The 56,884-nt window shown below is 73.3% G+C and carries 45 protein-coding genes, 1 tRNA gene and 2 pseudogenes (1 of these 48 cut by a window edge); 29 read left to right on the top strand and 19 right to left on the bottom strand.

The features are described from left to right. Both AB0953_RS10400 and AB0953_RS10395 read left to right on the top strand, forming a co-directional pair. A protein-coding gene (locus tag AB0953_RS10400; protein WP_366858995.1) for a DUF501 domain-containing protein crosses the window boundary here: on the top strand, positions 1-111 show its 3' end. 435 nt of this gene lie to the left of the window's left edge; the window shows 111 of its 546 coding nt (coding positions 436-546); its start codon lies beyond the left edge, outside the window; the stop codon is at positions 109-111. After that, positions 108-1,049 (top strand): Ppx/GppA phosphatase family protein, encoded by a 942-nt coding sequence (locus AB0953_RS10395; RefSeq protein WP_366858994.1) that lies wholly within the window; start codon positions 108-110, stop codon positions 1,047-1,049. The genes AB0953_RS10400 and AB0953_RS10395 overlap by 4 nt, the downstream gene beginning before the upstream one ends. A 55-nt stretch (positions 1,050-1,104) precedes the next feature. Here AB0953_RS10395 and AB0953_RS10390 read toward each other — a convergent pair. Beyond that, positions 1,105-1,383 (bottom strand): annotated as a pseudogene (locus AB0953_RS10390) (type II toxin-antitoxin system RelE/ParE family toxin); the annotation flags it as partial. 408 nt (positions 1,384-1,791) lie between these two features. On the opposite strand from AB0953_RS10390, the gene AB0953_RS10385 reads away from it, so the two are divergent. Beyond that, a complete protein-coding gene (locus AB0953_RS10385) occupies positions 1,792-3,177 on the top strand; it encodes an NAD(P)/FAD-dependent oxidoreductase (RefSeq protein ID WP_366858993.1) in 1,386 nt (461 codons plus the stop codon). Positions 3,178-3,362: 185 nt separating this feature from the next. Further along, positions 3,363-4,700: a cyclopropane-fatty-acyl-phospholipid synthase family protein gene (locus AB0953_RS10380; RefSeq protein ID WP_366858992.1), complete on the top strand. Its 1,338-nt coding sequence runs from the start codon at positions 3,363-3,365 to the stop codon at positions 4,698-4,700. Between the two features lie 80 nt (positions 4,701-4,780). Here the strand turns inward: AB0953_RS10380 and AB0953_RS10375 are convergent, their stop codons facing one another. Then, positions 4,781-7,333, bottom strand: coding sequence for an FtsX-like permease family protein (locus AB0953_RS10375; protein ID WP_366858991.1), 2,553 nt, complete (start codon positions 7,331-7,333; stop codon positions 4,781-4,783). Between the two features lie 143 nt (positions 7,334-7,476). After that, the gene (locus tag AB0953_RS10370; protein ID WP_366859201.1) at positions 7,477-8,241 is read right to left on the bottom strand and encodes an ABC transporter ATP-binding protein; all 765 of its coding nucleotides are present in this window, start codon (positions 8,239-8,241) and stop codon (positions 7,477-7,479) included. A gap of 462 nt (positions 8,242-8,703) precedes the next feature. Between AB0953_RS10370 and AB0953_RS10365 the strand changes: the two genes are divergently transcribed. Beyond that, positions 8,704-8,785: transfer RNA gene (locus AB0953_RS10365), tRNA-Leu, on the top strand. Between the two features lie 225 nt (positions 8,786-9,010). Then, positions 9,011-9,859, top strand: a complete 849-nt coding sequence (locus AB0953_RS10360; RefSeq protein WP_366858990.1) for a Bax inhibitor-1/YccA family protein — start codon at positions 9,011-9,013, stop codon at positions 9,857-9,859. Between the two features lie 173 nt (positions 9,860-10,032). Here AB0953_RS10360 and AB0953_RS10355 read toward each other — a convergent pair whose 3' ends face one another. Next, positions 10,033-10,263: a DUF4287 domain-containing protein gene (locus tag AB0953_RS10355; RefSeq protein ID WP_366858989.1), complete on the bottom strand. Its 231-nt coding sequence runs from the start codon at positions 10,261-10,263 to the stop codon at positions 10,033-10,035. Positions 10,264-10,363: 100 nt separating this feature from the next. On the opposite strand from AB0953_RS10355, the gene AB0953_RS10350 reads away from it, so the two are divergent. Beyond that, complete coding sequence (locus AB0953_RS10350) at positions 10,364-10,729, top strand: hypothetical protein (RefSeq protein ID WP_366858988.1); 366 nt, start codon at positions 10,364-10,366, stop codon at positions 10,727-10,729. Here AB0953_RS10350 and AB0953_RS10345 read toward each other — a convergent pair. The 3 genes from AB0953_RS10345 to AB0953_RS10335 form a co-directional block, all read right to left on the bottom strand. Further along, the gene (locus AB0953_RS10345; protein WP_366859199.1) at positions 10,713-11,522 is read right to left on the bottom strand and encodes a hypothetical protein; all 810 of its coding nucleotides are present in this window, start codon (positions 11,520-11,522) and stop codon (positions 10,713-10,715) included. The genes AB0953_RS10350 and AB0953_RS10345 overlap by 17 nt on opposite strands. A gap of 441 nt (positions 11,523-11,963) precedes the next feature. Then, the gene (locus tag AB0953_RS10340; RefSeq protein ID WP_366858987.1) at positions 11,964-13,184 is read right to left on the bottom strand and encodes an acetyl-CoA C-acetyltransferase; all 1,221 of its coding nucleotides are present in this window, start codon (positions 13,182-13,184) and stop codon (positions 11,964-11,966) included. A 217-nt stretch (positions 13,185-13,401) separates the two neighbouring features. Next, positions 13,402-14,433, bottom strand: coding sequence for an SGNH/GDSL hydrolase family protein (locus tag AB0953_RS10335; RefSeq protein ID WP_366858986.1), 1,032 nt, complete (start codon positions 14,431-14,433; stop codon positions 13,402-13,404). 125 nt (positions 14,434-14,558) lie between these two features. Here AB0953_RS10335 and AB0953_RS10330 point away from each other — a divergent pair, with 125 nt between their 5' ends. Continuing rightward, positions 14,559-15,944, top strand: a complete 1,386-nt coding sequence (locus tag AB0953_RS10330) for a cystathionine beta-synthase (RefSeq protein ID WP_366859198.1) — start codon at positions 14,559-14,561, stop codon at positions 15,942-15,944. Between the two features lie 379 nt (positions 15,945-16,323). Here AB0953_RS10330 and AB0953_RS10325 read toward each other — a convergent pair. Beyond that, positions 16,324-16,642, bottom strand: a pseudogene (locus AB0953_RS10325) (hypothetical protein); the annotation flags it as partial. A gap of 142 nt (positions 16,643-16,784) precedes the next feature. On the opposite strand from AB0953_RS10325, the gene AB0953_RS10320 reads away from it, so the two are divergent. Continuing rightward, positions 16,785-17,630: a MurR/RpiR family transcriptional regulator gene (locus tag AB0953_RS10320; protein WP_366858985.1), complete on the top strand. Its 846-nt coding sequence runs from the start codon at positions 16,785-16,787 to the stop codon at positions 17,628-17,630. A 15-nt stretch (positions 17,631-17,645) separates the two neighbouring features. On the opposite strand, the gene AB0953_RS10315 is transcribed toward AB0953_RS10320, so the two are convergent. Next, the gene (locus tag AB0953_RS10315; RefSeq protein WP_366858984.1) at positions 17,646-18,797 is read right to left on the bottom strand and encodes an FAD-dependent oxidoreductase; all 1,152 of its coding nucleotides are present in this window, start codon (positions 18,795-18,797) and stop codon (positions 17,646-17,648) included. A 103-nt stretch (positions 18,798-18,900) separates the two neighbouring features. Here AB0953_RS10315 and AB0953_RS10310 point away from each other — a divergent pair, with 103 nt between their 5' ends. After that, complete coding sequence (locus AB0953_RS10310; RefSeq protein WP_366858983.1) at positions 18,901-19,485, top strand: TetR family transcriptional regulator; 585 nt, start codon at positions 18,901-18,903, stop codon at positions 19,483-19,485. Positions 19,486-19,552: 67 nt separating this feature from the next. On the opposite strand, the gene AB0953_RS10305 is transcribed toward AB0953_RS10310, so the two are convergent. Next, a complete protein-coding gene (locus tag AB0953_RS10305; protein WP_366858982.1) occupies positions 19,553-20,986 on the bottom strand; it encodes a diaminopimelate decarboxylase in 1,434 nt (477 codons plus the stop codon). A 105-nt stretch (positions 20,987-21,091) separates the two neighbouring features. Between AB0953_RS10305 and hutU the strand changes: the two genes are divergently transcribed. The 8 genes from hutU (at position 21,092) to AB0953_RS10265 (ending at position 31,001) form a co-directional block, all read left to right on the top strand. After that, positions 21,092-22,756 carry a urocanate hydratase gene (gene hutU, locus AB0953_RS10300; RefSeq protein ID WP_366858981.1) on the top strand — a complete coding sequence of 555 codons (1,665 nt, stop codon included), beginning with the start codon at positions 21,092-21,094 and terminating at the stop codon, positions 22,754-22,756. 137 nt (positions 22,757-22,893) lie between these two features. Further along, a complete protein-coding gene (locus tag AB0953_RS10295; RefSeq protein WP_366859197.1) occupies positions 22,894-24,084 on the top strand; it encodes an allantoate amidohydrolase in 1,191 nt (396 codons plus the stop codon). Further along, a complete protein-coding gene (locus AB0953_RS10290; RefSeq protein WP_366858980.1) occupies positions 24,075-25,430 on the top strand; it encodes a formimidoylglutamate deiminase in 1,356 nt (451 codons plus the stop codon). The genes AB0953_RS10295 and AB0953_RS10290 overlap by 10 nt, the downstream gene beginning before the upstream one ends. A gap of 113 nt (positions 25,431-25,543) precedes the next feature. Continuing rightward, positions 25,544-26,722 carry an imidazolonepropionase gene (gene hutI / locus AB0953_RS10285; RefSeq protein WP_366858979.1) on the top strand — a complete coding sequence of 393 codons (1,179 nt, stop codon included), beginning with the start codon at positions 25,544-25,546 and terminating at the stop codon, positions 26,720-26,722. Between the two features lie 124 nt (positions 26,723-26,846). Continuing rightward, entirely contained in the window at positions 26,847-27,524 is a 678-nt protein-coding gene (locus AB0953_RS10280) for an LPXTG cell wall anchor domain-containing protein (RefSeq protein ID WP_366858978.1), read from the top strand. A gap of 14 nt (positions 27,525-27,538) precedes the next feature. Further along, complete coding sequence (locus tag AB0953_RS10275) at positions 27,539-28,645, top strand: hypothetical protein (RefSeq protein ID WP_366858977.1); 1,107 nt, start codon at positions 27,539-27,541, stop codon at positions 28,643-28,645. Continuing rightward, on the top strand, positions 28,642-29,655 hold the full coding sequence (locus AB0953_RS10270) for a neocarzinostatin apoprotein domain-containing protein (protein WP_366858976.1): 1,014 nt from the start codon (positions 28,642-28,644) through the stop codon (positions 29,653-29,655). Before AB0953_RS10275 ends, AB0953_RS10270 begins: the two co-directional genes overlap by 4 nt. Next, positions 29,652-31,001 (top strand): hypothetical protein, encoded by a 1,350-nt coding sequence (locus AB0953_RS10265; RefSeq protein ID WP_366858975.1) that lies wholly within the window; start codon positions 29,652-29,654, stop codon positions 30,999-31,001. Before AB0953_RS10270 ends, AB0953_RS10265 begins: the two co-directional genes overlap by 4 nt. A 92-nt stretch (positions 31,002-31,093) precedes the next feature. Here the strand turns inward: AB0953_RS10265 and AB0953_RS10260 are convergent, their stop codons facing one another. Beyond that, a complete protein-coding gene (locus AB0953_RS10260; protein WP_366858974.1) occupies positions 31,094-32,611 on the bottom strand; it encodes an oligopeptide:H+ symporter in 1,518 nt (505 codons plus the stop codon). 484 nt (positions 32,612-33,095) lie between these two features. On the opposite strand from AB0953_RS10260, the gene AB0953_RS10255 reads away from it, so the two are divergent. Both AB0953_RS10255 and AB0953_RS10250 read left to right on the top strand, forming a co-directional pair. Next, positions 33,096-33,773: a response regulator transcription factor gene (locus AB0953_RS10255; protein ID WP_030156453.1), complete on the top strand. Its 678-nt coding sequence runs from the start codon at positions 33,096-33,098 to the stop codon at positions 33,771-33,773. 15 nt (positions 33,774-33,788) lie between these two features. Beyond that, the gene (locus AB0953_RS10250) at positions 33,789-35,054 is read left to right on the top strand and encodes an ATP-binding protein (RefSeq protein ID WP_366858973.1); all 1,266 of its coding nucleotides are present in this window, start codon (positions 33,789-33,791) and stop codon (positions 35,052-35,054) included. Positions 35,055-35,102: 48 nt separating this feature from the next. On the opposite strand, the gene AB0953_RS10245 is transcribed toward AB0953_RS10250, so the two are convergent. After that, complete coding sequence (locus AB0953_RS10245) at positions 35,103-35,609, bottom strand: GtrA family protein (RefSeq protein ID WP_366858972.1); 507 nt, start codon at positions 35,607-35,609, stop codon at positions 35,103-35,105. 164 nt (positions 35,610-35,773) lie between these two features. On the opposite strand from AB0953_RS10245, the gene AB0953_RS10240 reads away from it, so the two are divergent. The 4 genes from AB0953_RS10240 to AB0953_RS10225 all read left to right on the top strand — a co-directional run bounded on the left by AB0953_RS10240 (position 35,774) and on the right by AB0953_RS10225 (position 40,080). Then, positions 35,774-36,913: a 5-(carboxyamino)imidazole ribonucleotide synthase gene (locus AB0953_RS10240; RefSeq protein WP_366858971.1), complete on the top strand. Its 1,140-nt coding sequence runs from the start codon at positions 35,774-35,776 to the stop codon at positions 36,911-36,913. Beyond that, a complete protein-coding gene (purE, locus tag AB0953_RS10235; RefSeq protein ID WP_366858970.1) occupies positions 36,910-37,443 on the top strand; it encodes a 5-(carboxyamino)imidazole ribonucleotide mutase in 534 nt (177 codons plus the stop codon). Before AB0953_RS10240 ends, purE begins: the two co-directional genes overlap by 4 nt. Beyond that, positions 37,440-38,639 carry a dipeptidase gene (locus AB0953_RS10230; RefSeq protein WP_366858969.1) on the top strand — a complete coding sequence of 400 codons (1,200 nt, stop codon included), beginning with the start codon at positions 37,440-37,442 and terminating at the stop codon, positions 38,637-38,639. The genes purE and AB0953_RS10230 overlap by 4 nt, the downstream gene beginning before the upstream one ends. Positions 38,640-38,988: 349 nt before the next feature. After that, positions 38,989-40,080, top strand: a complete 1,092-nt coding sequence (locus AB0953_RS10225; protein WP_366858968.1) for a dipeptidase — start codon at positions 38,989-38,991, stop codon at positions 40,078-40,080. A 30-nt stretch (positions 40,081-40,110) separates the two neighbouring features. Here AB0953_RS10225 and AB0953_RS10220 read toward each other — a convergent pair whose 3' ends face one another. Further along, the gene (locus AB0953_RS10220) at positions 40,111-41,454 is read right to left on the bottom strand and encodes a UDP-glucose/GDP-mannose dehydrogenase family protein (protein ID WP_366858967.1); all 1,344 of its coding nucleotides are present in this window, start codon (positions 41,452-41,454) and stop codon (positions 40,111-40,113) included. Positions 41,455-41,707: 253 nt separating this feature from the next. Between AB0953_RS10220 and AB0953_RS10215 the strand changes: the two genes are divergently transcribed. Together AB0953_RS10215 and AB0953_RS10210 are read left to right on the top strand one after the other, a co-directional pair. After that, complete coding sequence (locus tag AB0953_RS10215; protein WP_366858966.1) at positions 41,708-42,865, top strand: acyl-CoA dehydrogenase family protein; 1,158 nt, start codon at positions 41,708-41,710, stop codon at positions 42,863-42,865. Positions 42,866-42,974: 109 nt separating this feature from the next. Continuing rightward, positions 42,975-44,057 carry an NDP-sugar synthase gene (locus AB0953_RS10210; protein WP_366859195.1) on the top strand — a complete coding sequence of 361 codons (1,083 nt, stop codon included), beginning with the start codon at positions 42,975-42,977 and terminating at the stop codon, positions 44,055-44,057. A 102-nt stretch (positions 44,058-44,159) separates the two neighbouring features. Here the strand turns inward: AB0953_RS10210 and AB0953_RS10205 are convergent, their stop codons facing one another. After that, positions 44,160-45,554, bottom strand: coding sequence for an LCP family protein (locus AB0953_RS10205; protein WP_366858965.1), 1,395 nt, complete (start codon positions 45,552-45,554; stop codon positions 44,160-44,162). Between the two features lie 106 nt (positions 45,555-45,660). Between AB0953_RS10205 and AB0953_RS10200 the strand changes: the two genes are divergently transcribed. Next, complete coding sequence (locus AB0953_RS10200) at positions 45,661-46,209, top strand: acyl-CoA thioesterase (RefSeq protein ID WP_366858964.1); 549 nt, start codon at positions 45,661-45,663, stop codon at positions 46,207-46,209. Here the strand turns inward: AB0953_RS10200 and AB0953_RS10195 are convergent. Next, on the bottom strand, positions 46,197-47,642 hold the full coding sequence (locus tag AB0953_RS10195; protein WP_366858963.1) for an LCP family protein: 1,446 nt from the start codon (positions 47,640-47,642) through the stop codon (positions 46,197-46,199). The two genes, AB0953_RS10200 and AB0953_RS10195, sit on opposite strands and share 13 nt — an antisense overlap. 304 nt (positions 47,643-47,946) lie before the next feature. Between AB0953_RS10195 and AB0953_RS10190 the strand changes: the two genes are divergently transcribed. After that, positions 47,947-48,969 (top strand): glycosyltransferase family 2 protein, encoded by a 1,023-nt coding sequence (locus tag AB0953_RS10190; RefSeq protein WP_366858962.1) that lies wholly within the window; start codon positions 47,947-47,949, stop codon positions 48,967-48,969. 77 nt (positions 48,970-49,046) lie between these two features. Here AB0953_RS10190 and AB0953_RS10185 read toward each other — a convergent pair whose 3' ends face one another. From AB0953_RS10185 to AB0953_RS10170, 4 genes are all read right to left on the bottom strand, one after another. Then, entirely contained in the window at positions 49,047-50,720 is a 1,674-nt protein-coding gene (locus AB0953_RS10185) for an LCP family protein (protein ID WP_366858961.1), read from the bottom strand. Positions 50,721-50,795: 75 nt separating this feature from the next. Further along, positions 50,796-52,607: an LCP family protein gene (locus AB0953_RS10180; RefSeq protein WP_366858960.1), complete on the bottom strand. Its 1,812-nt coding sequence runs from the start codon at positions 52,605-52,607 to the stop codon at positions 50,796-50,798. Positions 52,608-52,831: 224 nt separating this feature from the next. Then, on the bottom strand, positions 52,832-54,061 hold the full coding sequence (locus AB0953_RS10175; protein WP_366858959.1) for an LCP family protein: 1,230 nt from the start codon (positions 54,059-54,061) through the stop codon (positions 52,832-52,834). A gap of 163 nt (positions 54,062-54,224) precedes the next feature. Then, on the bottom strand, positions 54,225-54,977 hold the full coding sequence (locus tag AB0953_RS10170; RefSeq protein WP_366858958.1) for a TIGR03089 family protein: 753 nt from the start codon (positions 54,975-54,977) through the stop codon (positions 54,225-54,227). A gap of 139 nt (positions 54,978-55,116) precedes the next feature. Between AB0953_RS10170 and AB0953_RS10165 the strand changes: the two genes are divergently transcribed. After that, on the top strand, positions 55,117-56,598 hold the full coding sequence (locus AB0953_RS10165; protein ID WP_366858957.1) for a peptidoglycan recognition protein: 1,482 nt from the start codon (positions 55,117-55,119) through the stop codon (positions 56,596-56,598). Positions 56,599-56,884: the final 286 nt, after the last annotated feature.

Genomic DNA, 56,884 nt, shown 5'->3' with positions numbered 1-56,884 from the left:
GGCGTGAACCCGTTCGGCGACGAGGCCCTGGCCATGCTGCCCGAGTGGTGGGCCAAGGGCCCCTGCGTCACCCCCTGCGGCGAGAAGAAGGACGCGGAGGGCGACGCATGACCCGGGTCGCCGGCATCGACTGCGGTACGAACTCCATCCGCCTGCTCGTCGCCGACTGCGACCCGGCCACCGGCGAGCTGGTCGAGCTGGACCGGCGGATGACGATCGTCCGCCTCGGCCAGGGCGTGGACAAGACCGGCCGGCTGGCCCCCGAGGCCCTGGAGCGCACCTTCGCCGCCTGCCGCGAGTACGCGGCGGTCATCGAGGAGCTCGGGGCGCAGCGGCTGCGGTTCGTGGCCACCTCGGCCTCCCGCGACGCCGAGAACCGCGAGGACTTCGTGCGCGGCGTCGTCGACATCCTGGGGGTCGAGCCCGAGGTGATCTCCGGCGACCAGGAGGCCGAGTTCTCCTTCACGGGCGCCACCAAGGAGCTGGCGGGCACCGACCACATGGACAAGCCGTTCCTGGTGGTGGACATCGGCGGCGGCTCCACCGAGTTCGTCGTGGGCGGGGAGCACGTCCGGGCCGCCCGCTCCGTGGACGTGGGCTGCGTCCGGATGACCGAGCGCCACCTGGTCGTCGACGGCGTGGTCACCGACCCGCCGACCGAGGCGCAGGTCGCCGCCATACGGGCCGACATCGACGCGGCCCTGGACCTGGCCGAGCAGACGGTGCCGCTGCGCGAGGCCCGCACCCTGGTCGGCCTGGCCGGCTCGGTGACCACCATCGCCGGGATCGCGCTCGGCCTGCCGGAGTACATCTCCTCGGAGATCCACCACTCCCGGATCCCCCGTGCGCAGGTCCGCGAGATCACCGAGCGGATGCTGACCACGACCCACGCCGAGCGCGCCGCCATCCCGGTCCTGCACCCGGGCCGGACCGACGTGATCGGAGCCGGCGCCCTGGTCCTCCTCTCGATCATGGATCGCATCGGCGCCGAGGAGGTCGTGGTCTCGGAGCACGACATTTTGGACGGCATCGCCTGGTCCATCGCCTGACCGGCCCGTGACCCGCCCGGGGGCCGTGGAGAGCCCCCGGGCAGGTCCGCCCTGACAGACTGCGCTGGACGTCCCGCCGGTCGCCGACCTCGATGACGAGGACGACGAGTTCGTCGTCCAGGACCTGGTAGGCCACCCGGTAGCTGCCGGCCCGCAGCCGGTAGAGGCCGGAGGGGCCGGTGGGCTTGTCGATGTCCGCGTCCTCGCGGAACGGGTCGTCGCCGAGCGCGGTCAGGGCCGCAAGGATGCGCATGGCCGCAGGCCGGTTGATCGCCCGGAGCCGGCGCTGACCGCTTCCGCCTCGCGTGCGAGCAGTTCGTCGGCGGCTGACCAGAGGGTTGTGCGGGTCGGGGAGGGGCTGGAGGAACCTTTCTGGGGGTCCTTCGGCCCTCTCTCCGAAGAAAGTTCGTGAAGTTCTTCACAAGGAAAAGGGGCCGGTTGGGCCAAGTCGAAGGCCCCCGGGGGTCTTTCGAGGGCGCGGAGGCCCGTTTTGTGCGTGCGTTCGTGTGAATCGAGGAGGGGGCGGGGCCGGGTCGGTAGGTACCGACGAACCCGGTGGTCTACTCCGGTTTTCGGCCTGGAGGCCAGTTCAGGGCGGGTGAACAACGAATCCGGCTACCCCGTGGTTCCCGATCGGGGCCATGACCTCCGTCACGTGGGCGGCGCAGTGTAGCAGAGGCCCTCCGGCTTCTTGTGAAGGGGCTCACGAGCATCACCCCTGGGGGTGCTGGATACTCGTTCCATGAGCACCACGGAGCGTCCCAGGATCCTCGTTGTAGGAGGTGGGTACGTAGGCCTGTACGCAGCCAAGCGCATCATGAAGAAGATGCGCTACGGCGAGGCGACCGTCACGGTCGTCGACCCGCGCTCGTACATGACCTACCAGCCCTTCCTCCCCGAAGTGGCCGCAGGCAGCATCTCGCCTCGGCACGTCGTCGTCCCGCTGCGACGCGTGCTGCCCAAGGCTGAGGTTCTCACCGGCCGGGTCACCAGCATCGACCAGGACCGCAAGGTCGCCGTCGTCACGCCGCTCGTCGGCGAGGCGTACGAGCTGCCCTTCGACTACCTGGTGATCGCGCTCGGCGCCATCTCCCGCACCTTCCCGATCCCCGGCCTCGCCGAACAGGGCATCGGCATGAAGGGCGTCGAGGAGGGCATCGGCCTGCGCAACCACGTCCTCGAGCAGCTCGACAAGGCCGAGTCCACGACGGACGAGAACGTCCGCCGCAAGGCCCTCACCTTCGTCTTCATCGGCGGCGGCTTCGCCGGCGCCGAGACGATCGGCGAGGTCGAGGACATGGCCCGCGACGCCGCGAAGTACTACTCCACGATCAAGCGCGAGGACATGCGCTTCATCCTGGTCGACGCGGCCGACAAGATCCTCCCCGAGGTCGGGCCCAAGCTCGGCACCTGGGGCAAGGAGCACCTCGAGTCCCGCGGCATCGAGATCTACCTCGGCACCTCCATGGACTCCTGCGTCGACGGCCACGTGGTGCTGAAGAACGGCCTCGAGGTCGACTCCAACACCATCGTGTGGACCGCGGGCGTCAAGCCCAACCCGGCGCTGGCCCGCTACGGCCTGCCGCTCGGCCCGCGCGGCCACGTCGACACCGCCCCGACCCTCCAGGTCCAGGGCACCGACTACATCTGGGCCGCCGGCGACAACGCCCAGGTCCCGGACGTCGCCGCCCGCAAGGCCGGCGTCGAGAACGCCTGGTGCCCGCCGAACGCCCAGCACGCGCTGCGCCAGGCCAAGGTCCTCGGCGACAACGTGGTCTCCGGCATGCGGGGCTTCCCGCAGAAGGAGTACTCGCACTCCAACAAGGGTGCGGTGGCGGGCCTCGGCCTCCACAAGGGCGTGGCGATGATCGTCATGGGCAAGATGAAGATCAAGCTCAAGGGCCGCCTCGCCTGGTACATGCACCGTGGCTACCACGGCATGGCCATGCCGACCTGGAACCGCAAGATCCGCGTCTTCGCGGACTGGACCCTCGGCATGTTCCTCAAGCGCGAAGTCGTCTCCCTCGGTGCTCTGGAGACCCCGCGCGAGGAGTTCTACGAGGCCGCCAAGCCGGCCCCGGCTCCGGCCGCCGCGGCCGCGCCCGCCGAGAAGGCCAAGGCCTCCTGACCCGGGCCTGACCGAAGGCACGCAGTACGCCCCGAAGGGGCCGCCCGCCATCCGTGGTGCGGGCGGCCCCTTCGGCGTTCCCGCGCGTTCCTCCTCGCCGCGCCCCCCCGCGCGCTCCTCCCGCAGATTGGCCGGGGACGGATCTGGGTATGCCGTTCCGCCGGATCGTTTCTGGAGGTGCCGAGATGACCGACGCCGCGCCGCGGCTGGCCGCTGTGGCCGAGACCCTGCTGGGCGCCCCGCTGCCCGTCCGGATCCGGGCCTGGGACGGCAGCGAGGCCGGGCCGCCCGGCGGCCCCGTTCTGGTGCTGGCCCACCGGCGCGCCCTGCGCCGGATGCTGTGGCGGCCGGGCGAACTGGGCCTGGCCCGCGCCTGGGTGGCCGGGGACCTCACCGTCGACGGCGACCTGTACGCCCTGCTGGACCGGGTCTCCGGACTGCTCTGGGAGCGGGGGGCCGACGCCGCCCCCGAACCCCGCCCGCACCCGTCCCGGCGGGCCGCCGGCGCAGCCGGGACCGCCGCGCTGCTGCGCGACCCCGCCGCGCGGGCCGCCGTACGCGAACTGGTCGCGCTGGCCCGGCCGCTGCCGCCGCCCGCGCCGCCCGCCGAGGAGGCCCTCCGCCGCGGCGGGCCGCTGCACACCCGCAGCCGTGACAAGCAGGCGATCAGCCACCACTACGACGTGGGCAACGAGTTCTACGAACGGGTCCTCGGCCCGTCGATGGTGTACTCCTGCGCCTACTGGAGCCCCGGCGGCACCCTGGAGGAGGCGCAGCGCGACAAGCTCGACCTGGTCTGCCGCAAGCTGGCCCTCGCGCCCGGCGCCCGGCTCCTCGACGTGGGCTGCGGCTGGGGCTCCATGGCGCTGCACGCGGCCCGCGAGTACGGGGCGAAGGTCACCGGCATCACGCTCTCGAGCGAGCAGGCCGCGTTCGCCCTCAAGCAGGTCGCGGAGGAGGGCCTGGCGGACCGGGTCGAGATCCGCATCCAGGACTACCGGGACGTCAAGGACGGTCCGTACGACGCCATTTCGTCCATCGGGATGGCCGAACACGTCGGCGCCGAGCGCTACCGCGAGTACGCCCGCCTCCTGTACGGGCTGCTGCGCCCCGGCGGCAGGCTGCTGAACCACCAGATCGCCCGCCGGCCCGAGCCGGACGAAGCGGCCTACCGCGTCGACGAGTTCATCGACGCCTACGTCTTCCCCGACGGCGAGCTCGCGCCGCTCGGTACGACCGTCGGCGAGCTGGAGCGGGCCGGGTTCGAGGTCCGCGACGTGGAGGCGCTGCGCGAGCACTACGCGCTGACCCTGCGGGCCTGGGTGGCGCGGCTGGAGGAGCACTGGGAGGACGCCGTACGGCTGACCTCGCCCGGGCGGGCCCGGGTGTGGCTGCTGTACATGGCCGCCTCGGCGCTGGGCTTCGAGCGGGGCCGCCTCGGCGTCAACCAGGTCCTCGCCGTCCGGTCCGGCCCGGACGGGGCCTCGGACCTGCCGCTGCGGCTGCGCACCTGGGGCGCGTAGCCGCCGTACCCGCACGCGGGAAGGGCCCCGGGGCGGCTGCCCCGGGGCCCTTGTGCCGCGTCCGGCGTCCTGACCCGCCGCTACTCGGTCTTGATGGCCGTCAGCATGTTCAGCTTCGCCGCGCTGCGCGCCGGCCACAGGGCGGCCAGGACGCCGACCACGGCGGCCAGCAGCAGGAAGACGCCGATCCGGTCGAACGGGACCACCAGCTCGTAGTTCGGGATCGTGGTCTTGAGGGTGCGGCCCAGCGCCCAGGCGAGGAAGGTGCCGAGGCCGACGCCGAGCACCGCGCCGAAGAGGGAGATGACCACGGCCTCCAGGCGGATCATGTTCTTGACCCGGCCCCGGTCCAGGCCGACCGCGCGGAGCATGCCGATCTCCTGGGTCCGCTCGAAGACCGACATCGCGAGGGTGTTGACGACGCCGAGGACCGAGATCACCAGGGCCATGCCGAGCAGGCCGTACATCACGTTCAGCATCGTGTTGATGATGCCGCCCATCGTGTTGCGGATGTCCTGCTTGTTCTCGATCTTGATGGCGGGGTTGTCGCCGAGGGCGTCGATGACCTTCTGCTCGTCGGCCCGGGACTCGCCGCCGGCCATCTTCACGAAGACCTGGCGGATCTGCGGCTTCTCGCCGGCCTCGACCGGGATCTGCCGGGCGTCCAGGACGTACGGGGAGACCAGCTCGCTCTCCTCGAAGACCGCCGCGACCTTCAGGGACTTCTTGGCGCCGCCGTCGAAGGAGGCCTCGACCGTGCTGCCGACCGAGAGGCCGGCCTTCTTCGCGGTCTTGTCGGCGACGGCGACCTGGCCCTGGGCGAGGCCGGCGACGGAGCCGCTGACCACCTTGAAGTTGACCACCTTGTCCAGGGCGGCGGGGTTCACGCCCGAGGCGGAGTGGAAGGTGCCGTCGGCGCCCTTGAAGTAGGCGGACTGCTGGCCGGAGACGGCCGCCACGCCGGGGGTCTTCTCCAGGGCGGTCAGGACCGAGGGGTCCAGGTCGCCGCCGCCGGCCATGGAGAGCACGTAGTCGGCGCGGAGCTGGTCCGTGGTGGAGCGGTCGACGGCCTTGCCGACGGTCACGCCGAGCACGGTCAGGCCGGTGACCAGGGTGAGGCCGATGGTCAGCATGCCGGCGGTGACACCGGTGCGGCGCGGGTTGCGGACCGCGTTGCGGGCGGCCAGGTTGCCGGCGACGCCGAAGACGCGGGTCAGCAGCGGCCGTACGACGGCGATCAGCGGGCGCGACAGCATCGGGATCAGCACGGCCACGCCGATGAGGGTGAAGAACGCGCCGCCGCCGATGATCCAGCGGCCGGTCTCGCCGCCCTTGGAGGAGCCCATCACGATCAGGCCGGAGCCGATCGCGGTCAGGACGCCGCCGAAGCTGTTCAGCACCACCAGGGACTTTCCGCTCTGCGGCAGGTGCGCGCTGCCCATGGCGGCCACCGGAGGGATCTTGGAGGTGCGGCGGGCGGGCAGCCAGGCGGCGAGGACGGTGACGACCAGGCCCACGACGAGCGCGGTGACCACGGCGGTCGGGGAGACGACCAGCGGGCCGGCCGGGATCTTGGCGCCGAAGCCGTCCATGGCGGAGCGCAGGGCGGCGGCGAGGGCCACGCCGAAGCCGAGGCCGAGGACGGAGGCGATGACGCCGACGAGCAGGGACTCGCTCAGGACGGACCGGCGGACCTGGCTGCGGGTGGCGCCGACGGCGCGCAGCAGGGCCAGTTCCTTGGTGCGCTGGGCGACCAGCATGGTGAAGGTGTTGTAGATGAGGAAGACGCTGACGAAGAGCGCGATGAAGCCGAAGCCGAGCAGGCCGGTCTTCATGCCGTCCATGCCCTTCTCGATGTCCTTGGCGTTGCGTTCGGCCAGGGCGGCGCCGGTCTCGGCCTTGGCGTGCTTGCCGACGACCGGGGTGACCTCCGCGAGCAGCTTCGCGGCGTCGGCGCCGGGCTTGGCGGCGACGGCGAGCTCGGAGTAGTAGCCGGGGGCGAGGTAGAGCTCCTGGGCGACCTTGGCCTCGAAGAGCACGAGCGAGCCGCCGGCGTTGACCGCGCCGTCCTCGGTGGTGAAGACACCGGCGAGGGTGTACTCCTTGACCGGGCCGTTGGTGGCCACGCGGACCTTGTCGCCGACGGAGTAGCCGCCGGCCCGGGCGGAGGCCTTGTCCAGGGCGATCTCGTCGGCCTTGGCCGGGCCGTGGCCCGCGGTGAAGGCGTAGCGGGGGTCCTTGCCGTCCTTGGCGGGGGCGAAGTTGGCGCCCTGGTTGGCCCAGCCGGTGCCGATCAGCTTGCCGCGCCGGTCGGGGACGCCGGCGAAGCCGGAGACCCGGCCGGCGACGGAGTCGACCCCGTCCAGCCGGGCGACCTTGTCGAGGGTCTGCTGGCTGATGCCGGGCTCGCCCTCCTCCTTCGCCCCGTCCTCGGTGCGGCCGGGGCCGAACTGGGTGACGGAGACGGCGACCCCGTCGTAGCTCTTGCGGGACTGGTCGGACAGCGCCTTGCTGACGGTGTCGGTGAAGACGAACGTGCCGGAGACGAAGGCGACGCCGAGCATGACGGCGAGGACCGTCATCAGCAGCCTGGCCTTGTGCGCGAGCACGTTGCGCAGGGCGGTACGGAACATGGGAATCCAGAAGTCGTGGTGGTCCGCCGGTGCGGCGGGGCGACGGTGCGGCGGGGCGCGGGGGCGGTCGTGCGGGGGCGGCCGGCCGGCCGGCTCGGCGGCCCGGTCGGGCGGGTCGGCTCGGCGCGGCCGGTGTCAGGGACTCAGCTGGTGCGGCCCTTGGCGTCGAAGGCCTTCATGCGGTCGAGCACCCCGTCGGCGCTCGGGCGGAGCATCTCGTCGACGATGCGGCCGTCGGCGAGGAAGATGACGCGGTCGGCGTAGGAGGCGGCCACCGGGTCGTGGGTGACCATGACGACGGTCTGGCCGAGTTCGCGCACGGAGTTGCGCAGGAAGCCGAGGACCTCCGCACCCGAGCGGGAGTCGAGGTTTCCGGTGGGCTCGTCACCGAAGATGATCTCGGGTCGGGAGGCCAGGGCGCGGGCGACCGCGACGCGCTGCTGCTGGCCGCCGGAGAGCTGGGTGGGGCGGTGGCCGAGGCGGCCGGAGAGGCCGACCATCTCGATGACGGTGTCGAGCCACTGCCGGTCGGGCTTGCGGCCCGCGATGTCCATCGGGAGGGTGATGTTCTCCAGGGCCGTGAGGGTCGGCAGTAGGTTGAACGCCTGGAAGATGAAGCCGATCTTGTCGCGGCGCAGCCGGGTGAGCTGCTTGTCCTTCAGGCTGCCGAGCTCCGTGTCGCCGATGCGGACCGAGCCGGAGCTGAAGGTGTCCAGGCCGGCGACGCAGTGCATGAGCGTGGACTTGCCGGAGCCCGAGGGGCCCATGATCGCGGTGAACTGGCCCTGGCCGAAGTCCACGGACACGTTGTCGAGGGCGACCACCCGGGTCTCGCCCTGGCCGTACACCTTGGAGAGGCCGGTGGCCCGGGCGGCCACGGCCTGGGCGGTGTGCGGGGCGTAGTTCATGGTGGTCACGGGGGGACTCCTCGGGCTGCGGACGGCCACTGCGGTCTGCGGATCGGCGGGACCCTTCCATCGTCACCGCGCCCACGGGGGCGGGGGATCAGCCGAGGTGCCCGTTCGTCGGCCCACTGGAGTCTGACCGCGGGGCGGCGCTCATACGCCTCTGGTATGACACGGCCCCGGAGACGGGGCCCGGACCGGCCGCGGCGGACCGGGGGTGGCCGGGGTGGCCCGGGGTGGCGCGCGGGGTGGCGGGCGGGGTGGCGCGGGCCATCGAAATCCCGTCATTCCCTTTTCGGGGGTGAGCTCGGCCGTCAGGGTGCCGACCGCGCCTTCTCGTCCTGACGGACCCTCAAGCGCCAATAAAATCAGACAACATCGGATCAAGGACCCGCCCCCGACCTGGGCGTTCCCGATAGTCTCGACATGGCGTCCGGTGCTTTTCCGCGGGGGCCGCCCCGTCCTGCCCGGATGGTGGAATGCAGACACGGCGAGCTTAAACCTCGCTGGCCTTCAGGTCGTGCCGGTTCAAGTCCGGCTCCGGGCACTCTTCACCACGGCCGATCCGCCTGGCACCCCGGGAGTTCGGCCTTTTCCATGCCCGGGGGCACCCGGCCGCGCGCCCCGAGTCCCGCGCCGCGACGCGCCCCGCGATGCCCCCCTGCGCTTTTCCGGGGGTTCTCCTAAGATCCTCCTCCAGCAGTAGGGTGCTTTTTTTGCGAACGCATTACCCTTGACGCAAGGCCGCGCTCGGCGGCCATGGAGGAGTGAGATGAGGAGCAGCAACCCGGTCTTCTCGCGACGGGGGTTCAGCCGCGACAACGGTGCCCACGCGGGCTTCGACATGCAGTACCAGCAGGCCGGGGCGAACCCGTACGCGACGAATCCTTACGCCACCGAACCGACCACCGGCATGCCGCAGGCTCCGGCGCGCGCCGGAGCGATGACCATCGACGACGTCGTGAGCCGTACGGCCATGACGCTCGGCACGGTCGTCCTGACCGCGACGCTCGCCTGGATCGCCCTGCCCGTCGACCCGGCGAACATCAACAAGTCGTACGGCATCGCGATCGCCGCCGCGCTCGTCGCGATGGTCCTGGGCCTCGTCCAGACCTTCAAGCGCAAGCCCTCCCCGGCGATCATCCTGGGCTACGCCGCCTTCGAGGGCTTCTTCCTCGGCGTCATCAGCTCGGCGACCAGCACCTACATCGGCGCCGGCGTGGTCGTCCAGGCCGTGCTCGGCACCATGTGCGTCTTCGCCGCGGTGCTCTTCGCGTACAAGATGCGCTGGATCCGCGTCACGCGCCGCTTCTACGGCTTCGTGATGGCCGCCGCCATGGGCTTCATGCTGCTCATGGTCGCCAACCTGCTGTTCTCGCTCTTCGCGGGCGGCGACGGCCTCGGCTTCCGCAGCGGCGGCCTCGGCATCCTGTTCGGCGTCATCGGCGTGGTCCTCGGCGCCGCCTTCCTCGCCCTGGACTTCAAGCAGGTCGAGGACGGCGTCACCTACGGCGCCCCGCGCGAGGAGGCCTGGCTGGCGGCCTTCGGCCTCACCATGACCCTGGTGTGGATCTACCTGGAGCTGCTGCGCCTGTTCCAGATCCTCTCCGGCGACGACTAGTCCCGGCGGCGGTCGGCAACGGTCGACCGGTCAACCGGTCAGGGGAAGGCCCCGCGAGCACACCGCTCGCGGGGCCTTCCCGCGTTCGTGGACGGGTACGGATCGGGGGCGGAGGGGTCGGGATCGGGGTCGGAACGGGCGCGCGGGGTGCGCGCGGCGTGCGGGGGGCGGGCTCAGCCGAACTTGCGGGCGGCCCGGCGCAGGTCGTACTCGTGGATGATCGCCTTGGCCTGGCCGTACGACAGCTCGTGCGCGCCGCGCAGCCAGCTGACCTTCTCCTCGAACCGGACGAGGGAGGGGCCCTCGTCCACGGTCCGGAGCCAGTCGGCGAGGTCACGACCGGTGGTCAGGGGGATTCTGTCGATCATGTTGCGGTGCGTCTGCTCCGAGAACTCTACGGACATGGGCGCCTCCGGAAGGTTGCCGTGCTGTTCTCTTCACGTCACCGTGCCGGAGAGTTCGCCCGTTGGCAATGGTGCCGGGGCGGCGCGTAAGGTCGGCCGGGTGCTCGATACCTCACCCCTGACCGCCGTCGTCGAACGCTTCGCCGACCGGCTGCGGGCCATGCCGCAGAGCCGCCTGCAGCAGGGTGCCGCCGCCGAGGCCCTCCAACTGGCCCGGGAGCTGTCGGCGCGCGCCCAGCGGCTGGAAGCGCCCGCGGGGGCGGCTCCGGCGCGCACGATGCCCGACGCGGGGGTCTTCGTCGTCGGCGACCAGGTGGCGGTCGCCGGAGCCGACCTCGCCGAGGCGCTGCGCACCGCGGACGCCTCGGACGTCCGGGCCGCCTCGGACACGGCGACGGCCCCGTCCGAGATGCTGGACGAGGCCGTGGCGCTGGTGGAGCAGGCGGAGGTCAGAGCGACGCGATGACCCGGTCCGCGAGGATGTAGACGTTGTTGTCGGGGTCCTGGGCGTCGCCGCCGCAGGAGAACGTCAGCGCGTACGCGCCCGAGATGCCCGAGCCGCCCAGCAGGACCGGCGCGGTGCCCGAGCGCAGGGCCTCGGCGAGGCGCTCCGCGGTCTCCCGGTGGCCGGGGGTCATGCACAGCGTGGTGCCGTCGGTGAAGACGTACACGTCGAGGGTGCCCAGCGGGCCCGGGCGGACGTCCGCGAGGGCCGTACGGGCCTCAGCGAGCTCCTCCAGCCGGCTCACCGTGCGCTCGTGGTCGACACCGGCCGGGGCTGGCTGGGCCGGGACGAAGTCGGGGTGCGAGGGGTGGCGGCGGCGTGCGGCGGCCAGCTCGGGGGAGTCCTCGGGGTACTCGTCGGTGTCCTCGCCGAGCACCGGCTCCAGACCCACCAGGTCCGCCTGCCGCGGCAGGAAGACGGCCGGGCCGTCCTCGCCCATGCCCGGCAGCCCGCCCAGCAGGGACGGGGCGTCCGCGGCGTCCCGGGCCTCCTGGGCGGCCCAGAAGGCCCGCGCCTCGGCGAGCTCGCGCTCGCGCTCCTCGGCGAGGGCCTCGGCCACGGCGGCCCGTATCTCGGCGGCGGGGGACTCGACGGCGTGCCGGGCGTGCGGGACGCCCGCGCCGCGGGACTGGGCCGGCACGGCCAGCTCGCCGCGCAGGGCCGCGACCTGCTTGCGGAGGCCGTGGACGGCGTGCAGCGCAGCAGCGCCCAGGGCCGCGGCGACGGCCGTGGTCAGCAGCAGGGCAAGAGACATGGCGCTCACTGACTAACTCCTGATTTGACTCGATCCCCCGACTTCCTACATCAGAGTGTGCTGACCTGGGAATGGCGTGCAGTGCATTACGTCACGAAATGGACAGGGCTTTCGTCACACCGGAGACCGGTCGATCCGGCCTGACCTGGGCAAACAACAATCCCCCAGGAGAAAGGTCACATCCTGGGGGAGATTCGGTCACAGGTCGGCCGCGGGGGGATTGGATCCGGCGTCAACAGGCCGCAAGGCATCCCTCGGATCCCTTGCGGCACACGGCCCCGGAGCCCCTGCGGGCAGGTGCCGCCCTCGTACCTCGGGCGACCCCTACCCTCCGCTGCGGCTCAGCTCAGCCGCTCGCTTTGTTGGTCGCGCTGAGCCTCGCCTGCGCTACGGGCAGGTGCCGCCCTCGTGCCTCGGGCGACCCCTACCCTCCGCTGCGGCTCAGCTCAGCCGCTCGATGACCATCGCCATGCCCTGGCCGCCGCCGACGCACATCGTCTCGAGGCCGAACTGCTTGTCGTGGAACTGGAGGCTGTTGATCAGGGTGCCGGTGATGCGGGCACCGGTCATCCCGAACGGGTGACCGACGGCGATGGCCCCGCCGTTGACGTTCAGCTTCTCCAGCGGGATCTCCAGGTCCCGGTACGACGGGATGACCTGGGCCGCGAAGGCCTCGTTGATCTCGAACAGGTCGATGTCGCCGACGGTCAGGCCGGCGCGCTTCAGGGCCTGCTTGGACGCCTCGACCGGGCCGAGGCCCATGATCTCGGGGGACAGGGCGGTCACGCCCGTGGAGACGATCCGGGCCAGCGGGGTCAGGCCCAGCTCCCGCGCCTTGGTGTCGCTCATGATGACCAGCGCGGCGGCGCCGTCGTTCAGCGGGCAGCAGTTGCCGGCCGTGACCAGGCCGTCGGGGCGGAAGACCGGCTTGAGGCCCGAGACGCCCTCCAGGGTGACGCCGGCGCGCGGGCCGTCGTCGGCGGAGACGACCGTGCCGTCGGGGGTGGTGACCGGGGTGATCTCGCGCGCCCAGAAGCCGTTCTTGATGGCCTGCTCGGCCAGGTTCTGGGAGCGGACGCCGAACTCGTCCATGTCCTGGCGGGTCACGCCCTTGAGGCGGGCCAGGTTCTCGGCCGTCTGGCCCATCGCGATGTACGCGTCCGGAACCAGGCCGTCCTCGCGCGGGTCGTGCCAGGTGGAGCCCTCGGACTGGGCCACCGCGGCGGTGCGGGCCTCGGCCTCGGCGAACAGCGGGTTGTGCGTGTCGGGCAGGCCGTCCGAGGTGCCCTTCACGGAGCGGGAAACGGTCTCCACGCCCGCGGAGATGAACACGTCGCCCTCGCCCGCCTTGATGGCGTGCAGCGCCATGCGGGAGGTCTGGAGCGAGGAGGAGCAGTAGCGGGTGATCGTGGTGCCGGGCAGGTAGTCCATGCCCATCTGCACCGCGACGATGCGGGCCAGGTTGTGGCCCTGCTCTCCGCCGGGGAGGCCGCAGCCGAGCATCAGGTCGTCGATCTCGCGCGGGTCCAGGCCGGGGACCTTGTCCAGGGCGGCCTGGATGACCGTCGCGGTGAGGTCGTCCGGGCGGACGTCCTTGAGGGACCCCTTGAAGGCGCGGCCGATCGGCGACCGGGCGGCGGAAACGATGACGGCTTCGGGCATCGGGGCTCCAGGAGGTGAGGTGCGGCTCGTTACGGACCGCAAGCGAAGTTACCGGCCCGTACGTTCAAGGTCACCGCTTGGGCGATGTGACGCCGATCGCTCCGCGCGGTCCGCGGCGCCCCGGCGCAGCATCCCGGGACGCCGCCCGGAACCCGTCAGGCCCCCGGAGGGGCGCACGCTTCGGCTGCGCGGACGGCCCGGGCCGGGGCCCGCCCCGTCAGGAGCCCGCGACCGGGGACTCCGCGACGCGGTCCGGGGCGGGGTGGTGGTCGGTGGGGACGCGCCGGCGGCGGCGGTACTTCAGGAGGGCCCACGGCCCGCGGGCGGCGGAGACCTCCGTGCCCGCCTGCCCGGCGGCGGCCGACGCGGCCTTGGCCACCGGCAGCACGTCCTCGTTCCGGGACACGTCCAGGCGGTCGGACTCCGGCCACAGCGACAGGGCCGCGCAGACCGTCGGCAGGATGGCCATCGCCGCCGTCGCGTACCCCTCGGCCGAGGGGTGGTACGAGTCCGGCCCGAACATCTCCCGCGGGTTCGCCGCGAACTCCGGCCCCAGCAGGTCGCCCATCGAGATCGTGCGGGCGCCCAGCGCGACCACCCCTATGGTCTGGGCGGCGGCCAGCTGCCGCGACACCCGCCGCGCCAGCCACCGCAGCGGCTGGTACACCGGCTCGATCGTGCCCAGGTCCGGGCAGGTCCCGACCACCACCTCGCACCCCGCCAGGCGGAGCCTGCGCACCGCCGACGTCAGGTACCGCACCGACTGCGTGGGCGGCATCCGCCGCGTCACGTCGTTGGCCCCGATCATGATCACGCAGACGTCCGGAGGAGGCCCGGAGCCGTCCAGCAGCAGCCCGGTCTGCCGGTCCAGGTCGTCCGACATGGCTCCGGACAGCGCCACATTGCGCAGCTCCACCGGCCGCTCCGCCACCGCCGCCAGCCCGGAGGCCAGCAGCGCGGCCGGGGTCTGTCTCGCCCGGTGCACGCCGAGCCCCGCGGCCGTGGAGTCGCCCATCATGGCGAGCCGCAGCGGCCCCGCCCCGGGATCACCCGGCTGCGAGCCGCCGAACTCGCTCCCGTACAGCCCGTCCGCGCGCGGCGGGTCCCCGAGCCCCGTACCCACCGTCCGCTTCGCGAACTGGACCTCGGCCAGCACCAGCCCGACGGCGGCGACCCCGACCAGTCCGAGCCCGCCTCCGCCGTACGCCGCCCCCGCCGCGATCCGGCGGGCCGTCCTTGCCCTGGACACCGTGCAAGCCACCTCCTGGTCTTGTTGACCTTCCTGCCCCGTACTGCCCGTCGGTCAATCCCTTTCCCGCTTACTCTGGCGGTGCCTCCCGGAGAACCCGTGGAGTCCTGTCCCTGGAGAACATGGTGCAATTCCACGACTCGATGATCAGCCTCGTCGGCAACACCCCGCTGGTGAAGCTCAACCGTGTGACCGAAGGCCTGCAGGCCACCGTCCTTGCCAAGGTCGAGTACTTCAACCCCGGCGGCTCCGTGAAGGACCGGATCGCCGTCCGGATGATCGAGGCCGCCGAGCAGAGCGGAGCCCTCAAGCCCGGTGGCACCATCGTGGAGCCGACCAGCGGCAACACGGGTGTAGGACTCGCCATCGTGGCCCAGCAGAAGGGCTACAAGTGCATCTTCGTGTGCCCCGACAAGGTGTCGCTCGACAAGATCAACGTGCTCCGTGCGTACGGCGCCGAGGTCGTGGTCTGCCCGACCGCCGTCGACCCGGAGCACCCCGACTCGTACTACAACGTGTCCGACCGCCTCGTCCGCGAGACGCCGGGCGCCTGGAAGCCCGACCAGTACAGCAACCCCAACAACCCCCGTTCGCACTACGAGACGACCGGTCCCGAGCTGTGGGAACAGACTGAGGGGAAGATCACCCACTTCGTCGCCGGCGTCGGCACCGGCGGCACCATCTCGGGCACCGGCAACTACCTGAAGGAGGTGTCCGGCGGCAAGGTCAAGGTCATCGGCGCCGACCCCGAGGGCTCGGTGTACTCCGGCGGCTCCGGCCGCCCGTACCTCGTCGAGGGCGTCGGCGAGGACTTCTGGCCGACCGCGTACGACCAGAACGTGGCCGACGAGATCATCGCGGTGTCCGACAAGGACTCCTTCCAGATGACCCGCCGGCTCGCCAAGGAGGAGGGCCTCCTCGTCGGCGGCTCCTGCGGCATGGCGGTCGTCGCCGCGCTGCGCGCCGCTCAGGACCTCGGTCCCGACGACGTGGTCGTCGTCCTCCTCCCGGACAGCGGCCGCGGCTACATGAGCAAGATCTTCTCCGACGAGTGGATGGCCGGCCACGGCTTCCTGGAGGAGGCGGGCCCCGCTGCGCGCATCGGCGACGTCCTCGCGGACAAGGAGGGCGACATGCCCTCGCTGGTGCACATGCACCCGGAGGAGACCGTCGGCGAGGCCATCGAGGTGCTGCGCGAGTACGGCGTCTCGCAGATGCCGGTCGTCAAGCCCGGCGCCGGCCACCCGGACGTGATGGCCGCCGAGGTCGTCGGCTCCGTGGTGGAGAAGGAGCTGCTGGCGGCGCTCTTCGCGCAGCGGGCCGCGCTCAGCGACCCGCTGGAGAAGCACATGAGCGCGCCGCTGCCGCAGGTCGGCTCCGGCGAGCCGGTCTCCGACCTGATGGCCGCGCTCGGCGAGGCCGACGCGGCGATCGTCCTGGTCGAGGGCAAGCCGACCGGTGTGGTGAGCCGCCAGGACCTGCTGGCGTTCCTCGCGAAGAACGCCAAGTAGTCCGCCGCGAGGGGGACGGGAGCGGCGTACGGAGGCCGGCTCCCGGCCCTTCGCGCAATCGGTACGGGCCCGTCACGTCGCGGCAGCACCGGCTTAACACGGCCGGGGCACAGTGGTGTGCACCGGCAGGGGCGAGGGCCCCGGCCGGCACCACCGAACGGCGTTGGCGTACCTCCGGAGCGGCTCCCGGACCGCGTGAACGCCCGTGGACGCGGACGGCCCTGACCCGGCCCGTGTCCCTCGCGGGGACCGCCGTCGTCCCGCCCCTCGCGCACCCGAGGGTGCGGCGGTCCCCGCGCTCATCCTTCGTGGCCCCCGCCCGGCCCCGGCCCCGCACCTGCGGGCACAGCCGTCCGCCGCCGCGCGCGTGGGCGAAGGCGACGCCGAGGATTCCCGCCCAGGCCACGACCAGGCCGGCCGGGCCCGCCTGCGCGGGCCCCGATCGCCGAGAGCGGGATCGCGAGCACGAGGGTGACCACCGCGAAGCCGAACCGCTCGCCGAAGCCGCCCTCCGGGGCCGGCGCGCCACCGCGGCCCCCGCGCGCGGCGGCCGACCGCTCCTCGGCCAGCCGGCGCCGGACCAGGGTGTCGACCTTGTCGACGAACGAGTCCACGAGCGCCGCCTCGTACTCCGGGCCGAGCCCGCGCCGGGCTTCGAGGGCCGCGTCGCATTCCTTCTTCAGCTCACGGGTCTCCATGCGGCCACGGCAGGAAGCGGCGGGGCGGGCGGGCACTGGGGCCGGCCCCCGTGTCTCGGGGACCGGGCCGCCGCTTGCCGTCCTGCATAAGCGCATGCAGAGTGCTCGGTGTCTGAATACGTACGGGGACGGAGGGGTCGGGATGAGCGACAGCCCGGCAGCACGGCTGCAGAAGCTGTTCGAGGGGCACCGGCTGACGCCCACCCAGCGGCGGATCGCCCACTGCATGGTGCGGGGGGCGACGGAGGTGCCCTTCCTGTCGAGCGTGGAGCTCGCCGAGCTGGCGGGGGTGAGCCAGCCGTCGGTGACGCGGTTCGCGGTGGCGCTCGGCTTCGACGGGTACCCGGCGCTGCGCCGGCACCTGCGGGAGGTGGCGCCGGCCGAGCGGGCCGAGGCCCCGCGGGAGGCCGCGGCGTACAACGAGTACCAGCAGGCCGTCCAGGGCGAGATCGAGAACCTGCGGCAGCTGGCCGAGATGCTCGCCGACCCGGCGCCGGTGGAGGAGGCGGGCCGGCTGCTGGCGGGCTCGCGCCCGCTGCCGGTGCTCGGCCTGCGGGCGGCGTCCTCGCAGGCGCGCGGGTTCGCGTACTTCGCCGCCAAGGTGCACCCGGACGTACGGCTGCTCGACGAGGGCGGCTCGATGCTCGCCGACCGGATCGACGCGGCCGCCGGGGCCGGGGCCTCGGCGCTGCTGTGCTTCGCGCTGCCGCGGCATCCGCGGGAGGTGGCGGAGGCGCTGGAGCACGCCAAGGGGGCGGGGCTGACGGTGGTGACGGTCGCTGAGTCGCCGTTCGCGCCGGTCGCGCGGTACTCGGACCTGCTGATCCCGGCGCCGGTCGGGACCGGGCTGGCCTTCGACACGGCGTGCGCGCCGATGCTGCTGGGGCGGGTGCTGCTGGAGGCCATGGCCGATGCGCTGCCGGATGCGCAGGCCCGGCTGGAGGCCTTCGACGCCCGGGCCGCGGCCCGGGGGCTGTTCGTCGAGTGACGGCGGGGCGGCCCCTCAGCGGTGGTTGAGCTCGGCCAGCTCGGCCGCGACCCGGTTGCACAGCAGGGGTACGCGGGAGAGCAGGCGCAGCCCGGTGTTGCGGGCCAGGCGCAGGACGGGGTTGCGGATGGTGGAGGCGCGGGTCATCCGGTCGGTCAGGGCCACCACGCGCAGGGCGACGGGCCGGCGGGCGGCCTCGTACGCGGCGGGGTCGCCGCTGGCGAGGGCGCGGCCGAGCGCGTAGCCGTCCTGGATGCCGGTGTTCATGCCCTGGCCGCCGGCCGGGCTGTGGACGTGCGCGGCGTCCCCCGCGAGCAGCAGCCGGCCGGAGCGGTAGCGGTCCGCCACGCGGTGGTGGATGCGGAAGCGGGACGACCAGACGACCTCGCGGACGGCGGCCTGGCCGGGGGCGAGCCGGTCCAGCAGGGCCTGGACGAAGGCGCGGTCCGGCTCGGCCGGGGCCGGCCCGGCGAGGCTCGAGACGACCCGGTAGCGGTCGCCGGGCAGCGGGGCCACGACGGTGGGGCCGACCGGGCCGAAGGACAGCGAGACCTCGCGGCGGCCGGGGGCCCAGTCCATGGCCACGTCGGCGAGGACGAACGAGGCGTCGTAGGACCCGCCGCTGAACGGGATCCCGGCGGCCTCGCGGACCACGCTGTGCATGCCGTCGGCGCCGACCGCGCGGGCGGCGCGCAGGGTCTCGCCGGTGGCGGTGGTGAGGGTGACGCCCTCGGCGTCCTGGACGGCGGCGGTGACCTCGTACGGCCGGTGCACGTCCTTGCCGAGGGCCCGCAGGCGCGCGAGGAGCACCGCCTCGGTCTCGTACTGGGGGACCATCAGCGCGTACGGGTGGGCGGTGCGGCTGCGCAGGCCGTCGAAGGAGAAGGCGGCGACGGGGCGGCCGCCGTCGCGCACCCGGAACCGGGAGACGGGCAGGCCGCGGGCGACCAGCTCCCCGGACAGGGCCCCGGTGGGGTCGAGCTCGTCCAGGACCTCCAGGGTGCGGGCGTGGACGACGGCGGCGCGGGAGGTGTTGGCCCCCTCGGCCTGGCGGTCGAGCAGGACGAAGTCCACGCCGGCCTCGGCGAGGGTGACGGCGAGGGCCAGGCCGGTGGGGCCGGCGCCGACGACGGCGACGTCGGTGCGGGTGGGGAGCGGGCTGGTCATGGTGTGCCTCCCGGAAGTCAACGGTTGTGGGCCAACGGTTGTTGACCCAGCGTGCCCCTGTCGGCTCTGGCATGTCAACACGTGTTGGCCTACATTCGTTGACATGAACCAGGGAGTGGGGACCGGAGCGGGATCGGGCGCGGGATCAGGGGCGCAGACCAAGGCGGCGATCCTGCGGGCCGCGCGCGAGCGCTTCGCCGCCCAGGGGTACGAGCGCACGACGATCCGCGGCGTCGCGGCCGACGCGGGCATCGACCCGTCGATGGTCATGCGGTACTTCGGCAGCAAGGAGAAGCTGTTCGACGCGGCGCTGGAGGTCGACCTGCGGCTGCCGGACCTCGCGGCCGTACCGGACCCGGAGCTGCCGGCCGCGCTGGTGCGGCACTTCGTGGAGCGGTGGGAGGGCGACCCGGCGGACGATGCGCTGCTGGTGCTGCTGCGGTCGGCGGTGACGAACGAGCGGGCGGCCGAGCGGATGCGGGGGGTGTTCGCGGAGCAGGTCGCTCCGGCGCTGGCCGCCGCCGTGGGGGCGGAGCGGGCCGCGCGGGCGGCCGGGCCGGTCGCCGCCCAGTTGCTGGGGCTGGCCCTGACCCGCTACCTCCTGCGGCTCCCGCCGGTGGCGGCCCTCTCCCCGGAAGCGGTGGTCGAGTCCCTCACCCCTGCGCTCCGCGCCACCCTGACCCCCTGACGCCCCGCGCGCCGCCCCCCCGGGCTCCGCCCGGCCCGGCGATCGAGGCGCGGGGGCCCGGCGGGGGTTACGGAAGGGCGTCGGGGGTGGCGGCGCCGGCCTCCGCGGCGATTTCGGAGAGGGTCTGGGCCCGGCGGGCCAGGGCGAAGCGGACCCCGCCCCCGGGGGTCGTGGTGAAGCCGTGGACCGCAGGCCGGGGCAGGCTGTTGTAGCCGTAGTGGGCGGTGAAGAAGTACGCCCCGGTGTCCGGGACCCCGATCAGGTCGCCGGGGGACAGCTCCGGCAGCTCCCGGGCCGTGGCCAGCAGGTCCCCGGCGAAGCAGGCCGGCCCGGCGATGTCCTGGGCGACGGGCGGGCCCGTCTTCGGGGCGCCCTTCGCGTCGTACGGCAGGATGCGCAGCGGCCACGCCGCCGGGGCGTACACCGTACGGGTGGCCAGCTGCACCCCCGCATGGGTGAGGGCGATGGGCCGGCCGCCCGTCGTCTTCGTGTACTCCACCCGCGACAGGATCAGGCCGTGCTTCGCCAGCAGGGAGCGGCCGAACTCCGTCACGAGGCCGTACGAGCCGTCGAACAGCCCAGGGACCGCCGCGCGCAGGGCGGCGACGTACTCCGCGTACGTCGGCGTGTGCGCGTCCGAGGCGAAGTTCACCGGCAGGCCGCCGCCGATGTCGAGCGTGTCGACCTGCCGCCGCCCGGCCGCCGCGTTGATCTCCTCGGCCAGCGCGTGCACCTCCCGCACGCCCTCGGCGATCAGCGGCAGCGGTACGCCCTGCGAGCCCGAGTGGGTGTGCAGCCGGGTCAGCCACGGCCGGTCCAGGTAGGCCCGTACCAGCCACTCCCGGGCCCCGGGATCCCGCAGCGCGATCCCGAACTTCGAGGTCGCCGTGGCCGTGGACAGGGCGTCGATGGCCCCCGCACCCGTCTGGGGGTTGACCCGTACGCCGATCGGGGAGGCGGGAGGGCCGGGCGGCCCGGCCGCGACCAGGGCGTCGAGCCGTTCCAGCTCCTGGCGGTTGTCGGCGTTGACGGCGATCCCGAGGGCGAGGGCCTCGCGCAGTTCGGCGACCGTCTTGGCGGGGGAGTCCAGGACGGTCCGCCCCGCCGGGACCCCCGCGGCCCGCGCCAGCGCCAGCTCGCCGGGGCTGGCCACCTCGCAGCCCAGCCCCGCGCCCGCGAGCAGCCGCAGCACCGGCACCAGCGGCGCGGCCTTGACCGCGAAGGCGTGCAGGACGGGCGTGCCGGGGGGCAGGGCGGCCGCGAACGCCTCGGTCAGGGCGGCGGCGGACTCCCGGATCCCCGCGGTGTCCAGCAGGCAGACCAGCGGCGGCGCCGCGTCCGCCCCGCCCACCAGCCCCTGCTCGACGGCGGCCCGTACGGCGAGGTCCCGCCGCTCGGCCGCGTCCGGCGCCCAAGCCACGCCCGGCGGCGCCCCCGCCGCGGCTCCGCCGGCCCGCTCGGCTCCGTCCGTCCTGCCGGTCCTGCCGGCCCTGTCAGCCATGTCTGACATCCCACCATCCGCCGCGCCGGCCCGCAGCTGTTGACTGAATCTATTCAGGCGGCGAGGATGTGAATGGAATTACCTACAGCGTTTGGAGGCAGCGCCATGTCAGGACCCCGCCCCGTACGGGCTGCGCGAGGCACCGAGCTCAGCACCCTGGGATGGCAGCAGGAGGCCGCCCTGCGGATGCTCCAGAACAACCTCGACCCCGAGGTCGCCGAGCACCCCGACAAGCTCGTCGTCTACGGCGGCACCGGCAAGGCCGCGCGCGACTGGCGCTCCTTCGACGCGATGGTCCGCACCCTGCAGACCCTCAAGCAGGACGAGACGATGCTCGTCCAGTCGGGCCGCCCGGTCGGCGTGATGCAGACCCACGAGTGGGCCCCGCGCGTCCTGCTCGCCAACTCCAACCTCGTCGGCGACTGGGCCAACTGGGAGGAGTTCCGCCGCCTGGAGCACCTCGGCCTGACCATGTACGGCCAGATGACCGCCGGCTCCTGGATCTACATCGGCACCCAGGGCATCCTGCAGGGCACGTACGAGACCTTCGCCGCCGTCGCCGCCAAGAAGTTCGGCGGCACCCTCGCCGGCACCATCACCCTCACCGCCGGCCTCGGCGGCATGGGCGGCGCCCAGCCGCTGGCCGTCACCATGAACGACGGCGTCGCGATCTGCATCGACTGCGACCCCCGCGCCATCGAGCGCCGCATCGAGCACCGCTACCTCGACGTCAAGGCCGACAGCCTGGCGCACGCCCTCCAGCTCGCCACCGAGGCCCGCGACCAGCGCAAGCCGCTGTCCATCGGCCTCCTGGGCAACGCCGCCGAGCTGCTCCCGCAGATGCTCGCCGAGGGCGCCCCGATCGACATCGTCACCGACCAGACCTCGGCGCACGACCCGCTGTCGTACCTGCCGGTCGGCGTCGACTTCGACGACATGGCCTCCTACGCGGCCAAGGACCCGGCCGGCTTCACCACCCGCTCCCGCGAGTCCATGGCCAAGCACGTCGAGGCCATGGTCGGCTTCATGGACGCCGGCGCCGAGGTCTTCGACTACGGCAACTCCATCCGCGGCGAGGCCCAGCTCGCCGGGTACGACCGGGCGTTCGCCTTCCCCGGCTTCGTCCCGGCCTACATCCGCCCGCTGTTCTGCGAGGGCAAGGGCCCCTTCCGCTGGGCGGCCCTGTCCGGCGACGCGGCCGACATCGCCAAGACCGACAAGGCGATGCTCGACCTCTTCCCGGAGAACGAGTCCCTGGCCCGCTGGATCAAGATGGCCGGCGAGCGCGTCCACTTCCAGGGCCTGCCCGCCCGCATCTGCTGGCTCGGCTACGGCGAGCGCGACAAGGCCGGCGAGCGCTTCAACGACATGGTCGCGAGCGGCGAGCTGGCCGCCCCGCTGGCCATCGGCCGCGACCACCTCGACTGCGGCTCCGTCGCCTCCCCGTACCGCGAGACCGAGGCCATGCTCGACGGCTCCGACGCCATCGCCGACTGGCCGCTGCTCAACGCCATGGTCAACGTGGCCTCCGGCGCCTCCTGGGTCTCCATCCACCACGGCGGCGGCGTCGGCATGGGCCGCTCCATCCACGCGGGCCAGGTCACCGTCGCCGACGGCACCAAGCTCGCCGGCGAGAAGATCCGCCGCGTGCTGACCAACGACCCCGGCATGGGCGTCATCCGCCACGTCGACGCGGGCTACGACATCGCCGAGTCGGTGGCCGCCGAGCGCGGCGTCCGCGTCCCGATGCGCGAGGGTGACACGGCGTGACACCGTCCAGCAACACCGGCGCGGGCGAGGCGCCCCGGGGCACCGCCCCGGGCGCCCGCCCCGCCGCCCCCGCCGGTGCCGGGGGCGCGGCTCCCGGCACCGCCGCCGGGCAGGGGCACGCCCCCTCCTTCCACGCCATGTGGGCCGACCTGGCCCCCATCGGCCGCCACGCGGACAGCGGCGGGTACCGCCGGTTCGCGTGGACCGGGGCCGACCGGGAGTGCCGGGCCTGGTTCCGGGAGCAGGCCGAGCGGCGCGGGCTCGCGTACGAGACCGACCGCAACGGCAACCAGTGGGCCTGGCTGGGCGACCCCCTCGCCGGGGACGCCGTCGTCACCGGCTCCCACCTGGACTCCGTGCCCGACGGCGGCGCCTTCGACGGCCCCCTCGGCGTGGTGTCCTCCTTCGCCGCCCTGGACGAGCTGCGCGCCCGCGGCGCCGAGTTCACCCGGCCGCTCGCCATCACCAACTTCGGCGACGAGGAAGGGGCCCGCTTCGGCGTGGCCTGCGTCGGCTCCCGCCTCAGCGCCGGGCAGCTGACCAAGGAGCAGGCGTACCGGCTCCGCGACGCCGACGGGCTGAGCCTGCCCCAGGCCATGGAGGCCGCCGGGTACGACCCCGAAGCGATCGGCCCGGACCCCGAGCGCCTCGCCCGCATCGGCGCCTTCGTCGAACTGCACGTCGAGCAGGGCCGCGCCCTGGACCTGTCCGGCGACGCCGTCGGCATCGCCTCGGCCATCTGGCCGCACGGCCGCTGGCGGTTCGACTTCCGCGGCGAGGCCAACCACGCGGGCACCACCCGCCTGGTCGACCGCCGCGACCCGATGCTCACGTACGCCGAAACGGTGCTGGCCGCCCGCACGGAGGCGGCCCTCGCCGGCGCCGTCGCCACCTTCGGCAAGGTCGCGGTCGAGCCGAACGGGGTCAATGCCATCCCCTCGCTCGTCCGGGGCTGGCTCGACTCCCGCGCCGCCGACCAGGCCACCCTCGACACCGTGGTCACCGCCATCGAGAAGGCCGCCCGCGAGCGCGCCGACCGGGACGGCATCGACCTCGCCGTCGTCCGGGAGTCCTTCACCCCGGTCGTGGAGTTCGAGCACGCCCTGCGCGGGGAGCTGAACCGGATCCTGGGCGGGGCCGTCCCCGTCCTCGGCACCGGGGCCGGACACGACGCGGGAATCCTCTCCGCCGCCGTCCCGACCGCGATGCTGTTCGTACGCAACCCCACGGGCGTCTCGCACTCCCCGCGCGAGTTCGCCCACGAGGACGACTGCGTCGCCGGCGTCCTCGCCCTCGCCGACGTCCTGGAAGGGCTGGCATGCCGCTGAGCACGCACGGGCTGAAGACGTACTGGCTGGAGCACGCCTGGCTCGGCAACACGGTCGAGCCGGGCGTCGCCCTCGACGTGTCCGGCGACGGGCGCATCGCCGCCGTCCGCACGGAGGCGGACGCCCCGCCGCCCGGCGCCGAGGTGCTGCGCGGCCTGACCCTGCCGGGCCTGGCCAACGCCCACTCCCACGCCTTCCACCGGGCCCTGCGCGGCGAGGTGCAGGTCGGCTCGGGCACCTTCTGGACCTGGCGCGAGGTCATGTACGGGGTCGCGCAGAACCTCACGCCCGACAGCTACTTCGCGCTCGCACGGGCCGTGTACGCGGAGATGGCGCTGGCCGGCATCACCAACGTCGGCGAGTTCCACTACGTCCACCACGCGCCCGGCGGCACCCCGTACGCCGACCCCAACGCCATGGGGGAGGCGCTGATCGAGGCCGCCGCCGCCGCCGGCATCCGCATCACCCTCCTCGACACCGCCTACCTGTCCTCCGGCTTCGGCGAGGCGCCGAACGAGCACCAGCGGCGCTTCTCCGACGGCACCGCCGAGGCCTGGGCGGAGCGGGTCTCGGCCCTCAAGCCCCGCGAGCACGCGCTGATCGGCGCCGCGATCCACTCCGTGCGGGCCGTGCCGGCCGGCGAGCTGGCCGCCGTCGCCGGCTGGGCGGCGCAGCGGCAGGCGCCGCTGCACGTCCACCTGTCCGAGCAGACCGCCGAGAACGAGGCCTGCCGGGCCGCGCACGGCTGCACCCCGACCGAGCTGCTCGCCGAGCACGGGGTGCTCGGGGAGCGGACCACGGGGGTCCACAACACGCACCTGACGGACGGGGACATCGCGCTGCTCGGCGGCTCGGCGACCGGTACGTGCATGTGCCCGACCACCGAGCGGGACCTCGCCGACGGCATCGGTCCGGCCGGACGGCTCCAGCAGGCGGGCAGCCCGCTGTCGCTGGGCAGCGACAGCCATGCGGTGATCGACCTGCTGGAGGAGGCGCGGGCCATGGAGCTCAACGAGCGCCTGCGCAGCCGGACCCGGGGCCACTGGACGGCCAACGCGCTGCTCGCCGCGGCCACCGCCGACGGCCACGCGGCCCTGGGCCGCCCCGACGCGGGCCGCCTCGAACCGGGCGCCCTGGCGGACTTCACCACGGTGGCCCTGGACTCCGTCCGCACCGCCGGCCCGCCGGCGCGGCTGGGTGCCGAGACGGCCGTCTTCGCGGCCTCGGCGGCGGACGTCCGCCACACGGTGGTCGGCGGCCGCCACGTGGTCCGCGACGGCCACCACACCCTGGTCGCCGACGTCCCGGCGGCCCTGACCGAAGCCATAGCGGCCCTCCGCCCCTGACCGAGTTCCCCCACCCCACCCCGCCCCTTCCCGCAGGGCACGCCACGCGGCGGGGCCGCATGTCCGGCACAGCGGGAAGGGGCGGGGTGGGGATCGGAAAACCGAGAGGAACCATGACCACCACCCTCATCACGAACATCGGCAGCCTCGTCACCAACGACCCCGCCCAGGGCGACGGCAGCCCCCTCGGCCTGCTCCGGAACGCCGCCGTCGTCCTCGATGACGACACGATCGCCTGGGTCGGCCCGGCCGCCACCGCCCCCGCCGCGGACGGCGTCTTCGACGCCAAGGGCCGAGCCGTCATCCCCGGCTTCGTCGACTCCCACTCCCACCTCGTCTTCGCCGGCGACCGCACCGCCGAGTTCAACGCCCGCATGTCCGGCCGCAGCTACTCCGCCGGCGGCATCCGCACCACCGTGGCCGCCACCCGCGCCGCCTCGGACGCCGAGCTGGAGGCCAACCTGGTCCGCCACCTCGACGAGGCCCGCCGCCAGGGCACCACCACCTTCGAGACCAAGTCCGGCTACGGCCTGACCGTCGCCGACGAGGCCCGCGCCCTGCGCATCGCCTCCGCCCACACCGAGGAGGTCACCTACCTCGGCGCGCACATCGTCTCCCCGGACTACGCCGAGGACCCGGCCGGCTACGTCGACCTCGTCACCGGCGAGATGCTGGCCGCCTGCGCCCCGTACGCCCGCTGGGTGGACGTCTTCTGCGAGAAGGGCGCCTTCGACGGCGACCAGGCCCGCGCGATCCTGACCGCCGGAGCCGCCGCCGGCCTGATCCCGCGCGTCCACGCCAACCAGCTGTCCCACGGCCCCGGCGTCCAGCTCGCCGTGGAGCTGGGCGCGGCCTCCGCCGACCACTGCACCCACCTCACCGACGCCGACGTCGACGCCCTGGCCCAGGCCGCCGCAACCACCGTCGCCACGCTCCTGCCGGGCGCGGAGTTCTCCACCCGGGCCCAGTGGCCCGACGCCCGCCGCCTGCTGGACGCGGGGGCCACCGTCGCGCTGTCCACCGACTGCAACCCCGGCTCCTCGTACACCAGCTCCATGCCGTTCTGCATCGCGCTCGCGGTCCGGGACATGGGCATGACGCCCGACGAGGCCCTGTGGTCCGCCACCGCCGGCGGTGCCCGCGCGCTGCGCCGCAGCGACATCGGCGTGCTCGCCGCCGGGGCCCGCGCCGACCTGGCGCTGCTGGACGCCCCGAGCCACGTGCACCTGGCCTACCGGCCGGGCGTTCCGCTGGTGTCGGCGGTCTGGCAGCGGGGCGTACGCGCCGCCTGACCCCCTCTGCGGCCGCCCCCGATCCCGGGCGAACCTTTGTCTTCCCCTTGCAGGGCCCCGGGCGTACCTTGAGCCACCGATCTGATGTGTCGTCAGCAACCTGTGGCCCGAGGGGAAGACGAAGGTGTCCAACCGGAAACGCTCCACCGCGCTCGCGCTGGCGGCCTCTGCGCTGGCCGGACCGGCGCTGCTGCTCGCCGCCCCCGCGGCCCGTGCCGAGGTCGTCGACGTCGCCTACGACTGCAAGACCCCCATCGGCGACAAGTCGGCCGTCTCGCCGATCGACATCAAGGCCGTCAAGGAGGGCGACGGCTACAAGCTGACGATGTCCTTCCAGAAGGGCGTCTCCTCCAGCCCCATCGAGCTCGGCAAGGGCGCGATGAACCCGAGCGCGGTCATCGCGGTGGACGGCGCGGAGAAAACCACGGTCCCGGTGTCGGGGCCGCCCAACGCCGAGGCCGCCCCCGCCAACACCCCCATCAAGATCAGCGACCTCTCGGGCACCTACACCCCGAAGAAGAGCGGCAAGGCCACCTTCACCGCGGGCGTCCTCACCATCAAGGCGATGGGGACCACCACCACCTGCACCCCCGGCAACAACCCCAAGCCCTCGCTGGAACTGGACGTCACGGCCGCGGCCGGCGCCCCCGCAGCGGGCCCCGCGGGCGGCGACACCCTCCCGCAGACCGGCCCCGCCGACTCCGCCCTCGCCCTCGGCACCCTCGGCGGCACCGTGCTGCTGACCGGCGCCGCCGGCGTGCTCTGGCTGACCCGGCGCAGCAGCCGCCGGGCCCGCACCTGAACGGAGCCCCGGCCATGCCCGCGCTCCACCCCCGCCCCTCCCGCACCGCCGGCCACGCCCGCCCTGCCGGCCCCGCCCGCCCCGCCCGTCTCCCCGACTCCGCCCCGGCCGCCCGCCCCGTCCGACTGCGCGCCGTGCTCACCCTGCTCGCGCTGCCGGTCCTGCTCCTGCCCGCCGCCGCGCCCCGCGCCGCCGCCGACGACGGGCCCGGCTGGACCGCCGAACCCGCCACCGGGGCCTCGGCAGCCGCCGCCCGCCCGTCCTTCTACCTCGCCGGGCCCGCCGGGACCGTCCTCGAGGACCGGCTCGCCCTGGCCAACCCCTCCGACCGGGAGCACACCGTCACCCTGCGCGGCGCCGACGCCCACAACACGCCCGCCGGTGCCTTCGCCGTGCGTCCCGCCGCAGGCTCCGCCGGCGCCGGCTCCTGGATCAGCTTCGGCGCCGCCGCCACCGTCCGCATCCCGCCGCACACCCGCGCGGTGGTCCCGTTCACGGTCACCGTCCCGCCCGGCGCTGCGCCCGGGGACCACCCGGCCGCCGTGGTCGCCGCCGAGGCGGGCCGCGAGGTGGGCGTACGGGTCGACCTGCGCGTCGGCGGGCCCACGCTGGCCGCGCTGACCGTCGAGGACGTCTCCGTACACGGCAGGGGCACCCGCACCGAGGTGGCGTACACCCTGGTCAACCGCGGCAACGTGACCCTCGCCCCCGAGCTCGCGCTGCGCGTCGGGGGCCTGCTCGGCCGCGTCCCCGGCCGCGCCGCCCATCCCCTGCCGGTGGAGCTGCTGCCGGGCCAACGGGTCCGGCTGACCGAGCCCTGGCCGGGCGCGCCCGCCGCCGGCCGGGTCGACCTGACCCTGGCGGCCACCGCTCCCGGCGCCGCCCCGGCCACCGCCACCGCCTCCGCCTGGCTCCTGCCCCGGGGGGCCGTCGTCGCCGGCGCCGGCCCGCCCCTCCTCGCCGGGCTCGCCCTGGCCGCGCGGCGGCTCGTACGCAGAAGGCGCCGGCCCGGCCCGCCGGACGGGGCCCCGGCCGGCCCGTTCCCGCCCGCACGGCCCGCGCCGCCCGTCCCCGAGGACCACCGTGCACCCGGCCACGAGCTGACGGGAGCAGCCACATGACCGGCAGGCTCAGGGCCCTCGTCGCGGCCGGGCTCGCGGTGTGCGCCCTCGCGCTGGGGCCGGTGGCGGGCGTCGCCGCCGGGGGCGAGCCCGCCGTGGCGCTCTCGCTCCAGGAGGCCCCGAAGGGCACCGAGATCACCGTCACCGGCACCGGCTGGCGCCCCGGGACCCTCGTCATGCTGCTGGTCTGCGGCCAGAACATGATCGGCGGCACCAACAGCTGCGCCAACGCCGACGGCGCCGCCGTCCCGGTCGGCGGCGACGGGCACTTCTCGGGCCGCCTCGCCGTGGCGGCCCCGCCCAAGCCCTGCCCGTGCATCGTCAGCGCCACCTCCGTCAACGGCGACCGGTCCACCGTCGCCACCCCGCTGAAGATCACCGACCATCCGGTGGCCGAGCTGCCCGCCGAGTCCGGCGCGCCGCGCCTGGCCATGCTCAGCGGGGCCCGCCTGACCGGCGGGGACGGGATCCTGACGTGGTTCGGCGCCCCGGCCCACCGCACCTTCACCGTCACCGTCGGCAACTTCGGCACCGCCCCGGTGAAGGACCCCGTCTTCCAGCTCGGCACCGCGCACGGGGTGTTCGCCCCGCTGTGGGACGAGGTGCGGTGGAAGGGCACCATCCCGCCCGGGGGCAAGGCGGAGGTCCGGCTCGGCGTCGGCCTCACCGCCGGCGCCCACGGGGACTACACGGTCTCCCTCAAGTACGGCGACACGGTCGTGGCCACCCAGCCGTGGGGCGTGGACCGCCCGTACGGGGTGCTCGTCTTCTGGGGCCTGCTCCTGCTGGTGGTCCCGGCCGGCCTGTTCCGGGCCGGCATGGCCGTCGTCGACCGGGTCCGGCCGCGACCTGCCCCGGACGGGGGCGGCCGCGGGGGCCCGGCGCAGGAGGACGGGGCCGCCGCGGCGGCCGGGTCCGCGCAGACCACCGCGGCGGTCCTGCCGTGGTTCACATCGCCCCAGGCGTCCGCACCGTCTGAGAGCAGTCCGACGACGAAGGGACATCTGTGAAGACCCAACGGAGGGTGAGTGCGGCCGCGGCCGCGCTGCTGCTCGGCAGCGCGGGCCTGCTCGCGGGGGCGGGCCCCGCCCAGGCGGCCGAGGTCTCCTACAAGGTGGAGTGCATCCCGCCTGCGGGCGGCGGCGGCCCGGTGCAGGGCACGACCACGGTGTCGATCACCGCGCCGGCCACCGCCAAGGTCGGCGACGAGGTGGAGGTGGTCTGGAAGACCGTGAAGCCCGCCTCGAACAACACCGACCTCATGGACCTGGGCAAGGACACCGTCAAGCCGACCGGCTGGGTGCAGCTCGGCGGCGCGCTCGGCTCGGAGGTGAAGCTGGAGGGGGAGCGGAAGAACCCGCCCATCCCCAAGAAGGCCCCCATGGTCCTGTCCGACATGAAGGGGAAGGTCAAACTGACCAAGGCGGGGGACGTGACGATCACCCCCGGCAGGTACGACGTGGACTTCAGCGGGTTCGTCACGCACTGCTCGCCCAAGGAGGCGGCCGGAGCGGCCGCGACGATCAAGGTCACCGACGGCGGCGGCTCCACGACGGGCGGCTCCACCACGGGCGGCTCGACGGCAGGCGGCTCCACCACCGGCGGCTCCACGACCGGCGGCACGAGCACCTCGGGCGGCTCCACCACCGGTTCCACGACCGGCTCGACGACCGGTTCCACCACCGGCGGCACCGGCGGTCAGACCGACTTCCCCGGCAAGCCCGTGGAGGTCTCCTTCGACTGCGGGGCGGTGGTCCCCGGCGGCATCAAGACCCCGGTGACGATCAACGCCAAGAAGAACGGCGGCGCCTACGACCTGACCGTCAAGACGGCCAAGGGCGCCATGGCCAGCCCCATGGCCCTCCCGGCAGGAGCCCTCAAACCCTCGATGAACATCAAGCTCGGCGGCGCCGACAGCGGCACCGTCAAGGTCACCGGCCCGGCCAACGCCGAGCCCATCCCGGACAAGGCCCCGGTCAGCCTGAGCGACATGACCGGCACCTACACCCCGGGCAAGACCGGCAAGGTGACGCTGAGCCCGGACCAGCTGACGATCGACGTCACCATGGCCCCCGGATCCACGCCGATCAACGTGCCCTGCAAGGCGGTCAGCAGCGGCGTCTCCCTGGAGCTGGACACCACCGCCCAGCCCGGCGGCTCCGGCTCGCCCACCGCCGGCGGCTCGGCCGGCTCCTCCGCAGCCGGCGGCTCCGGCGGCCTCGCCGAGACGGGCGCCGCCGACGAGGGCGGCCTGACGGCCCTCGCCCTCGTCGCGGGCACGGCGGTGCTCCTCGGCGGCGCGGTCTTCACCTTCACCCCGTGGCGCCGTCTGCGCGGCGGCCACCGCGTCCGCTGAGCCCGTACACCCGTAAGCCCGTAAGCCCGTACGACGACGGCGGCCCGGCACACCAGGAGGTGTGCCGGGCCGCCGTCGCGGAGCGGGGTGCGTCAGTGCACGTCGCCCATCAGGGCCTGCACCTTGTTGCGGTACGCGTAGACCGCGAAGCCGGCCAGGGCCGCGGCGGCGGCCTGGAAGCCGATCACCCAGGTGCCGTTGAGGTCGACACCGGCGATGGACAGCAGGCCGGTGGTGCAGTCACCGGCGGTGACCGCGAGGAACCACACGCCCATCATCTGGGAGGCGTACTTCTGCGGGGCCATCTTCGTCGTGACGGAGAGGCCGACCGGGGAGACGCACAGCTCGCCGATGGTCTGGATCATGTAGATCGAGACGAGCCACATCGGGGAGACCTTGGTGTCGCCCGTCGCCATGCCCATCGGGACGATGAAGACGAAGAACGAGGCACCGATCAGGACCAGGCCCATCGCGAACTTCACGATGGTGTTCGGCTCCTTGTTCCGGCGGGCCAGCCACACCCACAGCCAGGCGAAAACCGGGGCCAGGGCCATCACGAACAGCGGGTTCAGCGACTGGTACCAGGTGGCCGAGAAGTCGAAGCCGAGGACGGTGCCCGCGGTCTTGTCGTCCGCGAACAGCGACAGCGTCGAGCCGCCCTGGTCGTAGATCATCCAGAAGACGGCGGCGGCGATGAAGAACCAGATGTAGGCCGTCATCTTCGACTGCTCGGTGCCCGACAGGTCCTTGTCGCGCTTGATGCGCACCAGGACGGCGATCGGGATGAGCAGGCCCGCGAGGGTCAGCGGCACCAGGGCCCAGTTCAGCGTGTAGGCGCCCAGGGCGACGACGGCGCCGTAGAAGACGGCGATGGCCGCGGCACCGAGGACCACCTTGGTGAGGACGGCCTTGCGCTCCTCCGCCGACAGCGGGTTCGGGACCAGGCTGCTCTTCGGGCTGAGGTGCTTGGTGCCGATCAGGAACTGGGCCAGGCCCAGGGCCATGCCGACGGCGGCGAGGGCGAAGCCCAGGTGCCAGTTGTGCTCCTTGCCGACCGTGCCGACGACGAGCGGGGCGACGAAGGCACCGAGGTTGATGCCGACGTAGAAGAGCGTGAAGCCACCGTCGCGGCGGGGGTCCTCAGGACCGTTGTAGAGGTGGCCGACCATCGTGGAGATGTTGGCCTTCAGCAGACCGGAGCCCACCGCGACCAGGATCAGACCGACGAAGAACATCGCCTTGCCGGGCAGCGCCAGCGACAGGTGACCCGCCATGATCACGAAACCGGCGATGGTGACCGTCTTGCGGGCGCCCCAGACGCGGTCGCCGAACCATCCGCCCGGCATGGCCATCAGGTAGACCATGGAGACGTAGACGGAATAGATGGCCGTGGTCGTGGCCGCGGTCATCGCCAGACCGCCGCCCTGGCTCCCCGTCGCGGCGTCGGCGCCGCCCGAGACCAGGTAGTACACGAGGAGTGCACGCATGCCGTAGTAGGAGAAGCGCTCCCACATCTCGGTCATGAACAGAGTGGCCAGGCCACGGGGGTGGCCGAAGAAGGTCTTCTCGGCGGACTGAGCCGCCGAGTCCTTCGTCAGGCTGGAAGCCATGGTCGTTCCTTGCTTGGTCGGGACGCTCCGCTTCGTGAGCTGATCAGCGCCCGGTGGGGGGTGGCCGGCACCGGCGACGGGACTCCCACCCCACGCCCAGGGGTCTCGCCGCACGTGCGGAGAAGGAAGGTCCGTAACCGGGATCCACGCCCCGGCACGCGTCTTCGCGAGCAGGGCCCGGCCCACAGGTCATTCACTGTCACCGAGGTCGATCGGGGAAGTCGTCAAGACCCCTAGATCGATCCGGACAGAATTGAGACCTTCGGCTCGGATTTCGGCCAAAAGGTCTCGGAGGTAGTGCATCAGGCGTCTCGCCACCATACGACACGACCGTGCAGCATATGAAAGGACTTGAGAGATGGATCACAGGCGATCCGGGAACCGTTTGGGCACTTTCGAAGGCACCCCCGCGGCATAAGACCAGATGGACAGGGGTGTGCGGGCATGCCCCTGCGCATCGCCCCCGCGGACTACCATCACCCACATGACGCGTGTACTGCTCGCCGAGGACGACGCATCCATCTCGGAACCACTGGCCCGCGCCCTGCGCCGGGAGGGGTACGAGGTCGAGGTCCGGGAGGACGGCCCGACCGCCCTGGACGCGGGACTGCAGGGCGGCGTCGATCTCGTCGTCCTGGACCTGGGGCTGCCGGGCATGGACGGCCTCGAGGTGGCCCGCCGGCTGCGCGCCGAGGGCCACGGCTTCCCCATCCTCGTGCTCACCGCCCGCGCGGACGAGGTCGACACCGTGGTCGGCCTGGACGCCGGCGCCGACGACTACGTGACCAAGCCCTTCCGCCTCGCCGAACTGCTCGCCCGCGTCCGCGCCCTGCTGCGGCGCGGCGCCAACGACGCCGCCCAGGCGCCCGCCACCCACGGCGTGCGGATCGACGTCGAGTCGCACCGCGCCTGGATGGGCGAGGAGGAGCTCCAGCTCACCGCCAAGGAGTTCGACCTGCTGCGGGTCCTGGTCCGCGACGCCGGCCGCGTCGTCACCCGCGACCAGCTGATGCGCGAGGTCTGGGACACCACCTGGTGGTCCTCCACCAAGACGCTCGACATGCACATCTCCTGGCTGCGCAAGAAGCTGGGCGACGACGCCGCCAACCCCCGGTACATCGCCACCGTCCGCGGCGTCGGCTTCCGCTTCGAGAAGAGCTGAGCAGCCACCCCCGCCATGCGCCGCCGCCTGATCAACTCCACGCTCGCCGTGGTGCTCGTCGTCATCGCCGTGTTCGGCGTCTCCCTCGTCATCGTGGAGACCCGGACCATCACCAGCAGCGCCCAGGACCGCATCGAGTCCGAGGCGCTGCGCCTGGTCGGCATCGTCGAGTCCAGCGTCCTGGAGCACAGACCGGTCGACTCCGAGGCGCTCTCCGAGCAGCTCGACGTCGGCCGGTTCGCCCGGATCACCATCCCCGGGCAGCCGCCCGTGGAGGTCGGGGAGAAGATCCCCGACAGCGTGATCCGGGGCACCGCCAAGGGCGAGCAGGGCGAGGTCGTGGTCGTCGAGGAGTCCCGCTCCACGGTGACCCGGGAGGTCGGGCGGACCCTGGCCGTGGTCGGCGCGGTGGCGCTGCTCGCCGTCGTGGCGGCCGTCCTGCTCGCCGTGCGCCAGGCCAACAAGCTGGCCTCCCCGCTCACCGACCTCGCCGAGACCGCCGAGCGGCTCGGCTCGGGCGACCCCCGGCCCCGGCACCGCCGCTACGGGGTCCCCGAGCTGGACCGGGTCGCGGACGTGCTGGACTCCAGCGCCGAGCGGATCGCCCGCATGCTCACCGCCGAGCGGCGCCTCGCCGCCGACGCCTCGCACCAGCTGCGCACCCCTCTGACGGCGCTGTCGATGCGGCTGGAGGAGATCGCCGTCACCGACGACCTGGAGACCGTGCGCGAGGAGGCGAGCATCGCCCTGACCCAGGTGGAGCGGCTCACGGACGTGGTGGAGCGGCTCCTGACGAACTCGCGGGACCCGAGGACCGGCTCCGCCGTCCCCTTCGACCTCGACGAGGTCGTCAAGCAGCAGGTGGAGGAGTGGCGGCCGGCCTACCGCAGCGCCGGCCGGGCCATCGTGCGCTCCGGCAAGACCGGCATGCGGGCCTTCGGCACGCCCGGTGCGGTCTCCCAGGTCCTGGCCACCCTCGTGGAGAACGCCCTCATGCACGGCGGCGGCACCGTCGCCCTGCGCACCCGGGTGATCGGCAACCAGGCGGTGCTGGAGGTCACCGACGAGGGACCCGGCGTACCGCCGGACCTCGGCAACCGGATCTTCGAGCGCGCGATCAGCGGCCGCAACTCCACCGGGATCGGCCTGGCCGTCGCCCGGGACCTCGCCGAGGCCGACGGGGGCCGCCTGGAGCTGCTCCAGGCGCAGCCGCCCGTCTTCGCGCTGTTCCTGAGCCGGACCGAGCCGGAGCGCCCGGAACCGGAGCAGACCGTCCGCTGAGCCCGGCCACAGGCCCGGGCCCCGACCGCGTGCCGGACGGGAGGGCGGCTACTTGCCCGCGGGCTCGGGCGCCAGGGCGGCGCCCGCCGCCGGCGCCGGCGCGGGCGCGGCCGCCGGCAGGGCCTTGAAGACCCACGTCCGGTACGACCAGAAGCGGAACACCGTCGCCGTGCCGATCCCGATGAACTTGCACACGTTGGTCGCGAGCCGGCCGTCCCAGCCCAGCCCGTACGTGGCCGCGTACAGCACCCCGTTCTCGATCACGAGGCCGATCAGGCTGAAGGCCACGAAGAGCGGCAGCTCGCGTGAGCTGCCGCTGCGGGCCCGGTCCCGGTAGGTGAAGTACCGGAAACCGATGTAGTTCGTGACGATGGCCACGACGGTGGCTATCACGCTCGCCCGGACCACCTGCAGGTCCGTGACGTGGCGGACGATGTTGAACACCCCGAGGTTGACGAGCACGCCCAGGCCCCCGACGGCCCCGAACTTCGCGATCTCGTGCACCAGGCCGCGTACGCGTGCGGCGAGGACGGAACCCTGCTGCGGCGTGGTCATGGGCTGGCGGTCCGTTCTCTAGTCGGCCCACCCATGCTAAATGTCGCTCCCCGGACCGTCCGTGCGTTTACACACCGTGCGACGCACGGCACACAGGGACGATGTGACGAGGACCGGCCCGGGCCACGTCCGGATGGCGGAATACCGCCGGATACTCTGGAGGGGTGACGTTCCCGGTAGTCGGCATGGTCGGCGGCGGTCAGCTCGCCCGCATGACCCACGAGGCGGGCATCCCCCTCGGCATCAAGTTCAAGATCCTCAGTGACACCCCGCAGGACTCGGCGGCCCAGGTCGTGAGCGACGTCGTCATCGGCGACTACCGCGACCTGGAGACGCTGCGCGCCTTCGCGCGCGGCTGCGACGTGATCACCTTCGACCACGAGCACGTACCCACCGAACACCTCAGGGCCCTGGAATCGGACGGCATCCCCGTCCGGCCGGGGCCCGATGCCTTGGTGCACGCGCAGGACAAGGGGGTGATGCGCGCCCGCCTCGACGAGATCGGCGCGCCCAGCCCCCGCCACCGGATCGTCGCCGATCCGGCGGACGTGGCGGCCTTCGCCGCCGAGGTCGGCGGCTTCCCCGTCATCCTCAAGACCGTCCGCGGCGGCTACGACGGCAAGGGCGTGTGGTTCGTGCGGACCCCCGAGGACGCGGAGGCCCCCTTCAGGGCGGGCGTCCCGGTCCTCGCGGAGGAGAAGGTGGACTACGTCCGCGAGCTCGCGGCGAACATCGTCCGCTCCCCGCACGGCCAGGCCGTCGCCTACCCGGTGGTGGAGTCCATCCAGGTCGACGGCGTCTGCGACACGGTGATCGCACCCGCCCCCAACCTCTCCGAGGAGCTCGCCGGCGAGGCCCAGGCGCTCGCCCTGCGCATCGCCAAGGAGCTCGGCGTGACCGGCCACCTGGCGGTCGAGCTGTTCGAGACCACCGACGGGCGCATCCTCGTCAACGAACTGGCCATGCGCCCGCACAACAGCGGCCACTGGACCCAGGACGGCGCCGTCACCTCCCAGTTCGCCAACCACGTCCGCGCGGTCCTGGACCTCCCCCTGGGCGACCCGCGCCCCCGGGCCCGCTGGACCGTCATGGCGAACGTGCTCGGCGGGGACTACCCCGACATGTACGCGGGGTACCTGCACTGCATGGCGCACGACCCGCAGGTCAAGATCCACATGTACGGCAAGGACGTGAAACCCGGCCGCAAGGTCGGCCACGTCAACACCTTCGGCGACGACCTGGACGATGTGCTGGAGCGCGCACGCCACGCAGCCGGCTACCTCAGAGGAACGATCACGGAATGAGCACCCCGAGCAACCCCGTCGTCGGCATCGTCATGGGCTCCGACTCGGACTGGCCCGTCATGGAGGCCGCCGCCCAGGCCCTCGACGAGTTCGAGATCCCCTACGAGGTCGACGTCGTCTCCGCCCACCGCATGCCGCGCGAGATGGTCGCGTACGGAGAGCAGGCCGCCGACCGCGGCCTGAAGGCGATCATCGCCGGCGCGGGCGGCGCGGCCCACCTGCCCGGCATGCTCGCCTCCGTCACGCCGCTGCCCGTCATCGGCGTACCCGTGCCGCTGAAGTACCTCGACGGCATGGACTCCCTGCTGTCGATCGTCCAGATGCCCGCCGGGGTTCCCGTCGCCACGGTGTCGGTCGCCGGCGCGCGCAACGCCGGGCTGCTGGCCGTACGCATGCTGGCCGCCCACGACCCCGAGCTGCTGGGCCGCATGCGCGACTTCCAGCAGGAGCTCAACGAGCAGGCCACCGAGAAGGGCAAGCGGCTGCGGGCCAAGGTCGCCGGCGCCGAATCCTTCGGATTCGGCAAGTGAGCGCCGCGGGACCGGACGCCGCGGACCGGCTCGACCAGGCCCGCGCCCTGCTCGCCGAGCACCCGGTGGTCGACGGCCACAACGACCTGCCCTGGGCGCTGCGCCAGCAGGTCCGCTACGACCTGGACCGGCGCGACCTGGCCGGCGACCAGTCCCGCCACCTCCACACCGACATCCCCCGGCTGCGCGCCGGGGGTGTCGGCGCCCAGTTCTGGTCGGTGTACGTCCGCTCCGACTACGCGGGCGACCAGGCGGTCAGCGCCACCCTGGAGCAGATCGACGCCGTCGCCCAGCTGATCGACCGTTACCCCGCCGACCTCGTGCGGGCCCTGACGGCCGACGACATGGAGGCCGCCCGCGCGGACGGGCGGATCGCCTCCCTCATGGGCGCCGAGGGCGGCCACTCCATCAACAACTCCCTCGCCACCCTGCGGGCCCTGTACCGGCTGGGCGTGCGGTACATGACGCTCACCCACAACGACACCATCGACTGGGCGGACTCCGCGACCGACGAGGCCCGGCACGGGGGCCTGACGGACTTCGGGCGCGAGGTCGTCCGCGAGATGAACCGCCTGGGCATGCTGGTGGACCTCTCGCACGTGGCACCGAGCACGATGCGCGACGCCCTGGCCGTCTCCACCGCCCCGGTGATCTTCTCCCACTCCTCGGCGCGGGCCGTCTGCGACCATCCGCGCAACGTCCCCGACGACGTGCTGGCGCAGCTGCCGGGCAACGGCGGGGTGGCCATGGCCACGTTCGTCCCGAAGTTCATCCTCCCGGCGGCGGTCGAATGGACCCTCGCGGCGGACGAGAACCTGCGGGCCCACGGCTTCCACCACCTGGACACCACGCCCGAGGCCATGGCCCTGCACCGGGCCTTCGAGGCGGAGCGGCCGCGCCCGGTGGCCACCGCCGCCACGGTGGCCGACCACCTGGACCACATGCGGGAGGTGGCCGGCGTCGACCACATCGGCATCGGCGGCGACTTCGACGGCACGGCCTTCACCCCGGCCGGGCTGGACGACGTGGCCGGCTACCCGAACCTGATCGCGGAGCTCCTGGCCCGCGGCTGGTCCCGCGCCGACCTGGCGAAGCTGACCTGGTCGAACGCGGTCCGAGCCCTGCGCGACGCGGAATCGGTGGCCCGCACCACCACCCGCCCCCCGTCGAACGCCACCCTCACCCACACCACCTGACGAGCCCCCGGCTCGCCGCCGGAGGTCGTCCGGCCATCCAGCCCCGCCGGCATGTGGGGCGCGCGGTCCGGGCGGAGCCCGAACGCCCGGCGGAGCCGGGTTCTCGGAGCGCCGCCCCGCACCCGCACCCCCCACCCGCACCCCGCACCCGCGCCCCGGACGCCGGTGGCGCCGGATGCCGCCTGCCCCGGCCGCCCGCCCGCGGCCGGCCGCCCCCGGCCGGGGGCGGCCGCGTTGCCGGGGAAGAGGACAACGGCACCCGAACGCCACATTCGCCGGGCGGGCCCCGCGCAGCCCGTGTCACGGTGGCAGGACCTCTCCCTCCGCCGCCGAGACCGGAGCGAACGCCATGGCCGACCTGCAGGACGAATTCCCCGCCGACACGGCCCCCGCGGCCCCCGTCGGCCCCGCCTCCGTAGGAGCCGAGGACCTCCCCGCAGCGGCGGTACCGTCCGGCTCCCTGGACCGGGCCGTCGGGCTGCTGTCCGTCCATCCCGTGGCCGACGGCCACAACACCCTCGTCTGGACCCTGCGCCAGAGTCCGTACCACGACATCGACACCCCGGACGCCAACGTCGACACCGACATCCCCCGGCTGCGCGCCGGCGGCGTCGGCGCGCAGTTCTGGTCCCTCCTGGCGCCCCGTGAGGCCGCATCCGCCGACCAGGTCGTGTCCGACACCCTCGAGCAGATCGACACCGCCCTGGCCCTGGTGCGCCGCTACCCCGACGGCCTGGCCCTCGCCCTGACCGCGGACGACATGGCCGACGCCCGCAACCGCGGCCGGATCGCGTCGTTCCTGGGCCCCGTCGCAGGCCGCACCCTCATCGGCGGCTCGCTGGGCGCCCTGCGCGCCTTCCACGCCCTGGGAGTGCGCATCCTCGCGCCCGCAGGCGCGCCCTGGGCCGACGAGGGCCTGACCCCGTTCGGCCACGAGGTGGTCAAGGAGGCCAACCGGCTGGCGATCCTGCTCGACCTGACCGGGTGCGCGCCGGCGGTCGCCTGCCAGATCGCGGGCGCCTCCAAGGCGCCGGTGATCGTCTCGCACACCGCCGCGGCCGCCCTCACCCCGCACCCGGGCAACGTCAACGACGACGTCCTGCTCGCGCTGCGCGCCGCGAACGGCCTGGCCATGGTCACCTTCGACAGCGCCCAGACCGGGGACTCCCTGCACGCCGTCGCCGATCACCTCGACCACGTACGGGCCGTGGCCGGCCCCGAGGGCGTCGGACTCGGCGCCTCCTTCGGCACCGAGCACGGCACGCCCCGCCCGACCGGGCTGACCGATCCCTCCGGCTACCCGCGCCTGATCGCAGAACTGCTGGACCGCGGCTGGTCGGAAGCCGACCTGTCCCTGCTGACCTGGGGCAACGCCCAGCGAGTCCTGCGCGACGCGGAGTTCACCGCCCGCGCCGCCCAGTACCGCAGGCCGGCGTCATAGCCCGCCCCGCGAGGACCCTGAGCCCCTCCCTCAGGCGCGCGGCCGGCCCATGGCCCGGTAGGTCCAGCCGGCCGCCCGCCACAGCTCGCCGTCGAGCGCGTTGCGCCCGTCGAGGACGAGCCGGTCGGAGACCACCGCACCCAGCTCGACCGGGTCGAGGTCGCGGAACTCCCGCCACTCGGTGAGGTGCAGCACCACGTCCGCACCGCGCGCCGCCTCCAGGGCCGAGTCCGCGTACCCGAGCGTGGGGAACACCCGGCGGGCGTTGTCCATGCCCTTGGGGTCGTACACGGTGACCTGGCCGCCCTGCAGGTGGATCTGGCCGGCCACGTTCAGCGCGGGCGAGTCGCGGACGTCGTCGGAGTCCGGCTTGAAGGTGGCGCCGAGCACGGCGACCCGCTTGCCGAGGAACGCCCCGCCGACGGCCTCGCGCGCCAGCTCCACCATGTGGCCGCGGCGCCGCATGTTGATGGAGTCGACCTCGCGCAGGAACGTCAGCGCCTGGTCGGCGCCCAGTTCGCCGGCGCGCGCCATGAACGCCCGGATGTCCTTGGGCAGGCAGCCGCCGCCGAAGCCGATGCCGGCGCGCAGGAACTTCGCGCCGATCCGCTCGTCGTGGCCGATGGCCTCGGCCAGCTTGACCACGTCGCCGCCGGCCGCCTCGCACACCTCCGCCATCGCGTTGATGAAGGAGATCTTCGTGGCGAGGAAGGAGTTCGCGGCCGTCTTGACGAGCTCGGCCGTCGGGAAGTCGGTCACCACCAGCGGGGTGCCCTCCGCCATCGGCGTCTCGTACACCTCGCGCAGCAGCTTCTCGCCGCGGTCGCCGTGGACGCCGATGACGATCCGGTCGGGGTGCAGGGTGTCCTGGACGGCGTAGCCCTCGCGCAGGAACTCCGGGTTCCACGCCAGTTCCACGTCGGCGCCGGCCGGGGCGAGCGAGGCCAGCTTCGCCGCGAGCCGCTCGGCGGAGCCGACCGGGACGGTGGACTTGCCGACCACGAGGGCCGGGCGGGTCAGGTGCGGGGCGAGCGACTCGACGGCGGAGTCCACGTAGCTCATGTCGCAGGCGTACTCGCCGTGCTTCTGGGGGGTGTTCACGCACACGAAGTGGACGTCGCCGAAGGCGCCGACCTCCTCCCACGACTGCGTGAACCGCAGCCGCCCGGTCGAGCCCGGCAGCCCGGCGACGTGCGCGGCGAGGAGCTCCTCCAGCCCCGGCTCGTACATCGGTACCCGGCCGGCCGCCAGCAGCTCGATCTTCTCCGGCACCACGTCCAGCCCGAGCACCTCGAAGCCCAGCTCGGCCATCGCCGCGGCGTGCGTGGCGCCGAGGTAGCCGGTGCCGATCACAGTGATCTTGAGGGGGGCCATGCGTGCTCCAGAGGTGCGGGCCTGTGCCTGTTGCGGCCACCGAGCATAGTCGCGCCCGTCACCGGGGACGCTCCCCAGGAGCACCACGGCACACCACGGGCGCACCGCGCACCGGCACGGAACGGCACGGAGCGCACGGAGGCTGTCACGCAGCTCACGTGCCGCGTACATACCGCTGGCGGGACGCCGGACACTAAGATTTGGGTTACTTAACGGTAGTTAGCACATGGTTCACCTTGGGGAGTGAGAGATCTTGGCGGGTTCTGCCGACTTCGACCTGTACCGCCCGGCCGAGGAGCACGACATGCTCCGCGAGTCCGTCCGCTCGCTCTGCGAGGCCAAGATCCTCCCGTTCGCGGCTGCGGTCGACGAGGAAGCCCGCTTCCCGCAGGAGGCCCTGGACGCCCTCGTCGCGAACGACCTGCACGCCGTCCACGTCCCCGAGGCCTTCGGCGGCGCCGGTGCCGACGCCCTCGCCACCGTCATCGTGATCGAGGAGGTGGCCCGCGTGTGCGCCTCCTCCTCCCTGATCCCGGCCGTGAACAAGCTCGGCTCGCTCCCGGTGATCCTCTCCGGCTCCGAGGAGCTCAAGGCCAAGTACCTGGGGCCGCTCGCCAAGGGCGACGCGATGTTCTCGTACTGCCTCTCCGAGCCGGACGCCGGCTCCGACGCCGCGGGCATGAAGACCCGTGCCGTCCGCGACGGCGACTTCTGGGTCCTCAACGGCGTCAAGCGCTGGATCACCAACGCGGGCGTCTCGGACTACTACACCGTCATGGCGGTCACGGACCCGGAGAAGCGCTCGAAGGGCATCAGCGCCTTCGTCGTCGAGAAGTCCGACGAGGGCGTCTCCTTCGGCGCCCCGGAGAAGAAGCTCGGCATCAAGGGCTCCCCGACGCGCGAGGTCTACCTCGACAACGTCCGCATCCCGGCCGACCGCATGATCGGCGCCGAGGGCACCGGCTTCGCCACCGCGATGAAGACCCTCGACCACACCCGCATCACCATCGCCGCCCAGGCCCTCGGCATCGCCCAGGGCGCCCTGGACTACGCCAAGGGCTACGTCCAGGAGCGCAAGCAGTTCGGCAAGCCGATCGCCGACTTCCAGGGCGTCCAGTTCATGCTCGCGGACATGGCCATGAAGATCGAGGCCGCCCGCCAGCTGACCTACGCCGCCGCCGCCAAGTCCGAGCGCGTCGACTCCGACCTCACGTTCTTCGGCGCCGCCGCCAAGTGCTTCGCCTCCGACGTGGCCATGGAGGTCACCACGGACGCGGTCCAGCTCCTCGGCGGCTACGGCTACACCCGCGACTACCCGGTCGAGCGCATGATGCGCGATGCCAAGATCACGCAGATCTACGAGGGCACGAACCAGGTCCAGCGGATCGTCATGGCCCGCAACCTGCCGTAAGGGGCTCCGCACGTCTCCCGGAACGCCCCTGCCGCCACGGCAGGGGCGTTCCGGCAGCTCGATGGGCTAACTTGGGGGGCTCGTAGGCCCGACCGGGTGGGGAGAAGGAATTTTGGAAGCGATCCTGCTGGTCGGGGGGCAGGGGACGCGGCTGCGCCCCGTCACGGTGAACACCCCGAAGCCCATGGTGCGTGCCGCGGGGGTGCCGTTCCTCGCCCACCAGATAGCCAGGGCCGCCGCCGCAGGCGTCACCCACATCGTGATGGCCACCTGCTACCTCGCGGAGGTCTTCGAGCCCTACTTCGGCGACGGCTCCGACTTCGGCGTCCGGCTGGAGTACGTGGTGGAGGACGAGCCGCTCGGGACCGGCGGGGCGATCCGCAACGCCGCCCGGCGGCTGACCGGCGGGCCGGACTCGTCCGTGCTGGTGTTCAACGGCGACATCCTGACCGGGCTGGACATCGCGGGGCTGGTCGACGCCCACAGGGCCGCTGCCGCCGATGTCACGCTGCACCTCGTCCAGGTCGACGACCCGCGGGCGTTCGGGCTGGTGCCCACCGACCCCACCGGCCGGGTGCTGGCGTTCACCGAGAAGCCGCAGACGCCCGAGGAGATCATCACCGACCAGGTCAACGCCGGGTGCTACGTCTTCCGGCGCAGCGTCATCGACTCGATCCCGGCCGACCGGCCCGTGTCCGTGGAGCGCGAGACCTTCCCGGGGCTGCTGGAGGCCGGCGCGAGCCTGCACGGGGTCACCGAGAACACGTACTGGCTGGACCTCGGCAAGCCCGAGTCGTTCGTCCAGGCCTCCGCCGACCTCGTGCGCGGGGTCGTCGCCTCCCCGGCCGTGCCCGGGCCGCGCGGCGAGGCCCTGGTGCTGCCCGGCGCCGCGGTCGCCGAGGGCGCCGTGCTCTGCGGCGGCACCGTCGTCGGCGCCGGTGCGAGCGTCGGAGCGGGGGCCGTCGTCGACGGCTCCATCGTGCTGGACGGCGCCGTCATCGGCCCGGACAGCCGGGTCCGCGCCAGCCTGGTCGGCGCCGGCGCCAGCGTCGGCCCGCGCACGGTGCTCGACGCCGCCGTGCTGGGCGACGGCTCGGTGGTCGGCGCGGACAACGAGCTGCGCGGCGGCGCCCGCGTGTGGTGCGAGGCGGAACTGCCCGCCGGCGCGTTGAGGTTCTCGCCCGACAGCTGAGGAAGACCGCGGGCCGCGGGGCCCCTCCAGGGAGGGAGCCCCGCGGCCCGCGCCTCGTCCCGCGCCACCGCGACCGCAGCCGCCGGCTGCCGCCGTTCGGCGTCAGTTGCCGGTGACGGTGACCTTCTCGTCGTTCTGGATCTGCTTGACGATCTGCTGGACCTTCGGCTTGTCCCAGAGCAGGTTGCCCCCGCGCTCGCCCGCGATCGGCATGTTCATCGAGACGCCGTCGCCGCCGCTGATGCCCTTCATCGCGAAGAACATCTCGCCCATGTCCCACAGGGACATGTCCTTGTCCACGATCAGCGTGTCCAGGCCGGCGCCCAGCACCGGGTAGAGCTTGAAGGGGTTGAGGATCGTGCCCGGCGTCGCCGCCTGGTTGGCGAGCGTGGCGAGGAACTTCTGCTGGTTCTTCGTACGGGCCAGGTCCGACTCGGCGAAGGCGTACCGGGTCCGGACGAAGGCGAGGGCCTGCTCGCCGTTGAGCGTCTGCTCGCCGGCCTTGAAGTCGGCGCCCGACTTCTCGTCCTTGAAGGCCTTCTCGATGTTCATGTCCACGCCGCCGAGCGCGTCCACGATGTTCGCGAAGCCCGCGAAGCCGATCTCGGCGTAGTGGTCGATGCGCAGGCCGGTGTTGTACTCCACGGTGCGCACGAGCAGCTCCGGGCCGTCCTCCGCGTACGCCGCGTTGAGCTTGGTGTGCTTGCCGGTGCCGGCGTACTTCTTGCCGGACTGCGAGCCGACGAAGGAGGGGATCTCCACGTCCGAGTCACGCGGCAGCGAGATCATGCTGTTCCCGCCGGAGCAGGCCGCCAGGATCATCATCGAGTCGGTGCGCTTGCCCTCGGCGGAGCCGGTGTGGAGCTTCTTCTTCTCCTCGTCGGACATGCCCTCGCGGCTGTCGGAGCCGACGATCAGGTACGTCGTGCAGTCGCCCTCCTTCGGGCGCTCGATCACCTTGGCGAGGTCGACCTCGCGGCGCACCTTGGAGTCCGCCCAGAAGTACGTGCCGATGGTCGTGGCGAGCAGCGCCGTGGCCAGCACGATCGAGCCGATCTTGATCCGCTTGCGCCAGTCGGGCGCGGAGCCGGGCCCGCGGCCCGGCCGCCCCGTCGGCGGCAGGCCGGGGCCGCCCGGACCGCCCGGCCGCTGCGGGCTGCGCTGCGGGGTGCCGTAGACCTGGCCGGTGTTGTAGCCGCTGTCGTAGCCGCCCTCGTACGCCTCGTGGCCCTGCCCCTGCGGTGGCACCCCGTACGCGGGCGCGGACGCCGGCGGCCGGCCCGGCCGGTCGCCGGGGGACTGCTGCGGGCGCCGCGACTGCGGGGGCTGCTGGGGGCGCTGCGGCCGCTGCTGAGGCTGCGGCGGCACACCCGGCTGCCCCGGCTGGCGCCGCTGGACGTGCGGCATCCGGCGCGGGCCCTCCGGCTGCGCCTGTGCGCTGCCGCGCCCGTACCCGTCCTCGCGGGCGTCGCCGCGCCCTTCTGGCCACTCACTCATGCCGCCTAGGATGCCCGGTCGGCGCAGGTGCACGACAGTCCGGGCAGGGCTTCGTACCGGTGCTGTTGCACACCTGATGCATCCGCGACGGCTTTAAGGTGGCGGTATGACACAGATACCGGGTGTGACGGCGGGCGAACTCCAAGGCAAGCCCACGTCGGCCTCGCGGACCACGCTCAGCCACATCATGACGGCCAACGACACCAACCTCCTCGGCACCGTGCACGGTGGCGTGATCATGAAACTGGTGGACGACGCCGCCGGTGCCGTCGCCGGGCGCCACTCCGGCGGCCCCGCCGTCACCGCCTCCATGGACGAGATGGCGTTCCTCGCCCCGGTCCGCGTGGGGGACCTGGTCCACGTCAAGGCTCAGTGCAACTGGACGGGCCGCTCCTCCATGGAGATCGGCGTACGGGTCCTGGCCGAGCGGTGGAACGAGTCCACCCCCGCCACCCAGGTCGGCAGCGCCTACCTCGTCTTCACCGCCGTGGACGCCGAGGGCAAGCCGCGCACGGTCCCGCCGGTCCTCCCCGAGACCGACCAGGACAAGCGCCGCTACCAGGAGGCGCAGATCCGCCGCACACACCGGCTCGCCCGCCGCCGGGCGATCATGGCCCTGCGCGAGGAGCGCGCGGCCCAGGGCTACGACGACTGAGCCGAGCCCCCGCCGCAGACGACCTGGTCGCCCGTGACCACGCCGAAGCGGCCCGTGTACGGGTCCTCCGCCCGGACCGGGACCACCGTGCGGTAGTCCGTGCCGGCGATGACCCGCACGGTCCGGCCCTGCCCGGGCACCGCCCGCAGCTCGCTGCCGGGCAGCGCGGTCGAGACCGTGCGGGCCGAGCGGTCCCAGCGGGGGTCGTACGCGATCACCGTGCGCCGGACGGCCCGACCGGTTCCGCTCTGGGGGGTTCCGGTGGTGTCGAAGCCGGTGGCGCGCAGGGCCGCGTCGACCCGCCCGCCGAGGCCGTCGATGCGGGTGCCGTTCTCCACCTGGATCCGGATCTGCTGCGGAGGCACGTCCACGGGGACCGCGGGCTGCCCGGACCGGCCGTTCGCAGCGCCCGCGGCACCGGCGGAACCTGCCGGGCCGGCCGGGCCTGCGGGATCCGCGGCGGTGGCCAGCGGCCGGTCCTCGCGCAGGGCCTCGAAGAGCTTGGCGGCCTTGGGCTCGTCCCATTTGACCGTGGAGCCGATGCCCTTGACCGGGTAGGAGGGGTTTCCGATCGGCACGGAGGCGAACTCGGAGGAGGACGGGGCGAAGCCGCGCATGGCCTGGCCGAGTGCGAGCATCTGCTCGGAGCCGAAGCCGGGATCGGCGCGCACGGAGCCCAGCAGGGTGGAGCTGACCTGCTTGAACTTCACCGGGTTGAGCAGGACCCCGCTGCCGGCGGCCTGCTGGAGCAGGGCGGCCACGAACCGCTGCTGGCGCTGCATGCGTCCGAGGTCGGCGGCGCCGTCGACGTGGCGCGAGCGCACGTACTGCAGGGCCTGGCCGCCGGTGAGCCGGTGGGTGCCGGGCAGCAGGTCGAGGCCGGTGCTGCGGTCGTGGAGGGGCTTGGCGGTGCAGATCTGCACGCCGCCCATCGCGTCGACGGTCTTCATGAAGCCGGTGAAGTCGACCTCCAGGTAGTGGTCGATCTTGACGCGGGTCATGTTCTCGACGGTCCGGACGGTCAGCTGCGGTCCGCCCTCGGCGTACGCGGCGTTCAGCTTCACCGGGTGCGGGCCGTGCTCCTTCCCGGTGGACTGGTCGCGGTGGGCGGGGAGCTCGGCGTAGCTGTCGCGGGGGAGGCTGACGACGCTGGCGCGCTCCCGGTCGGCGGACAGGTGCACCAGCATGACGGTGTCGGTGCAGTGGCAGGGGGCGCCGCCGAGGCGGTACTCGCGCTTCTCCTCCTTGCTGATGCGGTCGCGGCCGTCGGTGCCGACGAGGAGGAGGTTCAGGCCGTGCCCGGCCTGGGGCCGGTTCTTCATGTCCTTGAACGGGTCCACGCGCTCGATGCCGGTGTCGACGCCGGTCATGACCGCGTGCCCGACGGCCCCCGAGCCGAGGACCACCAGCGACAGCCCGGTCGCCAGCCGCACCCCCCAGCGGGGCCCGCCGCCTCCGCCCCGGCCCCGGACCGGGCCCCCGCCGGCGCGCCGGCTGCGCCGGGGCTGCGGCTGCGGCTGGGGGGGCCGGGCTGGTCGGGGAGGACGGTGTGGCTGGGGCACGGGGGACACCTCCGCGAGGGGCAGCAGGGCCGGCAGGGGTAAACCGGTCATATCGGTCAGATCGTAAGAACAGTAGGCCCATACGATCAGCCTTCGACCTCAGCGATCAGGTGGCGCGCACCCGTTTCCCCCGTACGCGGTAACGTGACACCGATACCCGACCGTGAAGGACCACATGCCCGCCCAGCCCGCAGTCTCGGTGATCATGCCGGTGCTCAACGAGGAGCGCCACCTGCGCAACTCCGTCCGCCACATCCTCGGCCAGGAGTACGCAGGCGAGATGGAGGTGGTGATCGCGCTGGGGCCGTCCACGGACCGCACCGACGAGATCGCCGCCGAGCTCGTACGCGAGGACCCGCGCGTCGTCACCGTTCCGAACCCCTCCGGCCGCACCCCGGCCGCCCTCAACGCCGCCATCAAGGCCTCGCGTCACCCGATCGTGGTACGCGTGGACGGCCATGGCATGCTCTCCCCGAACTACATCGCCACCGCGGTCCGCCTCCTGGAGGAGACGGGCGCGCAGAACGTCGGCGGCATCATGCACGCCGAGGGCGAGAACGCCTGGGAGGAGGCCGTCGCCGCCGCGATGACCTCGAAGCTCGGCGTCGGCAACGCGGCCTTCCACACCGGCGGCGAGGCCGGCCCGGCGGACACCGTCTACCTGGGCGTGTTCCGCCGCGAGGCGCTGGAGCGGGCGGGCGGTTACAACGAGGAGTTCATCCGCGCCCAGGACTGGGAGCTGAACTTCCGCATCCGCGAGGCCGGCGGGCTGATCTGGTTCTCGCCCGACCTGAAGGTCCAGTACCGCCCGCGGCCCTCGGTGCGGGCCCTGGCCAAGCAGTACAAGGACTACGGCCGGTGGCGGCACGTGGTGGCCCGCTACCACGCGGGCTCCATCAACCTGCGCTACCTCGCCCCGCCGGCGGCCGTCTGCGCGATGGCGGCGGCCGTGGTGGCCGGTGCCACCGTGACCCCGTGGGCCTTCGCGGTCCCGGCGGGCTACCTGGCCGGGATCACCCTCGGCTCGATCCCGGCGGGCAGGGGCCTGTCGCTCAAGGCGCGGGCGCAGATCCCGGTGGCCATCACCACCATGCACATGTCCTGGGGCTTCGGCTTCCTGACCAGCCCGCGCTCGCTGGCGCAGAAGGTCATCGCGAGCCGCCGCCCGTCGGCGCACCCGGACCCCACGGCGGCCTGAGCGCGACGTGAAGGGGCCCGGTGGCCGCGGTCGACCGACCGCCGCCACCGGGCCCCTTCGCGCGTGCCCGCGGCCGGCTACCAGGTGAAGCCCGGCTGGACCGCCATGCACTCCTTGTCGTTGTCGCCGTTGAGCGGCCGGGCCGAGTCCGGGGCCTTGGTCGGGGCCGGCGGCGGCGGGGTCGGGGCGTCGCCCGTGCGCCAGTCCCTGCCGACGAACAGCACGATCCCGGAGATCCCGTCGGTCTTCTCCACTGCACTGGACGGCAGACCGAGCGCACTGGCCAGCGCCGCGGCATTGGCGGCCTGGTCGGAACTGGAGAAGCGGACCACCGTGGTGTCCTCCGCCCCCGCCTGGGTGTCGGCGGCGGCCTTGGTGAAGCCCTTGGCCACCAGCAGCTGGACCACCTCGTTGGACCGGTTCTTCACCCGCGGCTGGGCGCCGTCCTTGCCGCCGGTGGCATTGCGCACGGCCACCGCGATCCTCGACGGGGCCGCGGCCTGCGGGGCGGCCGGCTGGGACGGGGCCGCGGAGCCCGCAGCGGCCGGACCGCCCGGCGTGGCGGGGGAGCCGGAGGCGGCGGGCGCCGGGTGCTCGGGGCCCTTGCCGTCGAGCGGGATGTCCTCGCGGATCATGCGGAACACGTCCTCGGCCTCGCCCGGCTTGGGCTCGACGCGGCCCTCCTCGCGCGTGCTGTACACCCAGGGCATGGTCGTCATGGTGATCCGCCCGGTGGGGACCTTCTTGAGCTCCACGCTGAGGTCGTACAGCTTGTCGATCTTGTTCAGGCCGGGGTCCACGACCATGGCCTTGATCGCCGCCTGGGCCAGGCTGTTGAGCTTGACCGGGTTGCTGAGCTTGGCGTTCTTGCGGAACTCGCGGGCCATCGAGTTCATGTACATGTGCTGCGCGTGGGTGCGGCCGAGGTCGGTGCCGTCCTCGAAGCCGTAGCGGGTGCGCAGCCACTGCAGCGCCTGCTCGCCCTGGATGGTGCTGGTGCCCGCGGGCAGCTTCAGACCGGAGCCCTTGCCGTCCTTGGTGCGGGAGTGCACGTTCTGCTGCACGCACACCGGGACGCCGCCGATGGCGTCCGCCATCGTCACCACGCCCTTGAAGTCGATCATCATGAAGTGGTCGATCGGGATCTTCGTCAGCTCCTGCCAGGCGGCGACCGTGCAGCCCGGGCCGCCGCGGCTGAGGGACTCGTTGGTCTGGACGAGGCCCTTGCTGGCCGGGTGGACCTTGCCGTTCGGCTCGGTGCACTTCGGCATCATGATCATGGTGTCGCGGGGCATCGACACCACCGAGATGTTGCTGCGGTCCGCGGACAGGTGCAGCAGCATCTGCACGTCCGCCAGCGGGGGACCGTCGAAGGTGTCCCTGGCGCCGCCGAGGGCCTGGTTCTCCGCGTCGTTGCGGGCGTCGGAGCCGAGGATCAGGATGTTCAGCGGGGTCTGGCCGAAGGCGTTGGGCTTGGAGCCGCCCAGCTTGTTGTCGCCGAGGTTGAGCAGGTCCGTCTGGATGCTGCCGTTGAGGTGGCGGTAGTACAGGTACCCGGCCGCCCCCGTCGCGAGTATGAGGAACGCCAGGGTGGAGGCGACCCAGCGCAGTATGCGCCGCTTGCCGCGGCGGGGCCCGGGGCCGTCGGCCGCCGCTGCGGACGCGGACGCCGGGGCGGCTGGTCCGCCGCCGGCCACGCCGTCCGCCGCCCGGGCGGGTGCCCCCTCCCCCCGCACGCTGCTGTTCCCCACAGGTCCCCCCTAAAAGATCACGTCATGTCTGTGTGCTGCACCGGCCGCGCCGGCGCAGGTCGTTCGCGGTGCGCGCTACTTGGCGCAGATCGCCTTGTCCGCCTCGACGCGCTGGATGTCCTCGGGCGCCTTCTGCGGCGCCGTCATCGAGATGCCCGGCCCCTTGAAGTCCGCGCCGAGCGTCAGCTTCATCGGCGTGCGGGGCGCGGCGTCCGCCGAGCCCATCTTCAGCGCGGAGCCCGGCAGGCCCATCATCTCCGCCAGCGCCCGGGCCTGGTCGGCCTGGTTCGGGGCGTACTCCAGCTGGGTGGCCTCCAGCTTGGCCGGGGCGTTGCCCTGGTTGCCCGCCTTGGCCACGCCCTTGGTGTTCTGCAGCCAGGTCAGGGTGGTGGAGGCGGAGCCCGAGGGTCCGCCGCCGTTGTAGATGTCCACGCGCACGTCCCGCGCGGCCGCGCGCGGGCCCTGCAGGAGCGCATCCTGCTTGGCCTTGGCGTCGGCGTCGGCCGCGTCCTTGGCGGCCTGCTCCTTCTTCTCGACCTCGGTGAGCGAGACGTCGCCGCGGATCATCTGGAGCAGGGGGTCGGCCTGGGCGGGGTTGAGGACGACGGTCGCCTTCTTGCCCGCGGGCTCGTTCGGGTTGTCGAGCACCGGCAGCGTGGTGAAGGTGACGTTCTTGAGGTTCATGTCCTTCAACTCGCCCGCCAGCTTGGTGAGTTTGTCGATGGACCCGATCCCCGAGTCGACCGCCAGCGACTTGGTGGCCGCCTCCGCCAGCGAGAAGAACTTCTTCGGGCTGGTCAGCGTCTCCTTCGACTTCATCTCGCGCATCATCGAACCCAGGAACTGCTGCTGGGTCTTGATCCGGTCGAGGTCGCTCTCGTTGCCGAAGGCGTGGCGGGTACGGACGAAGGCCAGGGCGTCCTCGCCCTGCAGCCGGTGCTCCCCGGCGTCCAGCTTCAGCTTGGAGTCCTTGTCGTCGACGGGCTTCTCCACGCAGACGGGGACGCCGCCGACGGCCGTGCTGAGCACCTTCACCGCGTTGAAGTCGACCATCATGAAGTGGTCGACGGTGATCCCGGTGAGCTCCTTGACCGTGCGCATGGTGCAGCCCGGGTCGCGGCCCTCCTGGCCGAGGCTGGTGTTGAAGCGGGTCCCCTTCTGGCCGGGGATGGTCTTCATCGAGCCGTCCGGCTGCTTCGTCGGGCAGGCCGGGATGTTCGTGATCAGGTCGCGCGGGATGGACAGCGCCGTGGCGTTGGAGCGGTCCTTGGAGACGTGGAACAGGATCGTGGTGTCGGCGTGTCCGACGCTGCCCGAGTCCCCGTAGCCCTCGTTGCCCGCACCGGAGCGCTTGTCGGTGCCGATGACGAGGATGTTGATGGGCTGGTCCTTCTTGAAGCCGCCCGTGCCCGCGTCGCCGACGTCGGTGACGCGGAGGTTGCCGTTCAGGTGGTCGTAGTACAGGTACCCGGCCAGCGAGCCGCCGACCAGCAGGAAGGCGAGGGTGCCGCCGCCGATGACCAGGACCCGGCGGCGCCGGGAGCCGCCGCCACCGCCCTTGCGGGGACGGCCCGTACGGCGCCCGGGCGGGCCGTCGCCGCGGCGCGGCCCGGGGACCGCCGGGGACGGCGCCGTGGACGGGGCCTTGGGGGATGCTGCGGCCGCGCCGCGGGAGGAAGGCACCGCGCCGCGGGCCGAGGGGGCCGCGCCGCGGGACGACGGCGCCGCGCCGCGGGGGGCCGGCCGGCGGCGGGGGGTGCCGGCGGGGGGCTGCCCTTGCGCACCGGAACGGTCCAGTCGCAATTCGTAATTACCGGTGCGGGGGTTGAGCACCCACTGGTCGGCGGGGTCGATCTCGTCCGCCCGCCCACGGCTCTGCGCATCCACGGTTGCTCGAATCCTCCGTCGGTGCCTCGCGACGCGCCTCCCCCAAGACGCCCGGTCAACGATCCGGCTGCTGGTGCACGGCCTCTTTGCTGGCCAGGGCACCGGATCGCTCACCTTATCCGCCCCGGTCGGCTCCAAACCATGGTGGTGACAAATTCCACTGCCCCCATAACACCGCAAAACGCCCAACCGCTTCAGTTCGGACACCGGCTTTTGGGATTGCTTTACCGGCAGTCGGGCATGCCCGCGGTGGTGCCCGTGAAGGTCGGCACGGGAGCCGGGCTCGAAGCGGCCGACGCCGCGGGCGCGGCGGGCGTGTCGGGGGTCCGGGAGGCCCGGGCGGCGTGCGGGGCGGGGGTGGCGGACGTTGCGGCGGCGCCCTGCGGGCTCGCCGGGGCCACCGTCAGCGGCTCGTCCGCGCGCAGCCGCCGGAACAGCTCGGCCGCGGCCGGCTGCACCAGCTCGTCCCGGTTCGGGTCGGCGGCGTACGGGCGGCGCGGCACCGTCAGGAACTTGACCTGATCGGCCGGTATGTCCCGCATGCCCCGGACCAGTTCGTACAGCCCGCGCAGCGAGGCCAGACCCGCGTCGGTGGTCACCGACGAGGTCGCCGCGTCCAGCAGCGGGTACAGCCGGCCCGGGTTCAGCAGCACCCCGTTGCTCTGCACCTTCTTCACCAGCGCGCCGAGGAACTGCTGCTGGCGCTCCATGCGTTCGGTGTCGCTGCCGCCGCCCAGGCTGTAGCGGGCCCGTACGAAGCCCAGCGCCTGCTCGCCGCGCAGCGTCTGCCGCCCGGCCGGCAGCTTCAGGTGCGCCTCGGCGTCGTTCACCGGCTGCTTCAGGCAGACCTCCACGCCGCCGACCGCGTTCACCATCTTCTTGAAGCCGCCGAAGTCCACCACCATGTGGTGGTCGATCCGGATCCCGGTCATCTTCTCCACCGTACGGATCGTGCAGGCGGCCCCGCCCCACTGGAACGCCCAGTTGAACTGCGCCGCGCGCGCGGAGGTGCGGCTGCCGTCCGCCCCCAGGCAGCCCGGGATCTGCACGATCAGGTCCCGCGGGATCGACACCGCCGTCGCGCTCCTGCGGTCCGCCGGCAGGTGCAGCAGGATCACGCTGTCCGAGCGCTGGGTCCCGCCGTCCTTGCCGTAGCGGGCGTTCTCCGCGCCCGAGCGCGAATCCGAGCCGATCAGCAGGATGTTCTGGGAGCCGTCGATGAAGTGCACCGGGCGCTCGTGCTCGTAGCGCTCCAGCTCGGCCTCCGCCGAGGTGTCCTCGGTGATGTTCGCGTCGAGCTTGCGGAACAGCCACCAGCCCACCGCCGCGCCGGCCAGCACCAGCAGGGCCATCCCGAGGGCGATCCAGCGCAGCAGGCGGCGCCGGCGCCGCGGGGGCTTCGGAAAGCCCCCGGCCGCGCCGCTGCCGCCGGATATGCCTGCGCTGTCCCTCACTCGCGTACCGTCCCCTCACCGGGTGGGCGTCAGCCGTACGGGTGGGGGTACGGCCTGCCCCGATCGTGCCTCCGGTGCGCGGACACGGCCCGGGGGCGGGGCCGTGTCTAGGGCCGAGCGGGTGACAGATCGGGCTCCAGTGCCGTTCGCCGGTACGGGTGGGCTACCGCGCGGTGAGGGTGACGCGCTCGGCCTCGATCCGCTGCGCCAGGGCCTCGGCGGGGAGCCGGTCGAGGTGGCGGCACAGCACCACGGAGCCGCCCGCCGCCAGGGCCGCGAACAGCCCCGCCGACAGCCCCTCCCAGGTGTCGTAGCCCAACCCCGACAGCAGCCGCCCGCCCGGCCCGAGGCCGAGCTCCGCCGCGTCCGCCCGGGCCCGCTCCACGATCCCGGCGTACGAGAGCTCCTCGCCGCCCACCACGAGGCCCGGGGCGTCGGCGTCCACGGGGGCGAACGGGGCGAAGCGGTCGCCCTGCGAGGGCACCTCCACCGCGTAGTCCGCGAACCCGGCGGGCGGCTGCGGGAACCGGCCGCCCAGCGGGCGCAGCGCGAGCGCCACCCGCTCGCCGGAGCAGGCCGCGGCCTCCTCCAGCGTGTCGGGGCCGCTCACCACCACATCGGCGTCGGCCGGGTCCCCGCCCACCTCGGCGACGACGCCGACCGAGGCGCAGGCCAGCAGCCACACGGCGCTCTGCCAGTGCGCGGGGAGCAGCAGCGCGAGCCGGTCGCCGGGGCCGGCGGCCAGGTCACCCTGGAGCAGATTGGCGGTCTTGGCCACCCAATTGGCGAAGGTGGCGACGGACAATTCGACGCGCTCGCCCGTGGCGTCGTCGTAGAAGGTCACGAGCGGGCGGCCCGGATCGGCGGCGAGCGCGGATCGCAGCAGGTCGGCAGGGGTGCGGTCAGTGGCGTTCACCCGCCCCAGCGTACGCGGGGCGCTCCCCCGTACGGGCGCCGCCGACTCCTCCGTCCAGGGGAGCCGCGCAGCCCCGCGACCAGACGGTCCGTCAGTTCTGCGATGGCGGTTCGCGGTGGCTGTGCCCAGCATCGCTTGCATGCGTGGATTCCTGTCTTCAGCGGTCGGCGTCGCGACCGCAGCCGCACTGTCCCTGCCGCTCGCCCTGTCCACCCCGGCGCTGGCCGGGGCCGCCCCGGCGGCCCCCGCGGTCCCGGAGGCCCCCGCGTCCCCTGCGTCCCCGGTGTCCCCGGTGTCCCCCGCGGGCTCCACCCAGTCCCTGCCGCTCGTCCCGCTCGGGCCGGCCGCAGAGCGGTCGCCGTCGGCCGGCATCCCCGGCATGAGCACCGCGCCGCGGCTGCCGGAGACCCGGGGACTGGCCGCGCGGGAGGTCGAGAAGTTCTCGCTGGTCGGCGTCGTCTGGGACGACGCGGCCACCCCGCTCCACGGCCACGTCCAGGTCCGTACCCGCTCCGCGCGGACGGCGACCTGGTCCGACTGGCAGGACGTGGAGACCCACAACAGCGAGCACGCCCCCGACCCCGGCACCCCCGAGCGGGGCTCCGGCCGGCTGCGGGGCAGCACCGCACCGCTGTGGGTCGGAGAGTCCGACGCCGTCGAGGTCCGCGTCCAGGCGGAACCCGGCACGGCCCCCACCGCCAGCCGGGGGACCCACGTGCCCACCCGGCTGCCCACCGGCCTGCGGATCGAACTCGTCGACCCGGGCGCGGCGGGGCCGCCCGCGGCGCCGGACGGCAAGAACACCGGGGCGGCGGCCGGGTCCGGCACTCCGGCAGGGGACGACAAGGGCAACACCTCCGCCCCGGCACCCGGCATGACCATGGGCATGACCGAGGCCTCCATGGCCAACGTGCCGCTGGCCCCGCTCGGCTCGAAGGAGATCACCGCGCTGAACAAGGCCGACGCCACCGCCGACGCCGTCCTCGCGGGCGAGGGCTCCGTCGCCGCGACCCCGTACATCGGCCCGCGGCCGAAGATCGTGACGCGGCTGGGGTGGGGCGCGGACGAAAGCCTGCGCGAGAAGGCGTTCGTCTACACGAACACGGTCAAGGCGGCCTTCGTCCACCACACCGCCTCCGGCAACAACTACGCGTGCGCGGACGCCCCGGCGGTGCTGCGCAGCCTGTACCGGTACCACGTGATCAGCGAGGGCTGGCGCGACATCGGCTACAACTTCGCCATCGACAAGTGCGGCACCGTCTACGAGGGCCGCGCGGGCGGGGTCGCCAAGCCGGTGCTGGGCGCGCACACCATGGGGTTCAACACGGACAGCATGGGCATCGCCGTGATCGGCACCTTCACCACCACCGGGCCGCCGGCGGCCGCGGTGAAGTCGGTGGCGGCACTGACGGCGTGGAAGCTGGGCCTGTTCAACCGCGACCCCCGGGCGACGACGACCCTCACCTCGGGCGGCGGCAACCTGTACGCCAAGGGCAAGGCGGTCAAGATGAACGTGATCTCCGGCCACCGCGACGGCTTCGCCACCGAATGCCCGGGCAAACTCCTCTACAACCAACTCCCCCCGACCCGCACCACCTCGGCCAAACTCCAGGGACGGTAGCCGCGGGGGTTCCGGCGGTGGGGCGGGCCTGGCGGCTGGCGGCCAGCGGTCGGCTCCGGCGGGGGCGGCGCGCGGCGGGACCCGGCGGCACGGAGGCGGACAGCGGACCAGGACCCACGAGGCGGTGTTCCAAGTGCCCAGGATCAGGGAGGGTATGGGGCTTTCCCGTCAGTCTCATCGTCCTTCCGTGGCGGGCCGGCCTGTCAAGGGCGCTCCCTGCGGTCGCGTCGCTACGCGATCGCCTCCGGCGACCCTTGACAGACCGTCCCGCCACGGAAAAACGAAG

It is taken from the genome of Streptomyces sp. NPDC046866 (assembly GCF_040704625.1).
In the GTDB taxonomy this organism is placed as follows: domain Bacteria; phylum Actinomycetota; class Actinomycetes; order Streptomycetales; family Streptomycetaceae; genus Streptomyces.
This window is presented reverse-complemented; position numbering and strand designations above follow the sequence as displayed.

Excerpts from the sequence above, each read along its gene's own strand:
- AB0953_RS10375 (WP_366858991.1), bottom strand. The coding sequence starts at position 7,333 with ATGTTCCGTACCGCCCTGCGCAACGTGCTCGCGCACAAGGCCAGGCTG.
- AB0953_RS10255 (WP_030156453.1), top strand. The coding sequence starts at position 33,096 with ATGACGCGTGTACTGCTCGCCGAGGACGACGCATCCATCTCGGAACCA.
- AB0953_RS10290 (WP_366858980.1), top strand. The coding sequence starts at position 24,075 with ATGCCGCTGAGCACGCACGGGCTGAAGACGTACTGGCTGGAGCACGCC.
- AB0953_RS10190 (WP_366858962.1), top strand. The coding sequence starts at position 47,947 with ATGCCCGCCCAGCCCGCAGTCTCGGTGATCATGCCGGTGCTCAACGAG.
- AB0953_RS10345 (WP_366859199.1), bottom strand. The coding sequence starts at position 11,522 with ATGTCTCTTGCCCTGCTGCTGACCACGGCCGTCGCCGCGGCCCTGGGC.
- AB0953_RS10275 (WP_366858977.1), top strand. The coding sequence starts at position 27,539 with ATGCCCGCGCTCCACCCCCGCCCCTCCCGCACCGCCGGCCACGCCCGC.
- AB0953_RS10370 (WP_366859201.1), bottom strand. The coding sequence starts at position 8,241 with ATGAACTACGCCCCGCACACCGCCCAGGCCGTGGCCGCCCGGGCCACC.
- purE (WP_366858970.1), top strand. The coding sequence starts at position 36,910 with ATGAGCACCCCGAGCAACCCCGTCGTCGGCATCGTCATGGGCTCCGAC.
- hutU (WP_366858981.1), top strand. The coding sequence starts at position 21,092 with ATGTCAGGACCCCGCCCCGTACGGGCTGCGCGAGGCACCGAGCTCAGC.
- AB0953_RS10295 (WP_366859197.1), top strand. The coding sequence starts at position 22,894 with ATGTGGGCCGACCTGGCCCCCATCGGCCGCCACGCGGACAGCGGCGGG.
- AB0953_RS10250 (WP_366858973.1), top strand. The coding sequence starts at position 33,789 with ATGCGCCGCCGCCTGATCAACTCCACGCTCGCCGTGGTGCTCGTCGTC.
- AB0953_RS10355 (WP_366858989.1), bottom strand. The coding sequence starts at position 10,263 with ATGTCCGTAGAGTTCTCGGAGCAGACGCACCGCAACATGATCGACAGA.
- AB0953_RS10360 (WP_366858990.1), top strand. The coding sequence starts at position 9,011 with ATGAGGAGCAGCAACCCGGTCTTCTCGCGACGGGGGTTCAGCCGCGAC.
- AB0953_RS10245 (WP_366858972.1), bottom strand. The coding sequence starts at position 35,609 with ATGACCACGCCGCAGCAGGGTTCCGTCCTCGCCGCACGCGTACGCGGC.
- AB0953_RS10165 (WP_366858957.1), top strand. The coding sequence starts at position 55,117 with ATGCGTGGATTCCTGTCTTCAGCGGTCGGCGTCGCGACCGCAGCCGCA.
- AB0953_RS10340 (WP_366858987.1), bottom strand. The coding sequence starts at position 13,184 with ATGCCCGAAGCCGTCATCGTTTCCGCCGCCCGGTCGCCGATCGGCCGC.
- AB0953_RS10310 (WP_366858983.1), top strand. The coding sequence starts at position 18,901 with ATGAACCAGGGAGTGGGGACCGGAGCGGGATCGGGCGCGGGATCAGGG.
- AB0953_RS10305 (WP_366858982.1), bottom strand. The coding sequence starts at position 20,986 with ATGGCTGACAGGGCCGGCAGGACCGGCAGGACGGACGGAGCCGAGCGG.
- AB0953_RS10260 (WP_366858974.1), bottom strand. The coding sequence starts at position 32,611 with ATGGCTTCCAGCCTGACGAAGGACTCGGCGGCTCAGTCCGCCGAGAAG.
- AB0953_RS10385 (WP_366858993.1), top strand. The coding sequence starts at position 1,792 with ATGAGCACCACGGAGCGTCCCAGGATCCTCGTTGTAGGAGGTGGGTAC.
- AB0953_RS10315 (WP_366858984.1), bottom strand. The coding sequence starts at position 18,797 with ATGACCAGCCCGCTCCCCACCCGCACCGACGTCGCCGTCGTCGGCGCC.
- AB0953_RS10205 (WP_366858965.1), bottom strand. The coding sequence starts at position 45,554 with ATGAGTGAGTGGCCAGAAGGGCGCGGCGACGCCCGCGAGGACGGGTAC.
- AB0953_RS10220 (WP_366858967.1), bottom strand. The coding sequence starts at position 41,454 with ATGGCCCCCCTCAAGATCACTGTGATCGGCACCGGCTACCTCGGCGCC.
- AB0953_RS10270 (WP_366858976.1), top strand. The coding sequence starts at position 28,642 with ATGACCGGCAGGCTCAGGGCCCTCGTCGCGGCCGGGCTCGCGGTGTGC.
- hutI (WP_366858979.1), top strand. The coding sequence starts at position 25,544 with ATGACCACCACCCTCATCACGAACATCGGCAGCCTCGTCACCAACGAC.
- AB0953_RS10200 (WP_366858964.1), top strand. The coding sequence starts at position 45,661 with ATGACACAGATACCGGGTGTGACGGCGGGCGAACTCCAAGGCAAGCCC.
- AB0953_RS10320 (WP_366858985.1), top strand. The coding sequence starts at position 16,785 with ATGAGCGACAGCCCGGCAGCACGGCTGCAGAAGCTGTTCGAGGGGCAC.
- AB0953_RS10395 (WP_366858994.1), top strand. The coding sequence starts at position 108 with ATGACCCGGGTCGCCGGCATCGACTGCGGTACGAACTCCATCCGCCTG.
- AB0953_RS10225 (WP_366858968.1), top strand. The coding sequence starts at position 38,989 with ATGGCCGACCTGCAGGACGAATTCCCCGCCGACACGGCCCCCGCGGCC.
- AB0953_RS10380 (WP_366858992.1), top strand. The coding sequence starts at position 3,363 with ATGACCGACGCCGCGCCGCGGCTGGCCGCTGTGGCCGAGACCCTGCTG.